Here is a 57,671-nt window from a genome sequence, read left to right as displayed (position 1 = left end):
TCGTTATTTATTAAAAATTCGAAATCCGTTTTAACATGACTAAAAACAACAAAAAGGCCGGGGAATAACCCGACCTTCCGTTATGCAATGACTGCCAGTACATCCGTGGTCAATCACCGCTGTATTGAACCTAATTTAGGTGTGTTATCGTACTTTTTCAAGTAGATAACATTTAATTGTGTTCGATAGATAACAGTTCAGGGTTAACAATCCGTTAATTTTTACCCCATACAGTCCTATTTTCACGACATTATATATTAAAAATGTTTTTATAATCCAGTGTGGTTAAAGAACGTTTCGTATCACTTTATTTGATGACAATTTTAAAATTTTTTTGCGACTTATTGTTCGGTAAAAAATACTATTCCACTATCTACAAAACTCATTTTTCCAAGAGAAAAACTTTTCCCCGACCTTAAAATCCGCTCGCGTAACCATTATTTTTAGTAAGTCAATGTTATATGTCTGAACCGGAGCGGTTGAAATAAACTTCCGCTTATAATCAAAGCAATCGTATATGCCTGAGCTTCCTGAAGTTGAAACTGTAAAACGTGGTCTCGAACCAAGCTTCACCCATGCGAAGATAATAAGCGTCAAGCAGAACCGGCCGGATTTACGTTTTCCATTTCCGGAAAATTTTCAGTCCCGTCTTACCGGTCGTGAAATTATTGGCCTCGGACGGCGGGCAAAATATCTGCTTATCCATCTTGATAATGATGAAACCATTATAAGCCATTTGGGCATGTCCGGTTCGTGGCGAATTGAAAACACGACACTTGGTTCCTATTATCATGAAACAAACAAGCTTGCGGCACATGACCATTTTGAAATGGATATCAGAACGACGAACGGTGAGTTTTTACATGCCGTCTATAATGACCCGCGCCGTTTCGGCTTTATGCTTTTGACAAAAACCACAGAGCTGGAACACCATAAATTGTTGGCCCATTTAGGCCCCGAACCAACAGGAAACGGTCTTTCAGGTGCCTATCTCAACGAGGTTTTGCATAACAGGAAAGCCCCCCTTAAAGCCGCACTTCTCAATCAGTCCATCATTGCCGGTCTTGGTAATATTTATGTTTGCGAGGCTTTATGGCGAAGTCATCTTTCTCCAAAACGCAAATCATCAACATTAGGGGCAAAATCTGCGGCAGCGCAAAAAAAATCGGCAATCCTTGCACAAAATATCCGCGATGTTATCAACGAAGCCATCGAAGCGGGTGGCTCTTCCCTACGCGATTACGTTCATGCAGATGGTTCGCTCGGCTATTTCCAATACCGGTTTTCTGTTTATGACCGTGAAGGGGAACCATGCCCCGAATGTGGAAAGGCTATAAAACGAATTGTCCAATCCGGTCGTTCGAGTTTTTATTGCACGCATTGTCAAAGGTAATATCGGGGAAGAGACGTGAGAAATTTACAGTAATGCAAAACCGGAAACTTTGTACCGGATATGATGTAACAACTGCTAACAAGTCAAAAATGATGCGAACGGCTTGCAAAACAGCTTAAGAGGCTTAAAGTTGTTTTTCAATTTACTAACTGCAGGTGCATTCCATGCTTGACAAAGTTTTATCCCGTCTTGATGCAAATCTCGATAATAGTCTGCAACATATCTTTGAACTGTTGCGCATCCCTTCCATTTCGACCGACCCGAAATATAAGGATGATTGTCGCAAAGCTGCCGATTGGCTGGTCGATGATTTGAAATCGATCGGTTTTGAAGCCTCGCGCCGCGATACCACCGGCAATTCCATGGTAGTTGCCCATCATCCGGGACCGACAAAAGATGCTCCCCATGTTTTGTTTTATGGCCACTATGATGTGCAGCCGGTTGATCCCCTCAACCTTTGGGAAGATGATCCTTTCGATCCGAAAATAAAAGAGCTCAATGGTGAAAAGGTCATTGCCGCGCGCGGTGCCGGTGACGACAAGGGACAGCTTATGACCTTTGTCGAAGCATGCCGCGCCTTTAAAAAGGAAACCGGCAACCTTCCGGTTGCAGTTACGATCCTGTTCGAGGGGGAAGAGGAATCCGGCTCTCCTTCGCTACAACCATTTTTGCATGCCCACAAAGACGAATTGAAGGCCGATTACGCACTTGTCTGCGACACAACCATGTGGGACGCTAATACGCCTTCTATTTCTATAGCGCTGAGAGGCATGGTCGGTGAGGAAATCATCATCAAAGGTGCCGATCGCGATCTGCATTCCGGCCACTTTGGCGGTGCTGCGGCAAATCCCATTCAAATTCTCGCAAAAATTATTGCCGGCCTGCACGATGAAAACGGCCATGTAACCCTTAAAGGATTCTATGACGGGGTCCAAGAAACACCGGAAGCTGTTTTGAAATCGTGGAACGCACTTAATCGTGGTCCTAAAGAATTTCTCGGACCCGTAGGCTTGTCGATTCCGGCAGGTGAAAAGGGACGCACCGTACTTGAAATGACATGGGCAAGACCGACCGCCGAGGTCAATGGCATTAGCGGCGGTTACGAGGGAGAAGGCTTCAAAACCGTTATTGCCGCCAAAGCCAGTGCAAAAATTTCCTTCAGACTTGTTCACAAACAAGATCCGGCAAAAATCAGAAAATCATTCCGTGATTATGTTCGTTCCCAAATTCCGGCCGACTGTTCGGTTGAATTTAAAGATCACGGTGCTTCTCCGGCAATCAACCTTGCCTATGATTCGGCCCTTGTTCAACTTGCCAAGAAAGCTTTAACAGAAGAATGGAACAAACCGGCTATTCTTGCAGCCATGGGCGGCTCTATTCCGATTGTCGGTGATTTCCAATCTCTTCTCGGTATGGAATCATTGCTTGTCGGTTTCGGGCTCGACGACGATCGCATCCATTCTCCAAATGAAAAATACAATCTCAAATCATTCCATAAAGGCCAACGCTCCTGGGCAAGAATTCTAGCTGCTTTGGGAAACAAATAGGACAATAAGAATGGCTAAAATACGCGTTCACAAAGGTGATTTGCCTGACTTGAAAAATTATAATGTCAAGGAAGTTGCCATTGACACTGAAACTCTGGGGCTTCAGCCCCATCGCGACCGGCTCTGCGTCGTCCAGATTTCACCGGGAGACGGCACTGCCGATGTTATCCAGATTGCCAAGGGGCAAAAGACGGCACCAAATCTTGTAAAGATTCTGAAAGATCCTGACATCACCAAAATCTTCCATTTCGGTCGTTTCGACCTCGCCGTATTGGCTCTGACATTCGGTGTCATGGCAAGACCGGTTTTCTGCACAAAAATTGCCTCGAAGCTCACCCGCACATATACTGACCGGCATGGTTTAAAGGATCTTGTCGCCGAACTTCTTGAAATCAATATTTCCAAACAACAGCAGTCATCCGACTGGGGTGCTGACGAACTGTCTCCCGCACAAGTCGAATATGCAGCAACGGATGTTCTTTATCTTCACCGGTTGAAAGCGATTCTTGCAGCCAGGCTCATCAGAGATGGCCGCGAGAGTGTGGCGAAATCGTGTTTCGAATTCCTGCCGTCAAGGTCGGAGCTTGATCTTATCGGCTTTCCCGAAGTCGATATTTTCGCCCATAGTTGATTCGCAAAACACATTTTTAAATTACAAAACGCCGGTTTTCCGGCGTTTTTTTATACTTTGTTTACCATATTGAAGAGCTTCTCGCCTAAATAGCTCAAAAAAAGGCTCATTCCACTTGCTGTGGCATTTTTGCTACAGACTTTATAGTCGCACAAACTATAGTGGCCTCAATCGCAATACATTTCGCGTGGAGTTAACAAATGAAAATAAAATATCTCGTTGCTGCTTCGGCTTTGGCTTTGACCGCTGCTTCCAGCGCACAAGCTGCTGACGTTGTCATGAATCAGGAACCGGCTCCGGTTGTTGCCGCTCCTGCTTTCTCTTGGACCGGCTTCTATGCTGGTGGTCAAATCGGTGGTTCATGGTCTGATACAGACCAGAAGATCAAAGGCCGTAGCGATGCAAAAGACTTTGCCGGCTTCGGTAAATCCTTCTCACCGGATCCATCAGGTTTCATCGGCGGTCTTTATGCCGGTTACAACTATGATCTTGGCAACAACATCGTTCTCGGTGCCGACACAGACTGGATCTGGGGTGACATGGACGAAAGCGATAGCAAGTCCTACCTCAAAGGCACAGAAGACGAATTCAAAGTTAGCGGCAAGATCAAAGAGAAATGGGCTGGATCAACCCGTGCTCGCATCGGTTACTCGATGGATCGCTGGATGCCTTATTTTGCTGGTGGTGTTGCTTATGCCAAGATCGATTCCGATGCCAAGTTCTCGGATGCTGATGGTGTTTACAGCAAAGCCAGTGGCAACAAGACTTTGACCGGTTACACTTTGGGTGCCGGCGTTGATTATGCCATGACCGACCACATCATCCTTCGTGCTGAATATCGTTACACCGATTTCGGCGACAAGGACTTCGGCAACAAAGACTTCAAATATAACGTAGATTACAAGACCAACGACGTACGCGTTGGTGTTGCTTACAAGTTCTAATTCTTTTCAAAGAATTGAAAAAGAAGCCCTGCAGGAAACTGCGGGGCTTTTTTTATCATCTTGTTCAACCTTTTTATCTCTTGTTTTGACTATTGATAGAACCGGAAGACCTGCATTCAATGGAAAGTTCGTCACAAAACCGGATTAAATGCATGGCTATTCCATAAAAATGGAACATGGGAAACGGACACGGTCTCTTCTCTTTGACACAAAAATCGATTTGGCATATAAGTCGCCGTCTTGAAAAATTAACGGAAAATTTGCGAATCGACGTCGTAAAGCCCGGTTTTGATTCTGGTCAAAAAGCGTTTTCGACACTTTTTTAAAGAAACGACCTGCATTTTTTCTATATTTTTCAACCCTCCTCGCATTTTATTGAGGTTTTTGTTTCAGTTTTTGCGAGGTGTGTCTTTCGTGCTACAGCAATTCTTATCCGGATAAACTATATAAGTTCAGACGGCATTTTATTGCATTGGAGAATAAAAATGAAAATTAGATATCTTATTGCTGCTTCCGCAGCTGCTCTTACAGCAGCTTCTGCAGCACAAGCTGCTGACGTTGTAGCAAATCAGGAGCCAGCTCCTGTTGTTGCAGCACCTGCTTTCTCTTGGACCGGCTTCTATGCTGGTGCCCAGATCGGCGGTTCCTGGTCTGATACAGACCTTAAGGGCAAATACCAGGGTGCAAATGGCGACTGGAGCCGTAGACAAGGCTTCTCTCCTGATCCGTCAGGCTTCATCGGTGGCATTTATGCCGGTTATAACTATGACCTCGGCAACAACATTGTTATCGGTGCTGATACCGACTGGGTATGGGGCGACATGGACGAGAGCGACAAGCGTTCTTACCAGTTTTCTGATGGTTCGGAATTCAGCCTTAACGGTAAGTTGAAGGAACAGTGGGCCGGTTCAACACGTGCTCGCGTTGGTTATGCAGTTGACCGCTGGATGCCTTACATCGCCGGTGGTGTTGCTTACGCCAAGGTTGATTCACACTTCCGCATGAAAGATGCTAGCGGCAATACAATCCCCGGTTATTCAGCTAGCGATAGCGATACACTCGTCGGTTGGACAATCGGCGCTGGTTTCGACTATGCTATGACAGACCACATCATCCTTCGTGCTGAATATCGTTACACAGACTTCGGTGACGAAGACTACAGCAAGAACAACATCAAGTACAATGTTGACTACAAGACCAACGATTTCCGCGTTGGTGTTGCTTACAAGTTCTAATTCAAGCGAACTTTGTTTTGGAAAGGCTCCGTATTTTACGGGGCCTTTTCTTTTTGTCGATTTTTCAGTTTTCTTTCTGTTTCATCTCATGATAAAGCCATGCATCATGAGTGCACATTTTTCTGAACTGTTGACGTTACGAATTATTAGCCCGATCTTCACTCTTGCCTGATAAGTGCAAAGGTTCGAAAGATCGGGAGAGATAATCATTTCGATTAAATGACGTTCGACAGGAATTTTTAAACATGTCAAATAAAGACCAAGCCATGGATTATTCAAAAACCCTTTACCTGCCCAAAACCGACTTTCCGATGCGTGCCGGATTACCGCAAAAAGAGCCGGAAATTGTCAAACGTTGGGAAGAGATGGATCTCTACAGCGCACTGCGCAAACAGGCTGTCGACCGGCCGCTATACGTTTTGCATGATGGCCCTCCTTACGCCAATGGAGATATCCATATCGGGCATGCTTTGAATAAAATTTTAAAGGATACAATCGTCCGTTCTTTCCAGATGCGGGGCTATAATGCCAATTATGTACCCGGCTGGGATTGCCATGGGCTGCCTATCGAATGGAAGATCGAAGAAAAATATCGTGCAAAAGGCAAGAATAAAGACGATATTCCGATTAACGAATTCCGTCAGGAATGTCGGGAATTTGCCAAACATTGGGTTAAAACCCAATCAGATGAATTCAAACGTCTCGGCATTATCGGAGATTTCAAGAATCCTTACACAACGATGGCTTTCCATTCGGAGGCACGGATTGCCGGTGAATTGATGAAATTTGCCATGTCCGACCAGCTTTATCGAGGCTCCAAGCCCGTCATGTGGTCGGTGGTGGAACGCACCGCTTTGGCGGAAGCCGAAGTCGAATATCACGATGTTGAATCCGATACAATTTGGGTCAAATTTCCTGTGCTAAAAGCAAAAGCCGATGATTTGTCAGGAGCCTTCGTCGTCATCTGGACAACGACACCTTGGACAATTCCCGGTAACCGTGCTGTTGCTTATTCTTCCCGCATTCCTTACGGGCTTTATCAGGTTGTGGACGCTGAAAATGATTATGGCCCGAAGCCTGGTGAAAAACTTATATTTGCTGATACACTGGCAGAAGAAAGTGCCAAAAAAGCAAAACTGGCTTTCAGAAAACTTCGCTCTTTGAACCCTTCAGAGCTTGAGACGATGCTGCTTTCCCATCCGCTCAAAGGCTTCGCAAATGATTATGCATTCAAAGTTCCTCTGCTTGACGGTGACCATGTAACGGCTGATTCCGGTACGGGTTTTGTTCACACGGCTCCCAGTCATGGGCGCGAAGACTTTGAAGTATGGGTTGCCAATAAAGCAAAGATAGAGGAACTCGGCGTTGATTCATCAATTCCATTTCCTGTTGATGATGCCGGTTACTACACCAAGGACGCGCCGGGTTTCGGCCCCGATCGCGAAGGCGGTGCTTCACGTGTCATTGATGATAATGGTAAATATGGCGATGCCAATAAAACCGTTATCGCCCTCTTGATTGAAAAAGATATGCTCTTTGCCCGCGGGCGTATCAAGCACTCTTATCCGCATAGCTGGCGTTCCAAGAAGCCTGTTATCTTCCGGAACACACCTCAATGGTTTGTCTATATGGACAAAAAACTTGCTGACGGCACCACATTGCGCGAACGTGCCCTCAAAGCGGTGCAAGATACACGTTTTGTGCCACCGGCAGGACAAAACCGTATCGGAGCCATGATGGAAGATCGTCCCGATTGGGTATTATCCCGCCAACGTGCATGGGGTGTTCCCATTGCAATTTTCGTCAAGGAAAACGGCGAAATCCTCAAAGACGCGGCCGTCAACAAGCGCATTGTCGATGCTTTTGAAAAAGAAGGTGCCGACGCCTGGTTCAAGGAAGGCGCGAGAGAACGTTTTCTGGGTGAACATGCGAAAGAAGATTGGCAACCGGTTCATGACATTCTTGATGTCTGGTTCGATTCGGGCTGCACACATGTCTTTACCCTTGAGGATCGGCCCGATTTGAAATGGCCGGCCGATCTTTATCTTGAAGGATCCGACCAACACCGTGGATGGTTCCATTCATCCATGTTGGAAAGCTGCGGTACCCGCGGAAGAGCACCTTATAACGCCATATTGACGCACGGTTTCACACTCGACGAGCAAGGCAAGAAAATGTCGAAATCGTTGGGCAATACTGTGGCTCCGCAAGACGTTATCAATACTTCCGGCGCCGATATTTTGCGCCTTTGGGTAATGACAACCGATTATTGGGAAGATCAGCGTCTGGGAAGAAATATCATCCGGACCAATGTCGATTCCTATCGGAAACTCCGCAATGTCATCCGCTGGATGCTTGGTACTCTCGCCTATGACGAGGGTGAAAACATTGCCTATCAAGATATGCCTGATCTTGAAAAGTTCATGTTGCATCGCCTTTATGAATTGGACGGGCTTGTCAACGAGGCTTATGACGGGTTCGATTTCAAACGCATCACCCGTGCATTGCTTGATTTTTCAATCGTCGACCTTTCTGCTTTCTATTTCGATATCCGGAAAGATTCGCTTTATTGCGATGCGCCTTCTTCAATAAAGCGCAAATCCGCGATCCATGTTGTGCGCGAGATATTTGAACGCATGGTCACATGGCTTGCCCCGATGCTTCCATTCACAATGGAAGAAGCCTGGCTGGAGCGGCATCCGGAAAGCAAATCGGTTCACTTCGAACAGTTCCGTAAAACGCCCGATAGCTGGTGTGATAACGAATTGAACGAGCGCTGGCGCAAAATTCGTCAGGTCCGTAAAGTCGTGACAGGTGCTCTTGAACTTGAAAGAGCTGAAAAACATATCGGTTCTTCATTGGAAGCAGCCCCCGTCGTCTATATTTCCGACCTTGATTTGTTGAAAGCTGTCGAAGGTATGGATATGGCAGAAATATCGATCACAAGTGATATTGTCATTACCAATGCTGAAGCACCGAAAGATGCTTTCCGGCTTGATGATGTCAAAGGCGTTGCTGTGGAATTTCATAAAGCTGACGGTAAGAAATGTGCCCGTTCATGGCGCTATACCCAGGATGTCGGGAGTGATCCCGAATATCCGGATGTATCGGCACGTGATGCAGCAGCGTTGCATGAGCTTCATGCACTTGGAAAGATCTGATAAATAAAAAGCACTGGCAGAGCTATTGCTTTGCCAGTAGCCAACACGTCATACGACGTCATCATCCTTCCTTATTGCCGGGGGGATTGCCGTCAAGGCACATCTCATGCTAAGGGTTTGGTCTATAAGTGCCAATTTCTGGCACAAAAAGGTGTCGTTATCTGCCCGCGGGGTGGAGTAGTAAAAGCAATTTTTGGCGGCGGAGCCGGGAACGGATTAGCAGTGAAGAAACGCGAAGTAACAATTATTGTAACGGGTATGGTCACGGCCGGTCTTATGCTGACAGGATGTGGCGTTTCCAGTCCGACTTATGGTACCGATAAATCAACCGGAAAACAGCTGGTTGATGATTTTTCCAATATTGCATCCATCAGATCGAATAATAACAGGAATCAGATTGATACCAAGCCGCGTCCGGAACTTGTTCGTCCTGCCCCCGGTACAAAAGGCGTTCTTCCGCAACCGCAGACAAATGTTGCCCAGACCGGTACACCTGATTGGCCAGAATCACCCGAGCAGAAACGCCAAAGATTGCGTGATGAAGCAACGGCCAACCAGAATAACCCGAATTATGTTTCACCCATTGTGCCCGATAGTGGCAAAGAAACAAAATCAACCGGTTCAAGTGACTGGCTCAACGGTATACACCGCAACGAGCAGGTTAATAATGACAAAGAACAGCGTGCGGAATTTTTGCGCCGTAAGAGAGAAACACAAGGTGGTTCTTCCACAACACGCAAATATCTGAGTGAACCTCCGTTAAGCTATCGCCAGCCGGCAGCATCAGCGCCAATCGGTGATCAAGGTGAAGATGAAGCCAAAAAAGAACGCGAGAGAAAGAAAGCGTTGAAAGAATCATCCGGCAAGAAGAGCTGGTGGCCTTTCTAATATTGAAAGCAACGTCTTATTGTTAGAATGTTTATCCCTTCTTCGACGCATTCCGGTCTTTCTTGATGGCGGGAGAGGTTCCTTTTTGTTTGGTTAAAAGGAGGAAAGAACATTTGTTCGGCTCTGTGAGCTGGCAATAACTTCGTTCAAGTTTTTGTTTGATAACGTTTTACTCTTTCATCACGTGTTTGAGTGACAGATAAACAACATCCAAATTCGTGACGCCATTTCCAGCCGGTTTCTTAATGAAACTTTCCGGCCTCTCAAATGGATATACCGATTGGCGCCTATTCAGCTGACCGGATGCAGCAGTCTTTCAACCTTAAAACCGGCCTTGGTGGAGAGTTCGTCGCCTTTATCTTCATTCAAGAAACGAACAATAAAAATAGCGCCCTTTGTTCAATACAGTCGCTTGTTGCAAATGCCGTTTCAGCCAATCTTCAATCAATAAGGTTTTCCGGCAGAAACTCCAAACCGAGAATTGAATAAACAGACTACTCGGGAATAGCTTAAACTCCATAGAATAGAGGTTTTGCCCCCCTCTTGAAGTTCCGAAGTTTTAAAACTTCTTTGTTTAACAGGGCTCATAACCGGCAAATTTTTTTGCCAAATATTTTTGAATGTTGTCCAAACACTATTTCCGAGCAATTTCCCTTTACTGAATAAGGTTTCTGCTTTTTTCAAATAACCTCGAGCGGCTGTTTGTGTGACGGTGGCAGGAATATTTCATCAAGTGCCTGAAGAACATTACTGTCGAGCTCAAGATCAAGTGCTTTGACGTTTTCGCGCAAATGTTTGAGTGACGAGGTTTTTGGAATAGCAATCATCAGCGGATTGCGGATAACCCATGCCAGAGCAAGCACCGATGGTGCAACACCAAGCTTTTCTGCAATCTTGATAAGATCACGGTTTTTCATGATGCGCCCCTGCTCGATCGGTGCATAGGCCATCACCGGAATATGCCGTTTTTCACACCATGGAATGAGGTCGAATTCTGGCCCGCGACGAGACAGATTGTAAAGTATCTGATCCGTTGCGATATGACCTTTTGGCGAAATGCCTTCAAGTTTCTGCATGAGTGCGGTATCGAAATTGCTGACACCCCACGCATCAATTTTGCCCTGTGTGACAAGTTTTTCCAAAGCTTCAACTGTTTCGGTTAAAGGAACGCTGCTTTGCCAATGAAGAAGATAAAGGTCGATTTTTTCAATTTTTAAATTTTTAAGGCTGCGTTCGCACGCTTCAATCGTGCCTTGCCGTGACGCGTGGCTTGGCAAAACTTTCGACACAACGAAGGCATCGTCACGCCGCCCGACAAGGGCTTCACCAACCACTCTTTCGGATCCACCATTTCCATACATTTCGGCCGTATCAATGAGTTTCAATCCGAGATCGAGGCCGGCACGCAAAGAATTGGCTTCGTCTTCAACGGAGGATATCCCCTCCCCCATACCCCATGTACCTTGTCCTAAAACAGGTACAATCGAATCATTCGGGAATTTTACTGTTTTCATCATTCTTCCCTTTTTCCTGCAAAAAAAGTTTTGAGCAACTGGGATGCCCGTCTTTCACCCAGGCCGGAATAAACCTCCGGCCGATGATGACACGTGGGTTGGTTAAAAAAGTGGACACCGTGTTCAACTGCGCCACCTTTTTCGTCGCCTGTGGCAAAATAAAGTCGCCTGATACGTGCAAAAGATATGGCAGCCGCGCACATTGTACAGGGCTCCAAAGTCACATAAAGGTCGCAATCGACCAATCGTTCACTTTGAAGCATCTCGCATGCCATACGAATAGCCCGCATTTCAGCGTGACCTGTCGGGTCGAATTTTTTATGCGTAAGATTGCAAGCCTTGGCGATCACTTTACCGTCCTTGACAATCACGGCGCCAACCGGCACTTCATCATTCGCATTTGCCGAAATTGCCTCTTCAAGCGCTATTTCCATCGGGGTTTTTTTCATTTTTACCTTTCAATCATTTTGAAGAGCCAGCATTTTGAAAAACCGGAACAATTGGATTTTATCCGCCGTTTATGTCATTTATGGCAGTTTATCAGAAAACACCTGACGAAAGAGATTCCATATCGGAAAAAAATAAGCTAGAGCGGTTAAAAATTAACAATGCGCCCCCGGTGCTTCTAAAGGATAATGTGAGATGACATATGATCGCGGCAATAAGAAACCGCAAAATAACAGGGGGGATACCAGAAACAATTTCGACCCGCGTGGGAAGAACGACGCAAAATCGCCGAGGGTAAAAACCAGTGAAGAAAGCGACGGCAGTGAACGCATTGCCAAAAGATTGGCGCGCGCCGGAATAGCATCGCGACGGGACGCAGAAACCATGATTGCCGCCGGACGCATTGCGGTTAATGGCAAGGTTCTTGATACACCCGCATTCAATGTCAAACGCACAGATGCAATTACTGTTGATGGCAAACCTTTGCCCCCCATTGAGCGCACCCGCGTCTGGCTTTACCACAAACGCGCCGGACTTGTGACAACCAACCGCGATCCGGAAGGTCGGCCTACTGTTTTTGATAGCTTGCCAGAAGGAATGCCACGCGTACTTTCCGTTGGCAGACTCGATATCAATACGGAAGGTTTGCTGCTTCTTACCAATGATGGAGGCCTTGCCCGCGTTCTTGAATTACCGTCAACCGGCTGGGTGCGTAAATATCGTGTTCGAGCTCACGGCAAAGTAACGCAAGCCGATCTTGATGCTTTAAAAGATGGTATTGCCATAGACGGTATTTTTTACGGTGCTGTGGAAGCAACTCTTGAACGCGAACAAGGAACGAATGTCTGGCTTACGCTCGCTTTAAGAGAAGGCAAGAACCGTGAAGTCAAAAATATTCTTGGAGCATTAGGGCTTACTGTCACACGTCTTATTCGCATCTCGTTCGGTCCCTTCCAACTTGCCGATCTTGAAGAAGGCGCTGTGCGCGAGCTCAAAGGCCGTACGCTGCGCGACCAGTTGGGTGAGCGTCTTATTGAAGAAGCCAATGCCGATTTCGATTTGCCGATTTTGAAGCCGTTTTCCAATGCCCCTGTTGTCGGAGAACAAAAACCGCGTGAAAAACCGACGGGTTCGGATGACGGCTGGATCTCTTCAACGCCGGAAGCTCCCCGCTTTAACAGGCGTTGGAAAAAGGCCGATTTTGCCGAACGTGGCCGCGACCAGCTTTCAACGAGACCGGACAGTTTCAATACACGAGGCAGTAAATTTGCTAGAAATGCTGCCCCCCTTAAAAAAGCTTTCGAAAAGAAACCTGAAGCTGAACCTCAACGATTGCGTAGTGCCAATGTCTGGATGGCTCCCGGTGCCCGCCCTCAAACCGCTCATAAGAAATTCTGGCGCATAAGAGACGAAGAAGAGAGAAGCGACAACGGCTTTGATGAAAGATCAGCCGGCCGTCATCCTCATCGCGCTTCACAGGGCGAAAGCGAAACACATTTCAATCGTCGTGAAAAACATTTTGACAAATCGAGCCGCAAGCCCGATTTCAGCCAAAAGTTCCGGAAAGACCGCACGTTAGACGACTATGATGCGTCAAGGGGCGGTAGAAAAAACAGAGATTATAAGAAAAACGAAAATTATAACCGCTCGGTAAACGATGGACCCGGTCATTGGCGTGATCGTGAGCCCGATCGCAATTTTGAGGGTGAAAACAAACAATTTTCCCATAAGCCACGTTTAGCCACCGGAAAGCCGCCAAGTAAATATAATACAGAGCGGAAATTTTCCGAAAAACAGGATTTTGATCGCCCTCAAAAAAAATATCGCGGTTCTTCGGAAAGCCGCGAAGGTGGATTTGACTTTCCACGCCGTCATTACGGGAAGCAAAATCCGGATGAGCAGAACCGGAAAAGATCATCCCGTTTTTCCGGCAACCGTTCCGAAAAACCATTTTCTTCAAGAGATGACCGCGTCAGGAAAAAAGCTTTTGCGGGTAAGCCCGAAAAAGCAAGCAAATTCCTAAATCGTAAAGGCGATGCAAAAGGAAACAGGCGTAGCGGAGGCCATCGCTCCGGCCGGCCGGACGGAGGCTCGAGTGCGGGTCGTCGGCGGTAAATTTTCCGGACGTCATCTTGCAACGCCCGCAGGACAGGAAATCCGTCCGACAACCGATCGCACGCGTGAAAGTCTGTTCAATATTCTGGGATCACGGCAAGTGAATTTCTGGAACGGAAAACGCGTGCTTGATCTTTTTTCAGGAACCGGCGCACTCGGCATTGAAGCGCTTTCGCGTGGTGCCGAAACCTGCACTTTTGTCGAACAGTCGGTTGAAGGGCGTGGATTAATCCATAAAAATATCGAAACCTTTGGATTACAGGGGGTTACTCGGCTGTTGCGCCGTGATGCAACACGTTTGGGGCAGATAGGAACAATGCAACCATTCGACGTTGTTTTTGCCGACCCACCTTATGGCCATGGCCTGGGGGAACAAGCGTTTTCGGCCGCTGTTGAAGGCCATTGGGTAAAAAATAATGCGCTTTTTGTGCTTGAAGAGACCAAAGAGGCCACAATTCGTTTACCGGAAAATTTTAAGCTTGACGACAAGCGCCATTATGGTGGCACAATTATTTATTTCTATATGTTACAATTGTGATTAAACAGTCGAGAAAGGTTTTGCCTGTGCCTGAATTGATGAGAAAAACGTTTTTGAAAGCGACGTTTGGCGTTCTTTTGTCTACGAGCGCGCTTTTTCCTCTTTATGCAGAGGAGACAAGCGAGAAAACCCCGACAGAGTCACAAATGACAACTTCAACCACTCCTGATCTTCCTGAAATTACCAAATCCGGTCCAACGCAAAGTTTTACCCTGAAAAATGGCCTGCAAGTTGTTGTGATCGAAAATCATCGGGCACCGGTTGTGACACAAATGATCTGGTATCATGTCGGTTCTGCCGACGAGCCGAAAGGGCATACCGGCATTGCCCATTTCCTTGAACATTTGATGTTTAAAGGCACTTCTACCCATAAAGATGGCGAATTTTCGAAATTCATTGCCAAAATCGGCGGTGAGGAAAATGCTTTCACGTCATATGACTATACCGGTTACTATCAGAGCGTTGCCTCGGAATATCTCGAAACAATTATGAAATTCGAAGCAGACCGAATGGAAAATCTGGTTTTGACAGATGAAGTGATCGCGCCGGAAAGAAATGTTATCATTGAAGAACGGCGCATGCGCACCGACAACAGTCCCGATGCAATGCTTGCTGAAGACACTAGGGCAACATTGTTCATGAACAGTCCTTACCATAATCCTGTTATCGGCTGGAAACAGGAAATGGAAAAACTGACGCGTGATGATGCGATTTCCTTCTACAATAAATATTACACTCCGAATAATGCGACACTTATTATTTCGGGCGACGTTACTGCGGAAAAAGTGCGCGAAATGACTTCCGACATTTATGGCAAACTGCCGGTGCGTTCTGAAATAGGCCCACGTATCCGCCCGCAAGAGCCGGAAAAGAAAACACTTCGCACCGTGACAATGCATGATCCGCGAGTGAGCGAGCCAAGTTTCCAGAAAATGTGGGTCGTTCCTTCCTATCACAATGCGAAAGCCAAAAAAGAAGCTGAAGCACTTGATTTGCTTGGCGAAATTTTAGGCGGTGCACCACGCGGACGGTTATACCAGACACTGGTTGTCAAAAACGGATCGGCAGCATCTGTCGGTGCCAATTATAGTGGCAATGCCGTTGATGACGGTATATTTTATCTTTATGGAATGCCTCGCGGAGAGGCAAGTCTCGAGGATGTGCAACACCAGATTGCCAGTGAAATTGAAGATATTCGCAAGAATGGTGTGACAAAAGCCGAACTTGATCAGGCGCGGAACCGTTTTATCAAAAATATGATATTTTCACTCGATAGTCCGGCCGGTCTTGCACAAATTTACGGTAGTTCCCTTTCGGTCGGTATGAATATTGATGATGTTACCCATTGGCCGGATCGATTGAAGGAAGTTACAACAGACGATATCAAAGATGTAGCCAACCGCTATCTTGATACGGATAAAAGTGTGACCAGTTATTTGTTGCCCCCTGTTCACGAAGCATCACCGCTAGGTGCCAACCAGCAAAAGAAAAGCAAATGAGGGTCACCATGAACAAGAAACCGCTTATTTTCCATCGTGCTTCAATCCTTGTTTTTTCGTTGATTTTGAGTTTCGGGTTGGGTGTTTCGCTTGCCAATGCATTGAATATTGAAAATGTAACATCAAAAAAAGGCATTACTGGGTGGCTTGTGGAAGACAACACAGTTCCGGTTGTTTCCATACAATTTTCCATTGGTGGCGGAACAACACAGGATCCTGAAGGGAAAGAAGGTTTGGCAAACCTGATGACCGGCCTTTTTGATGAAGGTGCCGGTGATTTGGACTCGCAAGCGTTCCAAAGCCGCCTTGACGAGCTTGGTGCAGAAATGGCATTTTCGGTCACACGTGACAGAATGCGCGGAAACATGAAAATGCTTGCCGAAAAACGAGACGAAGCTCTCAACTTGCTTGCCCTTGCCGTCCAGAAGCCCCGTTTTGATGACGAGGCTATTGACCGCATCCGCGAACAATTGGTTGCCGAACTCAAAGCTTCCGAAAAAGATCCGAAAACCATCGCCCAAAACCGTCTTTTGACGTTGATTTATGGCAAACATCCTTATGCAAGACGCGGAGAAGGTACGCCGGAGACACTCGCCACAATAAACCGTGATGATCTTGTCAAAGCACATCATACCATGTTTGCCCGTGACAATATCCATATCGGCATTGTCGGACCGGTCAGTGCAAACGAAGCAGCAACAATTATCGACAAGATATTCGGTGCCCTGCCGGAGAAAGCAGAACTAAAGAAAATAGAAGAAGCAAAACTCAATCTCGGCGGCATGGCTAATGTTAACTATGATTTGCCGCAAACATCACTGATGCTCGTTTACCCCGGTGTCAAACGCAATGATCCCGATTTCTTTGCTGCTTATCTCATGAACTACGTTCTGGGGGGGCCGGGGCTTACATCACGTCTGTTTTCGGAAGTCCGTGAAAAACGCGGCCTTGCTTACACTGTCGGTTCATCCCTGATGCTTTACGACCATTCTGCAACATTGGCTGTATCAACAGGTACCCGTTCAAGCGAAGCACAAAAATCTCTTTCTACCATTCGTAGCGAAGTGAAAAAAATGGCTGATGAAGGTGTAAGCGAACAGGAACTTGATGAGGCAAAAAGTTATGTCATTGGTTCCTATGCTGTGCAGAATATGGGTTCCTCTTCCGATATTGCAGCAACACTGGTGGGCTTGCAGGACGAGAACCTGCCGATCGACTACATAGAAAAGCGCCGTGCACTGATTGAAGCGGTTACCCGTGATCAGGTCAAGGCAGTTGCTGAAAAGCTGCTTCGTCCGGAACCTGCTTTGCTGATTATCGGCCCATCGAAAGGTTAAAATAAATTAGTTGATGCCGGTTTTTTAAAAAAGCCGACATCAACTCTGTTTACAAAAGGGCTGACCTATCCTTATCCTTCGTCCTGCTTTTTGAAAAAAGTATGAAAAGAACCTGAAAAAGGCGTTTCGAATTCCTGCCTTTAAAATCGTGATGCCACACATTTCGAAGTAAAAGCGCCAAGTCATCGTTATAGTTGCTATTATTCGAATTTTGATCGTTAAACCGGCTTTACCAGCGCAACAAAATCTTTTCCAAAATTGTGGTAATTTCAGATCGAACATTCACTTTTTTAAAATCAATCGATGCAATTACTCGACACACTCCTATAATTTTCGAGTTTCTAATTTTCCTCACTCGAGATCCTTGTTGCCCGTTCACATAATATCGACATTCAACGAAAAGAATTGAGTTTTATAGCGTAAGTTTTTATAAAATCTTGAACAAAATGATCGAGAGGAATCTGTAATGGTCCATGATAGCCAAATTGATAAAGCTTCTGCATTGGTAGAAGCTGCACGCAAAGCCGGTGCCGATAGCTCGGATGCTGTTATCGTCCGCTCGCGCTCGGTCAGTGTGTCGGTGCGTCTTGGCAAAGTGGAAGCAACCGAAGCCTCGGAAAATGATGATTTCTCGTTACGGGTATTTGTCGGCAAAAGGGTAGCGAGTATTTCGGCAAACCTTTCGGCCGACCCGATAAGCCTTGCCGAACGGGCGGTTGCCATGGCCAAAGTTTCACCTGAAAATCCTTTTGAAGGTTTGGCTGATCGCACCCGTCTTGTGAAAGCCCCTAAAGACCTTGATCTGTTCGATCCATTTGTTCCGGATAGTAAATATCTCACCGAAAAGGCTCTGGAAACTGAAAATTCCGCTTTATCGGTCAAAGGTGTCACCAACTCTGATGGCGCTTCTGCCGGTTATGGAAGTGGTGGATTGGTCCTCGTAACCAGTGACGGTTTTTGCGGCAGCTATCAATCAAGCCGTTTTTCCTTCTCGTGCAGTGCGCTTGCAGGCGAAGGAACGGCAATGGAACGTGACTATGATTATACAACCGCTCTTCACCACGAAGATCTCGACAAGACAACGACAATCGGGAAAAACGCCGGTGAGCGCGCCGTTAGAAGGTTGAATGCGCAGAAAGCAAAAACCGGAACTGTCAATGTTATTTTCGAGCCACGGATGGCACGCACGATTGCAAGCCATATTGCTTCAATGGTGAATGGAGCAGCAGTCGCCCGCAAAACCAGCCTGTTGCAAAACAGAATGGGCGAACAGATTATGAAACCGACAATAACGGTTACCGATCAGCCATTAAAAAAACGAGGGAATTCCTCCCGCCCGTTTGATGGTGAAGGGGTGGAAGGTGTGCCTCTCAACGTGATTGAAAATGGCGTTCTCAGGCACTGGTTTTTATCTTCATCGGTTGCCCGCGAACTTCATCTTGAAACCAATGGTCACGGCGTGCGCTCGGCTTCTTCTGTACAACCGGCAAGCACCAATTTTGCAATCGAACCCGGGGAAAAATCGCCAGATGAGATGATGAAAGCAATCAAAAAAGGCTTTTATGTCACCGAGCTCTTCGGCCATGGTGTTGATCTTGTGACCGGTCAATATAGCCGCGGCGCATCGGGGTTCTGGATTGAAAATGGCGAACTTGCCTATCCGGTTAGTGAAGTTACTCTCGGTTCCAATCTCATTGATATGTTGTCACATCTCACACCGGCGAGCGACATTGACCGCCGCTATGGTACAGCAGCACCAACGCTTTTGATTGAAGGAATGACCCTTGCTGGAAAATAACGTTCATAATTCCGAAGATCTCGTACTCATCGCCAATGCTGCTCAACAAGCAGGAAAAACAGCATTAAGTTTTTTTGGCCACGACCCGAAAGTGTGGATCAAACCGGGAAATTCACCGGTAAGTGAAGGAGATTTTGCAGCCGACAAAGTTCTGAAAGAGCTTCTATTGACCGCGCGGCCTAATTATGGATGGATTTCGGAAGAAACCAGAGATGAACGCCCGCATAACGACTATAAACGATATTTTGTAGTTGATCCGATTGATGGAACGCGCGGTTTTCTTTCCGGTTCAAAACATTGGTGTGTATCGGTTGCCGTTGTCGAAGACGGAATTTCCCAAGTTGGCGTTCTAGATTGTCCTGCAACCCGATCCGTTTACAAGGCTGAACGTGGTAAAGGTGCCAGTCTTAATGGCAATAAACTTCCACTTCTTGAAGGTCATGAAGGCAAACTTGTGGTTTCTGCAACCGGAAAATTTGAAGCGAAATTGCCGGAAGCCTTCAAGTCCAATGTCACATTCGCACATTATCTTCCTTCGCTTGCCTATCGCATCGCACTTGCTGCCGAAGGAAAAATAAACATCGTCTTGATAAAGCCCGAGAGCCATGATTGGGATATCGCCGCAGCTGATCTGATCTTACAGGAATGTGGCGGTTTGATAAGGGATATCGACAATAAGACACCGCTTTATGGAAAAGCACCATTTGAACACGATTTTTTGATTGCTGGCTTAAACCGCGAGCTTGATAACGTGATAGATATTGTCCGTAAAATACGATTTCGTTAATCTGCTAACGAATTAAAATGGGTAGAGTAATCATAGGAGGTATATATGAGCGCGACAGGTGAACCGAAACAACTATTGCATCTGGTTTTCGGAGGAGAATTGAAGAACCTTGATAGCAACGAATTCCGTGATCTTGATAACCTTGATATCGTAGGAATTTTTCCGGATTACAAGTCGGCTGAAGCCGCATGGCGGGCAAAGGCCCAATCAAGTGTCGATAATGCACTGCAGCGCTATTTCATTGTCCACCTGCACCGTCTGCTCGACCCTGAACATACCGAAAGCAAATAATAGATATTTGCTTATTCTGAAACGAACCGGTACAGTTTTAACACTTTTTGAAGCATTTTTGCATTCTTTGCTCGGCATTTGATTGCCATGCCTTGATCTTGTAAGGAGATTATGACAATGACAGTCCGTGTCACGGATTGGCTTTTCAAATGCCTTCGCGGGCTCATGTTATTTTCAATAACGGGATTGCGGCCCGCTTCGTTAAAAGTGATTGGTTCGACACTTGAATGACTGAAAAGAAAAAACAAAAAAAATCGGACTTTTTAAACCGCCTGTGGCGTAAAATCCGTTATCCATTGATGAACGCCCGCATAACAAAAGCGATCGTTGTATCGCTCATGGCAAATTATCTGCGTCTGGTTTATTGGACCAATCCACGACTTGAAGGTTCGGATAACCCGCAAAACGCCCATGATGCCTATAACCCGTTTATTATTACATTCTGGCATGGGCGTCATATTATGGGGCCGTTCTTGCGCCCCAAGAAAGAACATATCATTGCCATGTTTTCGCGCTCTGCTGATGCCGAGATCAATGCACGGGTCGGCGAAAAGCTGGGTCTTGAAACAGTGCGCGGCTCGGGCGGACGGACAAAACATCAAAATACCGATAAAGGCGGTGCACGGGCATTGCTTACTCTCAAACGGGCATTACAAGAAGGCAAAACAGCCGCAATGATTGCCGATATTGCGCATGGAAAAGCGCGCGAAGCCGGCAAAGGTATTATATTACTCGCAAAAATATCCGGACGCCCTATTGTTCCCTATATCTATTCATTTTCCCATGTAAAAATTTTGGAAAAAACCTGGGACAAAACCGTAATTCCGCTGCCATTCGGACATTCTATCTTTCTCATGGGAGATGCGTTTTATGTACCGGAAGATGCCGATGACGACCTTATGGAACAAAAACGTATCGAACTTTCCGACATTATGAACCGTCTGACGGACGAGGCGGAAAAACGCCTCAAAGAAAGAAAATAGGGGGAGCACTATGAAGGAATTCAAGGCTCGCACGGCACTCTATCTCTATCGCATGGCAGGCGGCTTGATCAGTCCACTTCTTCCCTTCTATCTCTCCATGAGGGCAGCACGCGGCAAGGAAGACCCGCACCGCAAACGCGAACGCATGGGGCGCACAAACAAGAAGCGGCCGGAAGGGCCACTTATCTGGCTTCATGCCGCAAGTGTGGGAGAAACACTGGCGCTTGTTCCGCTCATTGACCGTATTTTACAACTTCATATCAATGTCCTTTTAACAACCGGCACCGTTACATCTGCAAGCCTCGTCGAAAACCGTTTCGGCAGCCGCGTTATTCACCAATTTGCGCCGCTTGACGTTAAACCGGCGATAAGAAGGTTTCTCGATCACTGGAAACCTGATCTGGCACTTGTTTGCGAATCAGAAATCTGGCCATTACGAATCAACGGGCTTGCGCGCCGTCACATCCCGCAAGTCATGGTGAACGCACATATGTCCGGCCGTTCATTCCATTCATGGCAAAAGCGGCCTGCTCTCGCTTCGCACATTTTCAGGCAGATTGATGCAGCCATCGGACAAAGCGAAAGCGATGCCGAACAATATCATGCACTCGGTGTCAAAACGGTCGCAGTCTCGGGGAATCTGAAAGCCGACATTGCACCGTCTGCCGATAAAAATCTGTTAATGCAATATCGTGCAAGACTGCATAACCGGCTGGTTTGGGCGGCTATCTCCACCCATGAGGGGGAAGAGAATATCGCTGCCGAAGTTCATCTTGCATTAAAAACACGGCTGCCTAATCTTTTGACGATCATTGTGCCCCGTCATCCCGAACGGGCTGACGCAATTATGGAAGAACTTGAAAAGAAATCCCTTCACGTTATTCGACACAGTGAAAAACGGATGCCCGATGAGAATACCGATATTATACTCGTTGATACTATCGGAGAAATGGGGGTATTTTTACAACTTGCAAAAGTTTCGTTTATCGGCAAGTCACTAACAGAAACCGGTGGACACAATCCGCTTGAACCGGCGCTTCTCGGATCGGCTATTCTGACAGGTCCACATGTGGAAAATTTCAAAGATACATTCGATGTATTTTTTGCAAATAATGCAGCAAGAATCGTTGAAGATGCCACGCAATTGGCCGTCCAGCTCAACACACTTTTGACTCACGAGCCGACACGTTATGAAATGATCGAAGCGGCTTACGATACAGCCACAAATATGAGTGGAGCGCTCGAACGCACGTTAAAAGTGCTACGGCCGTTCATTGATCCATTGATCATGCAGGCCAAGCTTCATCATCAGGATACCAATCATGGTTGGTGAGGCACCTGACTTCTGGTGGAATGAACAAAAACTCATGCGTTGGCTTTTATTGCCGGTTTCGTGGATTTACGGTTATTTTGCCCGCCGTAGAATGGAACGCGAAAATATTCCGGTGATTGATCTTCCGGTTTTGTGTGTCGGCAATTTTACGCTTGGTGGAACGGGAAAAACTCCGGTTGTTATCAGTCTTGCGGATGCGGCCAAAAAACTTGGTCTTAATCCGGGAATTGTTTCGCGTGGCTATGGTGGCGAAATACGCAGTGCCCATCTCATCGACCTCGAATTTGACAAGGCCCGGGAAGTCGGTGATGAACCATTGCTTCTTGCCCGACATGCACCGGTTGCTGTAGCAACCGACAGATTTGAAGCGGCAAAACTTTTACAACAACAAGGATGCAATCTCATCCTGATGGACGATGGTTTTCAAAGTCGTCGTTTATTCGTCGATTATGCCCTGATGGTGGTGGATGGTTTGCGCGGTTTGGGTAACAATGCTGTGTTTCCGGCAGGTCCACTTCGTGCACCGCTTGTAACCCAACTGGCTTATACCGATAGTGTGCTGATGATTGGCAATGGTGACAAAGGTAACGAAGTTATCCATATGGCCGCCCGTGCAGCAAAACCTTTAAACTTTGCCCATCTTGTGCCTTCTGCCACCGATGCTGTTTCAGGCAAAAAGTTTCTGGCATTTGCAGGCATAGGAAATCCGCAAAAATTTTTCCGTTCGATTGGAGAATTGGATGGGAAAGTTGAACAAACACGGGTTTTTGCCGACCATCATTTTTATACAGATTTCGACCTTGATGACATTATCGGCTCGGCAAAGGCAAAACACCTTTTTATTGCAACCACCGCAAAAGATTTTGCCCGTTTAAAAACCGATGGACAAGACAAGAAGCTTGAAAATCTTGTTGTGTTTGATGTCGAAGTTCAATTTGATGATCCGGATTTTTGTGAGCAACGGATAAATGAAACACTTGAGGCGTTCAAAAACCGCTCCAACAAAGAATAAAAATCAAAAAGCGCCTTATATGGGCGCTTTTCTTTAAACTGAATTCATAAACTATAAATAACGCTTATTTTTTAAGCGTTGTACCTAAAAGCTTACGTAAACGGGGATCGCATTCAAGTTCGCGGCGATAGGAAATTTCGCAACTTGCATAAGCTTCCTGACGTGGTGCACTCCAATATCTTAGCTCGTCCAGCGGAATTTTCTCGCCTGTAATTGCACATAAAACATAGGTTCCGTGTGTTAAAACCTCATAATCGCCACTCAGATAATGGAGTTGCGCCTCGCGTTCACCACCGGGAAACATCATTATTCTAAACCTTTCAGATTGCTTATCGGCGATGATTATAAAGCGTTAGAGAAAACTATAAAAGCCTTAAATCCTTTGCTCACGAAACTATTGATAGTCGTTCAAACATATCGTACTTTTGAAAAAGTTCACTTTTTATCTTCTCCATCCATTACCCGATCTAAAAGCTTTTTGTTTTCGTTCGAATTTTTTCTCGTTCAAGCTTTTCGCACCTATCCGGCACAAACTTTCAAAACTGAAGACTGGACGGTTTTTGTTACGAGAGGAAAAACATATCAATGAATTAAATGACTTCACGGTAAACCGAAAAGCAAACCTGTTTTTCAGGAAAAGCACCGGAAATCGATCAACCGAAGCATTTCCGGTTTAATTCAGCCGCATAATTCCGTGCGCTAAGCGTTTTTCCGGCGCATAAAATTGACACACAAACCTGCACACCGGCTTTGTTCATTCAAAACTATCTGTTTTTAAGCAACAGTTACGAACAGACGCCCGCAGCCTTTCAACTAAAACAATCAACGGCGGCCGAACAATCTTTCAATATCGGTAAGCTTCAGCTCGACATAGGTCGGGCGTCCGTGATTACAGGTTCCCGAACCCGGGGTTGCCTCCATCTGGCGTAAAAGCGCATTCATTTCTTCCGCACGCAATAGGCGGCCGGAACGCACCGAACCGTGGCAGGCCATGGTTGCCGCAACATAATCGAGCATGGCTTTAAGCCCGTTTGTTGTATCATAATCGGCGGCTTCATCTGCCAAATCGGCAATAAGGCCTTTGACATCCACTTCGCCAAGCATGGCAGGTGTTTCGCGAACTGCGACGGCACCGGGGCCGAAGGGTTCAATTTTCAAACCGAACTTTTGCAGCGTTTCTGCATGCGTCAATAGGCGAGTTGCATCTTCTTCCGGCAATTCCACAATTTCGGGAATAAGCAACATCTGGGATGGCAAAGGCTTGGAATAGAGTGCCTTTTTCAAAGCCTCGTAAACCAGCCGCTCATGTGCTGCATGTTGATCGACGATAATGAGGCTGTCTTCAGTTTGGGCAATGATATAGTTTTTATGGATTTGTGCGCGTGCTGCACCAAGGGGAAAACGCTGTTCCTCGACTGTTGGAATTTCCATTGCCGGACGGCTATCTGTTGTCGGTTGATCAAGATCGCCTAGCACATTTCCATAGTCTTCATTGAAGCCTGATGAAGGCGCATTATAAAGCGGTTGGTTGACCATTTGCGCTGCTGGCGGCACCGGCGCTCTTGAATATGAATTATAGGAAAAAGCTCCGTTATTATAATAGGTCGGGTGCGGCGGAACAGATGATGAAGGTGGAACACCATCGGGACGAAAGCTTTTAAGCATGGCGTCCGCCCCCGTCGTTGCGGGGTGAATGCCAGCATGACTTAAAGCCTCACGGATACCGCCGACAATAAGCCCGCGCACTAACCCCTGATCGCGAAAGCGCACATCCGCCTTTGCCGGATGGACATTCACATCGACATCGGATGCAGGAAGATTGATGAAAAGCACACAAACCGAATAACGGTCACGCGCCATTGCATCGGCATAAGCCCCGCGAATGGCACCTAATATCAATTTATCACGCACCGGTCGCCCGTTCACATAAGCAAACTGGTGTAAACTATTGCCCCGATTGAAAGATGGTATGCCTGCAAAGCCTTTAAGCTCCACTCCTTCCCGCATTGCATCAAGAGTAATACTGTTAGGAGCAAAATCTTTTCCCAGAATTTGGGTTATCCGCTGTAACTGTGCTTCTTCGCCTGTACCGGTTGCAGGAAAATCAAGCATCGAGCGATCTGTACCGGAAAGCGAAAAGCGGACATTTGGAAATGCAATGGCAATCCGTTTGACAACATCGGTTATCGCATTGGCTTCGGCACGATCTGTCTTCATGAATTTGAGACGCGCCGGTGTGACGTAAAAAAGATCGCGCACCTCAACAATTGTTCCCGCATTACCGGCTGCGGGACGCGGCCCATCAACATGTCCGGCATTGACAACAATTTCAGCCGCATGTTCCGAAGAAGCTGTGCGTGACAGCATTTTCAACTTTGAAACCGAACCGATTGACGGCAAAGCTTCACCACGAAATCCAAGTGAATGGATGTCGTGAACATTATCGTCAAGTTTGGATGTGCAATGGCGTGATATTGCGAGTTCAAGTTCGTCCTCCGCAATACCGCATCCGTTATCGGACACGCGGATCAGGCTTTTTCCGCCGCCGGCCGTCACAATTTCTATCCGTGTCGCGCCGGCATCAATAGCATTTTCGACGAGTTCTTTAACCACACTTGCCGGACGTTCGATCACTTCGCCCGCTGCAATCTGGTTAATTACGGTTTCACTGAGATGATGTATTGTCATGAAGCCGTTATAACCGATTCATAAATCGGCGTATAGCAAAAGCACATTTGTGCTCCGGCATTATCCCTCTTGAATGAATTATCCTGATTGAGGCCATATTAAAAAAAGCGCAAGCCTTTTAAAAAAGCTCGCGCCGTAAATATTTTGAACGATCCGGATAATCTATTTATCAGAGTGTTGCGTTCAATGCCTGTTCGACATCTTCCAACAAATCGTCAACATCTTCGAGACCAACCGAAAAACGCAACAATCCGTCACTGATGCCAAGTTCGGCACGTGCTTCGGGGCCGATGCTCTGGTGGGTTGTGGTTGCGGGATGCGTCATGATGGAACGTGTGTCGCCAAGGTTATTGGAAATAAGCGGAATTGTCAGATGATTACAGAATGAAAAAGCAGCTTTTTTGCCACCCTTCAATTCAAAGGCAATCATTGTCGAACCGCCCGTCATCTGCTTTTTTATAATATCTCTTTGCGGGTGGTCGTCACGTCCGGGATAAACACATTTTGCAACCGCCTTATGCCCGCTGATAAAATCGGCAAGTTTTGCTGCCGAGCGTGTCATTTCCTCAACACGCAGCGGAAGCGTTTCGAGACTTTTCAACATGAGCCATGCGACATAGGGGCTCATTCCGGGTCCTGTATGACGGAAGAAGTCCTGAAAATTTTCTGTCATCCATTCTTCACTCGATAAAACCATTCCGCCAAGACAACGCCCATGCCCGTCAATATGTTTGGTGGTAGAATAGACGACCACATCAGCACCAAGTTCGAGCGGCTTTTGATAAAGTGGTGTTGCGAATACATTATCGACAATGACAGTTGCACCAACTTTGTGGGCAAGTTCCGAAACCGCTTTAATGTCGACTATTTCCAAAGTCGGATTGGCCGGTGTTTCAAAAAATATCCCGCGTGTATTGGGTCGGATCGCCTTTTCCCAATTTTCGATTTTGCGCCCGTCAATGATTGAAACTTCAACACCATAACGGGGCAAAACTTTTTCAATGATATAACGGCAGGAACCAAACATGGAACGGGCCGCAACAAAATGGTCGCCCGCTTTCACAAAACATAAAATAGCTGTCGAGACAGCGGCCATTCCCGAAGCAAGTGCGCGTGCACTTTCTGCACCTTCCAACGCACACATACGTTTTTCAAACATATCGTTGGTCGGATTGGCATAACGTGAATAGACAAAGCCCGGATCCTCTCCGTCGAAACGCCTTTCGGCTGCTTCGGCACTCGGATAGGTAAAGCCCTGTGTTAAATAAATTGCTTCACAGACTTCTCCATAAGGAGAGCGTTGAGTCCCCGCATGAACCATTTCTGTAGCGGTACGGTATTTACGATGCGGATTAAGTGTCATAAGTCACCTGCTTTCGTCAAAAAACCTTTGCCGTCATGGTAAAGATTGAAAAAGAAGATGCCAAAAGTCCGCTTGGTCTTACGGCCTTTTAGCATTTTATCAGGGTTTTATGGAATTGGAACTGATGACTTTACGCTGCCATCGGAATGCGTTTAAATTCCATAAACCCAAGCGTGGCTGCAAGCCGGCCGGCCCAAATCACCACGGGATAAACCTTCCTTATGCTCTTCAAAAGCTTGCGTCAATCCGTGAACGCGTTAAAGAGATAATAGTAAATAGTAAAAGGTAGTCATCATGGCACGCTCAAGCGGCATTCTGGCAGATAGCGATATTCAAAGTTTATTTGAAAATAATATTTTGAAATCGGATCGGCCGTTGGACAAAGATCAGATACAGCCGGCCAGTCTCGATTTGCGGTTGGGCAAAAAAGCCTATCGTGTCCGTGCTTCTTTTCTCCCCGGACCTGAAAAACAAGTTATTGATAAACTTGAACAATTCAAGCTACACGAATTCGAGCTCGAAAATGGTGCGGTGCTTGAAACGGGTTGCGTCTACATTGTACCTCTTATCGAAACGCTCGCACTTTCCGATGAGCTTTGTGCATCTGCCAATCCGAAAAGTTCAACCGGACGACTGGATATTTTCACCCGTATCATAACAGATTATGCACAAGAATTTGATAAAGTCACGAGTGGTTATCACGGAAAACTATATCTCGAAATAAGCCCGCGTACATTTCCTATTATTGTTCGCACCGGTTCAAGACTTTCTCAAATCCGTTTTCGTAAAGGTAAAAGCGGCTTGAATGAAAGTGAGCTTCTTGCCCTTCACAAAAAAGAAATGCTGGTTTCCGATGAGCATCCCAATATTACTGCAAGCGGCGTCGGGCTTTCGATTGATCTTACAGGTAATTCCAAGGGACTTGTCGGCTATCGCGGCAAACATCATACCGGCGTTATCGACGTGGATAAGCGGGGCGTGGCAGATGTGCTCGATTTTTGGGAACCGATTTATGATCGGGGTTCGCATTCGCTCATCCTCGATCCGGACGAATTTTATATTCTCGTCTCACGCGAAGCAGTTCATGTCCCGCCGCTCTTTGCTGCTGAAATGACACCATTTGACCCGTTGATTGGAGAGTTTCGCGTTCACTATGCCGGATTTTTCGACCCCGGTTTCGGCAATAATGAAGCCGGTGGCAAAGGCTCGCGCGCTGTTCTTGAAGTGCGCAGCCATGAAGTTCCCTTCATCCTCGAACACGGACAAATTGTCGGACATCTCGTTTATGAACACATGTTGAGGCATCCGAAATCTCTTTACGGGCGTGATCTCGGCTCGAATTACCAAGCACAGGGCTTGAAACTGTCAAAACATTTTAAACCACTTTGATGAGAGGGTGCTTGACAAAAAGCATTAAAGATTGCATCCGTGTGTCACGCATTTTGCGGGTATGATGTAATGGTAGCCTGTCAGCTTCCCAAGCTGAACGCGCGGGTTCGATTCCCGCTACCCGCTCCAGCTCTTTGACTGTTGCCTCTTTCTCTTCTTCCAATATTTATCCGTTCACTAATTATATTTTGTTTATGTGGATATGTTCCATTGAATAATTTAAACATAAAAAAACAGATTTACTTATTTTTAAAATTGTAAAAGTTATATATCTGCTATTTGATTACCGAATCAAAAATTATTTTTAAATTGAATTAAAATAATAATTAAAGAAAAAATCTTATATATGAAATATTGTTATCATTCTTATTATAAAAACTATCACTCATCACACTCATATGAACGGGTACTGAATTGACGCTGTTTTGACTTTATGCAAAGGATTGGCAAAAATAACAATCTGAAAAAACCCCGAAAATATTTTCAATCAGTGAGATGTTCAAATGATCAGGTTTAAAAATGGCCCTTCAAGAATGACTGTTTGTCTGGTTATTCTTCTAAGCTTGTTGGTATTATTAGCGGGACTATATTTTACTCTTCTCGGGGGGTATCTCCTCTATCTCGGGAGCCGGACATGGTATTATCTGGCGCTCGGCATCCTGTTACTCCTGTCGGGTTTATTCATGATCCGGCTCAATCGTCTGAGTGTGTGGATCTTCGCTTTTATTTATGTGATGAGTGCACTATGGTCTTATCATGAGGCGGGGTTTGATTACTGGCAACAATTTTCCAACCTCTTTGCTTTGTCTGTAGCCTTTTTTCTAGTCTTGCTTGCCTATAGACCAATGGCAAAAAAACAAGGGAAAATTGTCGGCTCGGCGTCGCTCGTTTTGGCCGGTTTGGTGTTTATCGGCATGGCGGCAACAATTGCCAGTTCGTTTATACCGAAAAATGTCATCCACGCGACAGAAAAAGCCAAAGCTGCATTACCGGTGCAACCGGCTAATGAACAAAAAGACTGGAAAAACTGGGGCAATGACGATTATGGTAGCCGCTTTGCAGCCCTAGACCAGATAACGCCTGCCAATATCAAAAAACTTGATGTTGCCTGGATTGCCCATACCGGTGACATTCCCCAAAGTAACGGCTCGGGGGCAGAAGACCAGAATACCCCGCTACAGATCGGCTCCAATCTTTATGTTTGTACAGCCTATGGCAAGGTGCTTTCATTCGACGTCGATAGCGGCAAACAGAACTGGATGTACGACCCTCATGGAACAGGGCCGAACTGGCAACGTTGCCGCGGCTTGGGTTATCACGAAGCTCAGCCAATCAAAGGTTTGAAAGCTGATGCGGCTTGTCAGGCACGGCTGTTTTTACCAACGGGAGACGCAAGACTCATTGCACTTGATGCGGCAACCGGAAAACCTTGCGAAGAATTCGGAGATAAAGGCACTGTTGATCTTAAAGCCGGTATGGGTGAGGTCAAACCCGGTTATTACCAGCAAACATCGACACCACTTGTTGCCGGCGATGTTGTCATTGTCGGCGGGCGCGTGGCCGACAATTTCTCGACTGATGAACCGCCGGGGGTTGTCAGAGCCTATGACGTGAAAGATGGTCATCTTGTCTGGGCTTGGGATCCCGGCAATCCTGATATTCACGGACTTCCGCCGGAAGGACAAACCTATACACGCGGAACACCGAATGTCTGGGCGGCAATGTCATATGACGAAAAACTCGGACTTGTCTATTTGCCGACAGGCAATTCGACACCCGATTTCTGGGCAGGCTATCGCACAGCCGAAGACGATAAATACTCGTCTTCCGTTGTGGCTGTCGATGTGAAGACCGGCGAAGTGCGTTGGCATTACCAATTTGTGCATCATGACATTTGGGATTTTGATACGCCCGCACAACCTGTTCTGCTTGACGCACCCGATAATGATGGAAATATCGTACCGGCACTCGTTCAGGTCACCAAACAGGGAGAGGTCTTCCTGCTCAACCGTGAAACCGGAGAACCGATTGCGGATGTTGAAGAAAAACCGGTACCGCAGGGTAACGTTGCTGGTGAACGTTATTCGCCAACACAGCGCTTCTCTGTCGGGATGCCGTCATTCGGCAATGCAACTTTAACAGAAGCCGATATGTGGGGTACGACACCATTCGACAAGCTTCTATGCCGGATCGAATTTGCCAAAATGCGTCATCAGGGTGTGTTCACCCCGCCGGGGCTTGATTATTCATTACAAATGCCGGGTTCACTCGGCGGTATGAATTGGGGATCTGTCTCGATTGATCCGACATTGAACTATGTTTTCGTCAATGATATGCGCCTTGGCCTTGCCAATTATCTTGTCAAGCGCAAAGATATTCCTGAAAGCGCGTCCGGCATTGAAATGGGCATTGTCCCCATGGCCGGAACACCTTTCGGTGCTATGCGCATGCGCTTCCTTTCGCCGCTTGGCGTCCCCTGTCAGAAGCCACCTTTTGGCACAATGTCGGCAATTGATCTCAAAACCCGTAAAATTGTTTGGCAGGTTCCGGTTGGCACTGTCAGGGACACGGGGCCGCTCAATATCGCACTCGGAGTGCCTGTTCCGATCGGAATGCCAACACTGGGTCCCTCTTTAGCGACACAATCCGGCCTTGTGTTCTTTGCCGGAACGCAGGATTTTTATTTGCGTGCTTTTGATAGCCGCACAGGCAAAGAAATCTGGAAGTCGCGTTTGCCTGTCGGCAGCCAAGGTGGTCCGATGACTTATATTTCACCAAAAACCGGCAAACAATATATTGTCATTACTGCGGGTGGCGCACGCCAAAACCCGAAACGGGGTGATTATGTCATTGCCTATGCTTTGAAGGACTAGGCTTTAATAGAAGCAAAAACTCCTGTTTCCCGAATGTTTGAAATATCGGCAACGTTGGAATGAGCTAAAATCGGATCTGCCACTTTCATGTGGCGGGTCGTTTTTAATGTTTATCCAATAATTTTTTTAAAGTTAAAAATAAAACTATTAAAAAACAAAACTTAATTTTATTAAAAATAACATCTTTCTTATATATATTATGTTTCAATTTTCATTTATTTTATTTTAAAAATTCATTTGGAAGAAACATCAAGATGAATGTTTCTGGCTTATTTTCTCTTGGAAAAACAATATTCTTCAAATTCATCGCCAAGTTGAAAACACTTTGAATAGATTCTAACGGCCTTAAAACGTAGCAGCAGTTAGAAATCAAATCGGTAAAAATTGTCGGAAAACGAAAAAATCCTAATAAAAAGCCCGCAGAATATTGCGGGCTTGAGGCATAAAGTAGCTTGTAAAAATGCCCTTTCAATCAGGCTATTTCACAAAAATTCATCAGAACCTTTTGTTCTTATCCTGTTTTTGTAAAATAGCGCCAATTTCATCGACTTTTTCCTTTGATGGTGTGGGATAGCCAACGGTTGTTGAACCGGTTTGAGTATGGTCAACTGTACGGGCAGCAGGCTTCGGGGCATAATTATAATGCGCATCGGCGACCATAACCTGTTTTGGTGCAGGAGTAGGAGCCGTTTGGAATGGTAGATAAGGTTCTGGAGCCTTTTCAACCGGCTTTGCATGGGATACTGCCGGCTTTGCATCTGCTACAACCGTATTGGTTTGGTGGGTAGAAGCGCTTTTCTGTGATGAAAAAGGTTTGGCTTCAACCGGTACAGGTTGAGCCTGTGCAATCATTACCGGTTCGCTTGCCGGCGCTGTCTTGACCGGAAGTGCAGGTGCCGGTTCCGAAACCGCTTTTGGCGCTACCGGCTGGGCCCCCCGACCCGGCGTTGTAAATTGAGGCGCTTTTCCGCTCTTTTCCTGTGCGAAAGCAAAAGCGACATCATAAGGTGCGTCATTGGTCGGGACTTGCAATTCGCCATCACGCCCGCGCTTTTCATAAAAGGCATTGCCACCGGCGACCTGAACATAATGGATATTTTTATATGGGAATGTCAAACCGGCAGTGTGAAAAAACATGGCATTCTTGCTTTTTTTGGCCCGCTCGCCACGTAATACCGCGTCAGCCGCTTCACCGGCTCTTGCCATTGCAGCAGGCTCGGTCATCGGTTTGGTCAAAACACCGGGAGCAAATTGATTGGGCTGGCCGACAACGCCGCAAATTGTCTTCGGATAAGCAGTCGAATTCACGCGATTCATGACGACGGTACCAACTGCAATCATACCATCGCGGCTTGAACGGTTTGATTCAAAATACATTGCCCGCATCAGACAAGTGCGCTCTGTCAGGGGAAAGGAAGCCTGTTTATTATTTTTATGCCCGAAACCGAAATGGGTCGACGCACAGCCTGTAACGATGAACGGTGCAAGCATGATTGCAGCGGTACTTGCCCAACGGAGTTTTTTCATCTTATCAAATACCATTCTTAAGTTTCGTTTTCTTTCTCGCCTATAAAAACAAGGGCAAAAAAAGGCCAAATGAAGGCAATCCTTTTTGAGCCCCCATTGCGATCCGGTTTATTGAACCAAAATCCCTGAAAATGACTATCGCTTTAAACCTTTTAAAATTAATTAACCGCGTTTTTGCACCCCATGAACAACCGCAAAGACACCCATTAAAACGGGAAATTCAAAACAACCGAAATCTATCTGGATTTTCAAATTAACATATTGTTTTTGTTTGTTATTTTATTACTGTTTTAACGGTGACATACGTTCACATCATCTGCTTGAAGGTCATTTCCTGCGAGTTTGTCACTGCGGTTCTTCACCAATTGTTAACGCTAAACCGACAAATTATTCAAAACGTCTGATTTTTTCTCAAAAAGCGGCCACAGAATTCCTCAAACGATAATGTCAGACAGCAATTTTACCGATTGCTTTAGCAAGGTTTTAGAGCCCTCCACGTGGCTATTGCTTTTCATTTTTTCTTTAGATTTTTCGACTTTTCCTACTTTCCCTTTATTGGCGTTCTACGCATTCTCGCTGTTATTTTTTATTTGCGTTCCCTGTTTTAAGCAGGCATTTACGCTTTTTATTCCCCTATTTGCCACCGGCAAACTACGTTATCCGATGTGTTATTGAAGCGCGTTTATTGCCTGATCCGGGCGTTTGAAAAAACTTCGATTGCGGAGTGAGAAAAACATATTTTTAAATGAAAGACATGAAAAGCTGTGTTTATTTCTGCAAACACGCAGGCATATTTTGACTGTCGAACGCGCGGACAAGTGTCGAAGCGCTCTGCCTGCCAGTTAAGAAAATGAACATCTCACTGGCAGAATGCACATGCAAAATAAGGGCTAGCTATTATTGTTACTGAAAAAAGCGCGTTCCTGCGACATCAAACAATAAAGCGTCATAGCACTGAAATTTTATTTGGATAGGTCGCAAGCGTTTTAAGGGTGTCACTAGGTCACGTTTCCCAAACGAAAGGCCCTGTTATGCCAGATATTATTCTGCGGTTTTTCCGTCAGCTCCAACCTTATAGGTGGTGTCATCACGCGGACGGTCAGTGCTCAAATAAGTACCGGTCATAATATAGTGCAATGCCTCGGCAATATTGGTTGCGTGATCACCGATACGTTCGATATTTTTGGCGCAAAATAGCAAATGTGTGCAAGCCGTAATATTGCGCGGATCTTCCATCATATAAGTGAGGAGCTCGCGAAACAGCGATGTGTACATGGCGTCAATCTCTTCATCCCTGTTACGCACAGCATCAATCCGTTCAAGCGAGCGGCTCGCATAAGCGTCCAACACTTCCTTGAGCTGATTGAGCGTCAGTGTCGCGAATGATTGCAGGCCATGATATAAACTCGCCGGTTGCCGGCTTTCGACAATTGCAGCCGCCCTTTTTGCGATATTTTTACCCATATCGCCAACACGTTCCAGATCGGCTGCAATGCGCATAGCACCGATAATTTCGCGCAAATCCACCGCCATTGGCTGGCGTTTGGCGATAATTGCTACCGATTTTTCGTCAATTTCGCGTTCAGTTTCATCAAGAAACATATCATCGGAAATAACTTTTTTAGCGAGATCAAGATCGTTATTGATCACAGCATTGACTGCTTCCTCGATCATCTCACTGGCAAAAGTTCCCATTTTGGCAATTTTTGCTTCAAGGTAGCCCAATTCCTCATCGAATGAACGGACAGTATGATTGATTGGCATAAGCGTGCTCCCTGAATTTAGCCGAAACGACCGGTGATATAATCTTGCGTACGTTGCTCTTTTGGCGATGTGAACATCATCTCTGTTTCTCCCACTTCAACCAGATCTCCCAAATGGAACATCGCTGTAAATTGCGAAACGCGTGCAGCTTGCTGCATTGAATGGGTGACGATAACAATCGTAAAATTCTCGCGCAAATCATCAATCAATTCTTCAATGCGCGCCGTTGCAATCGGGTCGAGTGCGGAACAGGGTTCATCCATCAAGATAACTTCCGGACTGACCGCAATGGCGCGTGCAATGCACAAGCGTTGCTGTTGTCCACCTGAAAGACCGGTACCGGCATCATTCAAACGGTCTTTCACCTCGTCAAATAAACCGGCCTTGATAAGGCTTTGTTCAACAATCGTATCAAGTTCCTTTCGTGATTTGGCAAGCCCGTGAATACGTGGCCCGTAGGCGACATTCTCATATATGGACTTCGGAAAAGGATTGGGCTTTTGAAAGACCATACCGACACGGGCACGCAATTCGACAACGTCAATGTCGGGATCATAAATATTCTGCCCGTCAAGAGTAATAAGACCGGTGACTTTTGCCCCGTCAATTGTATCATTCATGCGATTGAGACAACGCAGGAAAGTTGACTTACCGCAACCGGACGGACCAATCAGTGCCATAACCTGATGTTCGGGAATATCAAGGTTGACACCATGCAACGCTTCTTTGGCGCCATAAAACACTTTGACATCCTGACCACGCATCTTGATTTTCATTATCAACCTAATCCTATTTTGTTCAAAGCCAGAACAAGTTTGCTAAATCACTCTATAAAACCATAATTCTACCAGCGCCGTTCAAACTTACGACGCAACAACACCGCCGCTATATTCATAATAGCAAGAAACGCCATCAAAATGATGATCGCACCAAATGTACGTTCATTAAAGGCACGTTCCGGTTCGTTTGCCCACATATAAATTTGCACTGGCAAAGCTGTTGCCGGTTCCATCGGCGTTGCAGGATAATTTGCAACAAACGCGACCATGCCGATTAATAAAAGTGGCGCTGTCTCCCCCAAAGCCCTTGCAAGACCGAGGATTGTACCGGTGAGAATCCCGGGAAAAGCAAGTGGCAAAACATGACCAAAAATCGTTTGCGTTTTTGATGCTCCTAATCCCAATGCCCCATCGCGGATTGAAGGCGGAACAGCCCGCAAAGCAGCCCGCGTTGCAATGATGATGGTTGGCAGCGTCATAAGCGTTAATACGAGACCTCCGACGATTGACGAAGCGCGCGGCAGATGCAGAAAATTGATAAAGATGGAAAGCCCCAACAAGCCGAAAACAATAGAGGGAACAGCCGCAAGATTATTGATGTTGACCTCAATTATATCATTGAATTTGCTGCGGCGGGCAAACTCCTCGAGATAAATGGCTGTTGCAACCCCAATCGGCAAAGACAATATCAATACAATTGCCATCATATAGGCCGAACCGATAATTGCAACACCAAGTCCGGATGTTTCCGGACGGCTCGAGGCCCCGAATGTAAAAAGCCCTTTATTGAAGGCTTTATGAAGTGTGCCGTCGGAAGCGAGTTTTTCCATCCACCCAATCTGGCGATTGGTGACTTTACGATTTTGTTCGGGAACAGATAGGTCGATTTGCCCTTTAAAAGCTGAATCAATATCGGCGGCAGCCAACACATCAATAGTACGGGTTTTACCGATATAATCGGGATGTTCGGAAAGAAGCTCACGTATTTCGACACGCACGCCGCCAGAAATCATACGATTGAGTTCGCGCATTGCAGGATGATCATTTTTATCGATACCGAGTTTTTCAGCAAGAGCGTTGCGCACAAGAAGCGGATAATTTGCAGTAATGAGAATTTTGGGATTTGTGAGCCGCTCGCCTTTCGGGTCGATAATGTGTTCGTCCAGATAGACCGGCAAGGTCATTGTTGTCTGCTGAAACGCGCTCACCCCTTGAGAGATAATCGACCACAAAAGAATAACGAGGAATAAAAGCCCCACCCCGATTGCTGAAATTCCATATGCACGGAAACGTCGTTCCGCCCGATAACGGCGCTTTAACCCGATGTCACGTCTTGGCGTTTGAACAACGTTACTCATTCATATTGTTCCCTATATTTACGCACGACATAAAGCGCAAAAACATTCATCAAAAGTGTCAGTACAAAAAGCGTCATACCGAGAGCAAAAGCAACCAGTGTTTGCGGCGAATTGAATTCAAGGTCACCAGTGAGCTGGTTGACGATTTTTACTGTTATTGTTGTCATTGCCTCGAACGGATCAAGGGTCAGATTTGCGGCAACACCGGCTGCAAGGACGACAATCATCGTCTCGCCGATAGCCCGTGACGCGGTGAGCAATACTGCACCCACAATCCCCGGCAATGCCGCCGGAAGAACAACCTTTTTGATGGTTTCCGACTGTGTGGCTCCAAGCCCGTATGAACCGTCACGCAAAGCCTGTGGTACCGCCGAAATAATATCGTCGGAAAGTGAAGAAACAAAAGGTATCAGCATAATGCCCATAACAAGGCCGGCTGTCAAAACGCTCTGTGACATGATGAAGCCTTGCCCGCCTGCAATAGCAATTGAAAGATCACGTAAAAACGGCCCGACAGTAACCAGAGCGAAAAACCCGTAAACAATTGTCGGAATACCGGCCAGAACTTCCAATAACGGTTTGATAATTGCCCGCATACGACGGGAAGCATATTCCGACATATAAATTGCGGCAAAAAGCCCGACAGGAACCGCAAAAATCATCGAAACCAATGCAATATAGAGCGTACCGGCCAAAAGCGGCAGCAAACCGAATTGTCCAACAGTAGCCGCCGAGCCACTTGCACTAAAACGCGGGTCCCAAACAGTACCGAAAAAGAAATTCGATAACGGCACAACTTTAAAAAAACTGATTGTCTGGAAAAGCATCGAAAAGAAAATGCCGATGGTTGCAAGAATGGCCACGATAGAGGCAATAACGAGACCGGCAAAGATCATCTTTTCGACTTTGTTGCGGGCGCGTTTTTTTTCTCCCACACCATGAATTCCACAAAACAGGCCAACAATTGAAATAGCCAATGTGATAATCAAACAATAGAAATGGGACTTCGTTGCCCCTTTATACCATTCAACGGCAACAGGAATGAGACTATCCGCACCTCCACTTGGTAGCATAATTCCTTTTTTTGCCATATCGCTGCGTATTTTTTCATAAATGAGTGAAGAAAAAGAATTATCACGATCAAGATCGGCAATGTCGGTTCGAGCGACTGAAAAAGCATGGCCAAGACTATCAACGGTACTTAATGCCAAATTATGGTTTAACGACTCTCCACTTTTTATGATGTCTGTCAGTCGGGAAGAAGCGTGTGCTTCAAGATAGATTGTGCTTCCCAATTGCCAGAGAAAAAGAAAAAGAACAGCGGGAACAACCGTCAATAAAAATGTCCACCAACCATAATAATATGGTCGGGAATGCATTTTTTTACCCATTTTCTCGATTGTAACGGCACGTTTTCCCGATAGCACGAAACCGATAATGCCAAGAGCAAAAACAACCAAGATTAATAGTGATATGGACATTCCATTTTCCGGTTTTATTTCAAAAATAACGCGGGAATTTCCCGCGTCTGCTCACTTCATTTATCAATTGACATGACAGTTCCACTCTCGAATGCGGCTCTTTGCGCTTCCCGTTCGCTATCAGGAGCAGGAATGAGGCCATAATCGGCAAGTGGACCATCCGGTCCGATCATCTGGTCAGACAAGAAAAATTCGACATAGTCTTTCATACCCGGAATGACCCCCAAATGGGCTTTTTTGACATAGAAAAACAGCGGACGGGAAACCAGATACTTTCCGCTTGAAATCGTGTCAACATTGGGGGTAACACCATTAACGGTAGCAAGTCGTAGCTTGTCGGCATTATTTTCATAAAATGCCAACCCGAAAACTCCTATCCCCGTTTTATTTGACATGACACGCGCGAGAGTTTCCGAATAATCGCCATCTATATCAATAGCCTTGCCATCCTTGCGAATGCTTATGCAGGCTGCTGATACCGCCTTATCATCCATCGAAAGAGTTTTCATGCTTTCGGCTGCACCACTTTGTTTGCAGCCTTCAGTCATCAATTTTTCTTCGAAGACTTCTCTCGTGCCATGTTTTTCGCCAGGGATATATGCGTTGATCTCCCAATCAGGTAATTTCGGGTCAATCTCGCTCCATTTTTTATATTTATTTGCAACAAGCTTCCCGTCAACAACAATTTGAGCTGCCAATGCTTTATAAACATCGACAGGCGTCAGATCGAGATTTGGCCCGTGAATATCGCTTGCAAAAACTATCCCGTCATAGCCGATGCGGATTTCTTCAACTTCCGTGACGCCGGCATCAAAGCAGGCTTTCAATTCGGTATTTTTCATCGGTCGCGAAGCATTGGCAATATCTATCGTATTTTCACTGATACCACGACAAAATTCTTTTATACCTGCACCTGAACCGCCCGATTCGATAACAGGTGTACGATAATTGGTAAAAATTTCACCGAATGTTTCTGCAACTATTTTGGCATAGGGTAAAACAGTCGACGAACCGGATATCTGGATATAGTCGCGAGCCAAGGCGGTTTTGGACAAACACGTAGTGGCCAATACCACTCCCACAACCGTTGCAAGCAATCTGTTCATCCATGCACTCCTGGACAACCGGCAGCTTTTTCTAACAAGGCTAACAATGGATTGTTATTTCTCTCATAATGCTTGTTACAATGTCTGATAAAAACCTCATACAGTCTAAAGCTATTGTTGACTATCTTTATCTCGGCTTTTTCAACCTTTTAATTTGTTTTCCACACTATCCCAGAAGATTTTTGCGGCATCGGCACCACCAAAACGTTTCAGTTCGCGCACCCCTGTTGGCGAAGTAACGTTGATTTCGGTCATATAGTTACCGATAACGTCGATCCCCACAAGAATAAGACCGCGCTTTTTCAAAGACGGGCCAATCCGTTCGCAAATTTCAACGTCGCGGCGGGTTAATTCCGTTTTCTCCGCACGGCCACCAATATGCATATTGGAACGGGCATCGGTCGAGGCGGCAACGCGATTGATGGCCCCTACAGCCACCCCGTCAATCAATATGATGCGCTTGTCACCGGCGCTTACATCTTTCAGATAACGTTGCACGACAAAAGCTTCCGGATAAAGCTCGTTGAACATTTCAAGGAGCGAACCGAGATTTTTGTCGTCTTTTTTCAAAAGGAAAACCCCTGCCCCACCATTTCCATAAAGTGGTTTGATAATAATATCGCCGAATTCGGAGCGAAAATCATAAACCTCTTTTGCATCGCGGGTGATGAGCGTTTCCGGCATCAAGTCGGGGAATTCTGTAACAAAGAGTTTTTCAGGACTATTGCGTACCCAATTAGGATCATTGACGACCAAAGTCTTATCCATTATCCGTTCAAGAATATGCGTGGTCGTGATATAATTCATGTCGAACGGAGGATCCTGCCTGAGCAGCACAACATCCATCTGTTGAAGTGGTGTGCGCTTAGCCTCACCCAATTCGTAATAATTGTTTTCCTCGTCACGCACTTTCAACGCTTCGATACGGGCAGTCACTTCGCCATTGAGCATCGAAAGCCGGTCGGGTGTATAATGGAACAGTTCGTGTCCCCGCCTTTGCGCCTCCAATGCCAGAGCAAATGTTGTATCTCCCTTGATATGGATGGTCGAGATATGATCCATCTGGATAGCTATTTTCATAAGATTTGCCTCATATAATCAAAGCGGGCTGGTCAATCGTACCATGAGTCACTAGATAGGAATGAAATATGACAAGGGTTAAGGCATGACGCAAGCACCAGACGAAAAATTAAACAAGGAAGAAATAGAGCGCTATGCACGCCACATTCTTTTGCCGGAAATCGGTGGTGCCGGTCAACAGAAACTTAAAGCTGCAAAAGTGCTGGTTGTCGGAGCGGGCGGGCTTGGAGCGCCGGTCTTAACCTATCTTGCAGCCGCCGGTGTCGGCACTCTCGGCATTATTGACGATGATGTGGTTTCGCTTTCAAACCTGCAACGGCAGGTTATCCACAAAACTTCGGCAATCGGAGAAAAAAAGACTGAAAGTGCTGCCGAAACGCTCAAAGCGATCAACCCGTACGTGAAACTCGATCTTTACCCTTTAAGACTAACGGAAGAAAATGCTGCCGAAATTATCGGCAAATTCGATCTTGTCATTGATGGTTCGGATAATTTTACCACCCGTTATCTTCTCGCCGATAGTTGCAAAAATTTGAAAAAACCGCTTGTAAGCGGTGCAATCGGTCGTTTTGACGGCTCTTTAACGGTCCTCATGCCTTATCTTGGCGGTGAACACCCCTCCTATCGCGATCTCTTTCCGACCCCGCCGCCCAAAGGTGTTGTACCGACATGTGCAGAAGCAGGCGTCATCGGTGCTCTTCCCGGTGTTATCGGTTCGTTAGAAGCCATGGAAGCTATAAAAATCATTACCGGTTGCGGTGAACCGCTTGTCGGAAGACTGCTCCTTTACGACGGGTTATCAGCCCGTTTCGAGACAATCCGCTATAAAAAAAGAACGCAAAAACAAAAATAAAAACGCTGTTTTTATTTTAAAACAATGCCTCTTGAAGCAAGTATTTTTAGCCGCGTCTTTCCAATTCTGTCTTTCTAGCACCGTCTTTCTAATAAAGCCGGACGACTTTGAATAACGGAATCAACTATACTGAAAGAACTATTTCTGTTTATCGGTCGACAAATTGTCGGAAGCAATGTTCTTTTCCAATAATGGACTGTCGGAATCTGATAATGGACCGTTATAATCTTCAAGATTACCCGCATCGAGAAGCGTTTCATTGGTTTTATAGGCAGTACCATCCGGCATGGTGTCGTGACGGCGCTCATGTCTATTTTCTGGCCTGTTCTTATGATCGGGTGACTTATGCCCATCTTTATGTGCTTTTGTCATAATGTCTTTCTCCTGAAAGTCTCACAGCTAAAAGACATTGAGCGCAGATAAAACTTTTCAAGACTTCAGGCTTTATTTCGTTGAAAGGCTCTATCGCTCTTTCATAACTTCCGCAAAACACCTCCGACGATTGCCGGTTTTGAAACCTGCAAATCCTCTCTTATGCGCATTGTTGAACAAAAAAGTAATTTCGAGAATTGTTATTTCACGAGGCTATTTTAGCCATGTGATGCAATAATATCGCCTGAACGTTTCTGCTGAGGTTTTATTGCCCCATTTTTTATTTCACGCAAAGAAAGCACAAGAAAATTTCAAAATTTTTGAAAGCAGAACTTCGACCAATCAGATAACTTTGCCATTCGAAAAACTGGATGACCTAAAAACCGGACAGCGAAAAACTTGTTCGATCAAAAACTGGCTAATCAATTTTTATAAGCAGAAATTGCAGTTTTGCTCTACTTGCCCGCGTTCAAGCTTGATAAATATCAAGCTTCATCAACGTCATTTTTATCAACGCTCAAATCGAAAGCGGCATTCATCAAAGCTCTGGTATATTCGGTTTTCGGTGATGAAAATACCTCTTCTGCCGGTCCGTGTTCAACCATTTGACCATTTCTCATGACAATAAGATCATTGGCCAATGCTTTGACAACTTTCAGATCATGGCTGATGAAGAGATAGGCGAGATTGTGTTTTTGTTGAAGAGTGCGCAACAAATCGACAACCTGTGCCTGAACGCTCATATCAAGAGCCGATGTCGGTTCATCGAGCATAACAAAACGTGGATTGAGAACCATGGCACGGGCTATCGCGATGCGTTGGCGTTGACCACCGGAAAACTCGTGCGGATAGCGATTGCGCGTTTCAGGATCAAGATCGACTTCTTCTAACGCGCGGACAACACGTTCATCGCGTTCTTCGTAATTCAGGTTTTTCTCGTGAATGAGCAGCCCTTCGGCGATAATTTCACCGACCGACATTCTTGGCGACAACGAGCCGAACGGATCCTGAAAAACAATCTGGATATGACGACGCAAAGGTCGCATCTGTTTGAAGGAAAAATGTTCAATATCTTTTCCGTCAAAACGGATATGGCCTTGTGAGGAAATCATACGTGTGAGCGCGAGCCCCAGTGTGGTTTTTCCCGAACCGGATTCGCCGACAACGCCCAATGTCTGTCCTTCACGTATGGTCACGTCAATATCATTGACCGCCTTGATGTAATCGACCGTACGGCGGAAAAAACCTTTTTTAACCGGAAACCAGACCCTGACCTTTTCCCCTTCCATGACAACAGGAGCATTTTTATCGGCTTTCGGCGGGTTTCCTTTCGGTTCGGCTGCCAACAGTTTTTTGGTATAGTCATGTTGCGGATGATTGAATATGTCGGCGGTTTTTCCTGTCTCGACAATTTTTCCGCCGGTCATCACACAAACGCGGTCGGCAAATTTCCTCACAATACCGAGATTATGGGTAATAAAGAGCATAGACATCGAACGCTCTTGCTTGAGCTTTTCAAGTAGCTCGAGAATTTGCGCCTGCACCGTCACATCAAGTGCTGTTGTCGGCTCGTCGGCGATAAGAAGTTGCGGATTATTGGCAAGCGCCATTGCAATCATAACGCGCTGCCGCTGACCGCCCGATAATTGATGGGGAAATGACGACAAGCGTTTTTCAGGCTCGCGTATTCCTACTTGAGTGAGAAGCTCGATCGTGCGTTGGCGAGCGTCTTTATCCGACATGCCCTCGTGAACTTTCATCACCTCGCTTACCTGCCGCTCGACTGTGTGAAGGGGATTGAGCGAAGTCATCGGTTCCTGAAAAATCATTGCAATGTCTTTACCACGAACTTTCTGTAAAGATTTTTCATCAAGCTTCATTAAATCCTTATTGTCAAAAAGGATTTCGCCTGAAGGGTGGCTCGCCATCGGATAGGATAAAAGCTTCAGAATAGAAAGCGCGGTCACAGACTTTCCCGAACCCGACTCGCCGACAAGCGCGAGTGTTTCACCTGAATTGATGTCAAACGAGATGTGATCGACGGCAAGTGTTTCCTTGCCATCCTGACGAAACATCACTGAAAGATCGCGAACACTGAGCAAAGCTGTCATTGGAACGTCTTCCTCGGATCGAAAGCATCACGGGCGGCTTCACCGATAAAAGCCAGAAGCGACAACATGACCGCAATAGCAACAAAGCCGGTAATGCCAATCCACGGAGCATTGAGATTGGTCGCCGCCTGCCGCATGAGTTCTCCAAGCGAGGCAGACCCCGGAGGCAAACCGAAACCGAGATAGTCAAGGGCGGTCAAGGTCGAGATACCGGCTGTCAACAGAAACGGCAAATAGGTAAGTGCTGCAACCATGGCATTGGGGAGAAGATGGCGTATCATGATTGTGATATTCGGCACACCCAGCGCCCTTGCTGCATTGACATATTCAAAATTTCTTGCTCGCAAAAATTCTGCACGCACCACGCCCACCAGCGCCACCCACTGGAATAACAACATAATGCCCAACAGAACCCAGAAGCCCTGGGCGAGAACCGCCGCCATAATGATGATGAGATAAAGCGCGGGAACCGAAGACCAGATTTCGATGAAACGCTGGAAAATGAGATCGACCCAACCGCCGAAATACCCCTGCACTGCACCGGCAGCAATCCCGATAATCGAAGAAACCGCCGTCAAGATAACCGTAAACAATATGGAAACACGAAAGCCGTAAAGCACACGCGCAAAAACATCACGTGTCTGGTCATCTGTACCAAGCCAGTTCCAATTCCCGATTGTGCATTCGGGATCCTTTGCACCGAGAGCGTAATTTTTGCACCGCTCGTCTTTACTTTGAAGCCAGAATGGCGGAGCCAGCGCAACAGGCTTGTTGCCGACTGTTGTATCATAGGAATAATGCACCGGCGGCCATATCGCCCAGCCATGTTCGTTGATTTCTTTCTTGATATAATCTTCACGGAAATCGACCGTTGCAAGGACACCGCCAAACTTGGAATCGGGATAATCGAAAAGCACCGGAAAAAGCAGCTCGCCTTTATAGGATGCAATAATCGGTCGGTCATTTGCAATAAAATTGGCACCGAAAGAAAAGAGGCAAAGAATTAGGAAAATCCACAACGACCACCAGCCGCGACGGTTTTTCTTGAAGTTTCTCCACCGCCGTTCATTAAGCGGCGACAAAAACGGCCTTTTGTTGCGACGGGGTTTTGCCGGCTTTGCCACGTCGATTATCAGTCCGGAAGGTTGCTTGCTCATCAAACGTCCCTCTTCTCGAAATCGATACGCGGATCGACAAGCATATATGTGAGGTCGGAAATAAGGCTGACAACAAGCCCGATCAACGAGAAAATATAGAGCGAGCCGAACACGACCGGATAATCACGATTGACAATGGATGTATAGCTTAAAAGCCCCATTCCGTTTAACGAATATAGCATTTCGATAAGCAGTGAACCGGTGAAAAATGAAGCGATGAAAGCTGCCGGAAAACTTGCAATGACAACAAGCATGGCGTTGCGGAAAACATGCCCGTAAAGAACCGCGTGTTCGCTTAAACCTTTTGCCCGTGCCGTCACCACATATTGCTTTCTGATTTCTTCCAGAAAACAGTTTTTGGTCAGCAATGTTGTGGTGGCGAAAGCGGAAATAACCATGGCTGTGAGTGGCAAAGCAAGATGGTGGAAATAATCCAGAATTTTGCCACCAAGCGACAATTCATCAAAATTTTCCGATGTCAAATGGCTTAATGGAAACCAGTCGAAGAATGACCCTCCGGCAAAAAGGACCATTAACAGAATACCGAAAAGGAAACTCGGTATTGCATAGCCGATAATGATAACGGCACTTGTCCATATATCGAATGTGGAGCCATCCTTGACGGCCTTCCGGATACCGAGGGGAATGGAAATTGCGTAAGAAATCAACAATTGCCATAGCCCTAAAGAAATCGAAACCGGCAAGGCACCTTTGATAAGATCGACGACAGAACGCCCTTGCGTATAGGAATCGCCGAAATCGAACCGGATATAATTCCACAACATTGTGAAATAACGTTCAAGCGGCGGTTTATCAAAACCGAACTGCTTTTCGAGTTTTGCAATAAATTCCGGATCAAGGCCGCGTGCACCACGATATTTTGCACTCGCGTCGCTACCCTGTAACGTTACCTCTGATGAAAGCCCGAGGTCACCGCCACTGCCGGCAACCCGCCCCATGGCATCGCCACCGGTTCCTTGCAATTGTGCAATAATATTCTCGATAGGACCACCGGGAGTAAATTGCACAATGACAAATGTCACCGTCAAAATGCCGATCAATGTCGGTATAATCAGCAGCAAACGCCGCGCTATATAGGCCGCCATATCTCTCTTTCATCCTTTTTCCGGTATGAGTTTTGTTACGCCCGCAACATGCGAATCAAACCGGTGCGTTCAATTGAACCCCTATTCTGGAACATTTATGGTAAACAAATGACAAACGGCTGATTTTTCAGCAATTCCGGTTCTTGGGCGTTCTAGTCCACCGCAGCTCTAGTTTTTGTCTTTCTTGACCCACCATGAGGGAATATCAACGCCGCTTGCTTCCGGTTGCGGTTCGGGGATACCGAATTTGTCCCAATAGGCAATATTAAGATGTTCGGCATACCATTGCGGGATAACATAATAATTCCATAACAATACCCGGTCGAGAGCACGGGTTGCAGCAACGAGTTCATCACGATCTTTTGCATAGATGACACGTTCGATAAGTTTGTCGACGGCCGGATTTTTTATCCCCGCGACATTATAGCTTCCCGGCCGGTCAGCGGCTTTCGAGCCCCAGTATTCCAATTGTTCATTGCCGGGTGAATCGCTTTGTCCGATGACCTTGATGACAAGATCGAAATCGAAATTTGCTTCGCGATTTTGATATTGTGAAGTGTCAACGACGCGCATGGATGCATTGATACCCAAACGTTGAAGATTGGCTATAAAAGGTGCCGTTGCACGCTCGAATGCCATATCACTCAGCATCACTTCCAATGTGAAAGCTTCCCCTTTTTTATTGACAAGCCGGTTCTCTTCCAGATGCCAACCGGCTTCATTCAACAAACGCATGGCTTCTGTGAGATAGCGCCTTGATGAATCGGGCTTGTCATAAACGGGGTTGGAAAAGGGTGTGGTAAAGACTTCGGCCGGTACTTCATCTTTGACCGTTTCAAGAATTTCAAGTTCCTTTCCCTGAGGCAAACCTTTTGCCGCCAGATCAAGCCCGTCAAAATAGCTTGAGATCCGATGATAATCATTAAAAAACAACGATTTATTGAGAGACTCGAAGTCAAAAGCGAGGCTGAGTGCCTGACGCACGCGCCGGTCGGCAAATTGCGGGCGGCGGGTATTGATAAAGAATCCTTGCATACGTCCCGAGCCATGAAAGGCAAAACTGCGCCGGATAACTTGCCCGTTTTTGACCGCAGGAAAATCATAGCTCTGGTTCCAGCGCTGGATACGGTTTTCCAAATTCCAGTCGACGAGATTACCTTTTTTGAAAGCTTCCCACGCAGCGTTCGGATCAAGAAAATAGCTATAATGCTCTTTATCGAAATTGAACCGTCCACGATTGACCGGTAGATCGGCTGCCCAATAATTTTTAACCCTTTTCCAGGTAATCGATTTTCCGGCTATAAAACTTTCAACCTCGTAAGGCCCTGATCCCAAAGGTATTTCGAGAGTTGGGGCAGTGATATCCCGTTTTTTACCTGTTGCATCGGTTCCTTCCCACCAATGTTGAGGCAGAACCGGCATCTGCCCCATCACATAAGGGAGTTCGCGATTGCCTTTTTCTTCAAACACAAAGGTGACTTCATTTTCACCGGTTTTTTCGGCTTTTTTGACCGAATGATAATAATTGTTGAAAAATGGCGAATTGCTTTTCAAAACATTGAAGCTCCACACCACATCCTCGGCAGTAATGGGGCGACCGTCATGCCATCGGGCTTTTTTATTCAAGCGGAATTTTACCCACGAAAAATCGTCGGGATATTGTGCGGCCTCGGCAATAAGGGGATAGTTGACCGACGTTTCTTCGGTGGAAGGTGCCATCAGTGTGTCATATTGTTCCCCACCACCGCGGGAAGAAAAACCCGCTGCAGGTGTACCTGTAACAATATAGGGGTTGAAGCTGTTGAATGTGCCGGTGCGACTATCATTAAAAGTGCCACCTTTGGGCGCATTCACATTGACATAATCATAATGGGTAAAATTGTCGCCATATTTGGGTTCAACTCCAAGAGACAGGCTCGTGCGCCACTCGGGATCAGCGCTAGCCATACGACTAAGGGCGAAAAAGAGACAAAAAGCCAATCCGAATTTCATCAAATCCCCAATCGATTTCAAGATAGCCAATAGAAAACAGATTTTATTGATTGTTATTCTTAAGGGGTTAAATGTGGCAATTCAACAGGCTCATCGGAAAGACTACGTAGATATAGAATAAGATCGGCTCTATCCTTTTCATCTTTCACACCGTTGAAAGCCATGGCAGTTCCGGGAATATATTTGCGTGGAGAAGCAAGATAGGCGTCAAGTGTTGCAAAGTCCCATCTCTTGCCATTTTCTGCCCGCATGGCGCGCGAATAGGTGTATTCGGAAGCGGAAGCAAATGACCTTCCCACTATTCCATACAAAGGGGGGCCGACACGCGCGGGACCATTTTTTGCAGGCGTATGGCACAATCCACATTGGCCGAATACTTTGCGGCCATTTTCTATATCGGCCTGTTGAAGCCTTGCCGCCAGCGATATTTGTTGTTTCGGCTCTACCTTTTCGGTAACCGGTGCGTCTTCACCGTTGATTGAATAAACAATTTTTGCCGGTTTCTGGTGGTCATAAACAATGTCACTGCCATAAACGATTGCAAAAATAAAAACAGCCCAGAGAAGACAGGCGGCAATAAGGTCGTTGACAGTGGATACCTTCATAAAAAATTCGGTCGCTTAAATTTTATAGATGTTGAAAATTTAAGTCTTTTGCGTCATCAACGCAATATCTATAAATCGGATAGAATAAACTGGGATAATAATCTTCAGGACAATGATGATGGCTTTTTCTACTCTTATACTTATTCCTGCCCGCATGTCTTCAACACGACTTCCCGGAAAGCCTCTGGCCGATATTGCCGGAAAGCCGATGATTGTTCATGTTGCCGAACGCGCCAATAAGGCAAATCTCGGCAGGGTGGTTGTTGCAACCGACCATGAAGACGTTGCCAATGCTGTCAAGGCGCATGGAATGGAAGCTGTCATGACACGTCCCGACCACCAATCGGGTTCCGACCGTATCTATGAAGCATTAACGCTTCTTGATCCGGATAACCGTTTTGATGTCATCGTCAATGTGCAAGGTGATTTGCCAACAATTGCGCCGCATGAAATTGCTGCAGCACTGGAACCACTTGAAAACCCTGAAACGGATATTGCCACTTTGGGCGCTGAGATTTCGGTTGAAGATGAAAAAGTCAATCCGAATGTCGTAAAAATTGTCGGTTCGCCGATTGGACAAACCAGATTGCGCGCACTTTATTTCACCCGCGCGACAGCTCCTTATGGCAAGGGGCCACTTTACCACCATATCGGCCTTTATGCCTATAAACGTAGAGCACTTGAACGTTTTGTCTCGCTACAGCCTTCCTATCTTGAAAAGCGGGAAAGCCTTGAACAATTGCGCGCGCTTGAAGCAGGTATGCGTATTGATGCGGAAATTATCGAAACTGTGCCTTTAGGCGTTGATACAATCGAAGATCTCGAACATGCACGCGAAATGATCAGGGCGGGAAAATGACAAAAACCAATAAAATAGCGTTCCAAGGTGATTACGGCGCCAATTCCGACACGGCTTGCCGGAACGTATTTCCGGATATGGAGCCGTTGCCCTGCACGACATTTGAAGATGCTTTGCACGTGGTCGAAAGCGGAGAAGCCGACCTTGGCATGATTCCGATTGAAAATACGCTTGCCGGACGTGTTGCCGATATTCACCATTTGTTGCCGCAAACAAAACTTTTCATCATTGGTGAATATTTTTTACCCATCCATTTTGAATTGATGGTGCAGCCGGGTGTCAAACGTGAAGAGATAAAATCGGTTCATAGCCACATCCATGCACTGGGACAATGCCGCAAAATTATCCGCGACAACCATTGGCAGGCTGTCGTTTCATCCGATACAGCAGGTGCTGCAAAATTCATCAAACAGGCTGGCGACCGCACACAGGCAGCCCTTGCTCCAAAACTTGCCGCCAAACTCTACGGTTTGGATATTATCGAAGAAAATGTCGAAGACTCGGAAAATAATGTAACGCGTTTTGTTGTCCTCTCGCGGGAAGAGATACGTGCGCCAAAACCCGAAAACGGGGAAAAGGTTATGACCAGTTTTCTTTTCCGTGTGCGCAACGTTCCGGCCGCACTTTATAAAGCCATGGGAGGTTTTGCGACCAATGGCGTCAACATGACCAAGCTTGAAAGTTATCAGGTTGGCGGCACATTCAATGCAACACAATTTTTTGCCGATATTGAAGGCCATCCCGATCAGCCGATGGTGCGCCTTGCTTTGGAAGAACTGGGCTTTTTCTCGACCAAGGTCAGAATAGTCGGTGTCTATCCGGCAAGTCCCGCCCGCGAAACGAAAATATATGGTTAAGGTTTAACGGCTCATCTAAAACCCGATCACAATAACCGGAATTTACGGAAAGCTGTCGAATGCTATATGTGCGCTTCGCGCATGAGTTTTGCGTAAGAGTAATTATGTTATTTTAAAAACCGATAATCGTTTCAACCAATCGGGATAAAAATTCCAGCCGTAATCATTATGGTTATCGGTTATCACGGCTATCAAATGGTCACCCGTGCACGCGATTAACAAGCAAGTTTTCCGCATTTCAGGTTTCACCCGCATTCTTGTCTAGGGCCGAGATCCACTTCTTCTGCAATCGACGATCAATGATGGATAAAAAACTTCATCCCGAATGATATTATGCGTTGATTATCAGAAAAACATTCCATGCCACGCCATTCTTGAACGAAAGAAGCTGACCGGCTTTAAACAAAAAACCATAGGCAGATAGTTTGCGAAGGCCATTCATTAGTCTACAGTCTGGTACGTTTTCACAAATTGGGAAAACGCACCGGCATTAAAACGGTATCCTAATCGACAAATTTCTTTTCGAGCCACTGCCTGATCAAAAAATTGGCTATTGCTGCACGAGGAGGCAAATGCAGGCCTTGTTCATGGCGACCGGCCATCATCAGCGCTACTTCCTGACGGCTAAACCAGCGCCCGTCTTCCATCTCGTCATGACCGATCGTAATTTTGTCGTCGAGCGCTTCGGCATGACAACCGAGCATTAATGAATGCGGAAAAGGCCAAGGTTGGGAAGCGATATAAACCACCTTGCCAACCGGTATTCCCATTTCCTCTCGTGTTTCCCGACGCACTGCCATTTCCAATGTCTCGCCCTGTTCTACGAAACCGGCAAGGCAGGAATAACGTCCCTTTTCAAAACTCGGTGTGCGAGCAAGCAGGCATTTATCCTCAAAATGGACGAGCATGATAGCTGCCGGATCTGTTCTCGGAAAATGTTCGGTCCCGCAAGCGGTACAGATGCGCTTTGCTCCACCTGCCGCAATCCGGCTCGGTTTGCCGCAGCGCGAACAAAAGCGGTTATTTTTGTGCCACATGAGCAATGAATAGGCTTGCGCCAGGACGCCCGATTGGGTCTGGCTGAAAAGTGCGCGGCTATAAGCTTCTCTTAGCCCAACCTGATTGAATGGTGAAGGAGGCTGACCGGCAAATTCTTCAACCGGCAAAGCAATAACCGGATTTTCGTCTTCCCAGCCAAGCAGGCAGGCTTCTTCCCATTGCGGCCTGAAGAGTTCCAGCGATTTTTCATCAAGATAGAGATCGGCAATCCCGTTAACATTGCGATAGACGATTGAAAAACCGTTGAGCACAATAAAATGCGCATGATGGTTTCTCTGCTCGGCAACGATGGTATCCGTGCGCTTTTCAAGCTGCCGGTTGATAGGGTTTCCGATAAATGCAATTGCAGAAGATGTCATATTCAATCCAGCTTTAATTCAATCGAGCCTCAGTTGCAGCTTACGAATAAGCTTATGAGCCGCTTCATCGCTATAAAGTACAGATTCTCCGTATCCCCAGACCGTTTTTGGCCAATTTGCGTCGCCTTCGTTACGCGCAATAATGTGCACATGGAGTTGTCTCACGATATTTCCGATAGCGGCTATGTTGACTTTATCGCATCCGGTGATGGCTTCAAGTGCTACGGCAACCTCGTTCATTTCGGCAACAAGGACCTGTTCATCATCAACGGAAAGATGATGTATTTCTTCCGCTCCGGCAATGCGAGGCACAACAATGAGCCACGGCCAGCGTGAATCATTCATGAGTCGGACATCGGATAAGGCAAGCTCGACAATGAAAAAACTGTCTTTTTCCAAACGTGGATCAAGTTTGAATGGCTGTTGCAATGTATTTATCTCCATGTTTTTCGTTTCACGACTTGCTTTTTTGTTCTAAATTAGCGATATGAACGCCGGGAGGTTGGTGGTGGACGAGCCACTCGCCAACCGGGTCAGGTCCGGAAGGAAGCAGCCCTAACGAGCTTCGGCACGGGTCACAGTGCCAGCCTCCCACTCATTATACCAATCAAATCTTATTCAGGTCACGTCTTGTTTATTGGAAAATTCGGGCAGTGGTATTTTGAAAAATTGCCTGAACAGTCGAAAATCGCCACCTGAAATCCTATATTTCACACAACTGGTTGACGCAGACGTCGCCAAAGTTCACATTCAGGAAAATCACATTTCGGAAACTGGAAGAACACATGGAAAGCACTGAGGCAGAGACAGGCTATCGCGTCCTCGCCCGAAAATATCGGCCACAAAATTTTTCCGACCTTATCGGTCAGGAGCCGATGGTGCGCACACTCACAAACGCATTCGATAGTGGACGGATACCGCAAGCGTGGATGTTGACGGGCGTTCGTGGCGTAGGAAAAACGACAACGGCCCGCATTCTTGCGCGTGCACTCAATTACAAGACCGATACAATCGATAAACCGACAATCCATATGGACAAACTTGGCGAGCACTGCAAAGCCATTATGGAAGGTCGACACGTCGACGTGATCGAAATGGATGCGGCTTCCCATACCGGTATTGACGACATAAGAGAAATCATCGAACAAGTACGCTATCGTCCGGTTGCCGCACGTTTCAAAGTTTACATCATCGACGAAGTTCACATGCTTTCGACGCAGGCTTTCAATGGTCTGCTAAAAACGCTGGAAGAACCACCTCCGCATGTAAAATTTATTTTTGCCACAACAGAAATTCGCAAAGTTCCGGTGACTGTCCTGTCGCGTTGCCAACGTTATAATTTGCGACGGGTTGATTCGAATGTTCTGGCCGCACATTTAAGAAAAATCTCCGATCTTGAAAAAATCGAAGCGGAAGATAGCGCCCTTGCCATGATAGCTCGCGCCGGAGAAGGTTCGGTTCGCGATGCGCTTTCGATTCTTGATCAGGCCATTGCCCATGGTGGTGGCAAGGTCGATGCCGAATCGGTCCGCACTATGTTGGGGCTTGCCGATCGCACCCGCATTATCGACCTTTTTGAAATGATTATGAAAGGCGATGTTGCCGGCGCTTTGAAAGAATTTCGCGATCAATATGACGGTGGCGCCGACCCGCTTGTCATTTTGAACGAGCTTGCCGATTTCAATCATCTGGTGACCAGACTGCGTTTTACCCCCGAAATTGCCGATGATATTTCTCTTGTCGAAGAAGAGCGGGAACGCGGACTTGATTTTTCCAAAAAACTATCCGTGCGCGTTCTCTCGAGCACTTGGCAAATGCTTCTCAAAGGCACACAAGAGGTCGATTCGGCTGCAAGCCCGATTGACGCTGCAGAAATGCTTCTGATCAGGCTCACACATGCTGCCGACTTGCCGACGCTTGACGAGGCGCTGAAATCCCTTGGCGAGGGAAAGCCTGCAATTAAACTTCCACAAAGTTCCAATACAGAAAAAGCCGCGGATGATTCAAACGGTCCGAGTGCCAATTCCGGAAAAAACATTTCTGAACAAAAATCTGCGCAAAAAAATGCGTTGACGGATAATCCGGCAAGTAGTGGCAATAGTTTTTCGACGGGAAGTCATGAGACTGCCCGTGCAGAGGTTGACAATAGCGCTCGCAACAACGCCTCGGCGGAACGTAAGAATTTTCAGACCTCTTCCCCGCAAAAAGCACCAACCATGCAATTGGTGAGCACATCTTCTGCCGCGTTGGAGCCGGACGAACAGGTTTTGCAAGACCCCGCAAAAAATAACGAAACAGCCGAAAAGAACAGCGAACCGGAAGTAAACAAGGTTATCCTTCATTCCTTGCAGGATGTTGTCGATCTTGCCGACAAACATAATGACATGCAATTCAAACTTCTGGTCAAGGAATTTGTGCGTCCGGTTTCATTCCGCCAAGGCCGTATAGAATTTGAACCTGCCGAGGGAATGCCGCGCTTTTTTGCCCATGACATAGCCAAAATGCTCCGCGAATGGACAGGCGAACGCTGGACGGTGACTGTCGTCAACGAAGGCGGCGGATTGACTTTGCGTGAAGAGGACGAAAAGGCCCATCAGGCACTGCTTTCGGATGCCGAAGCCGACCCCGATATTGCCAAGATTTTAAAATATTTTCCCGGTTCAAAAATTGTCGATGTACGTGTCAACAGATCCGACGATGGTCTTGATTTGATGGACAACGGCGATATGACGGGTGAAGACGACGAAAACGATCAAGGAGAATAAACCCCATGCGTGACATGATGGGCATGATGAAAAAAGCCAAAGAAATGCAGGCAAAAATGCAAGCCATGCAGGATGAAATGGCAAATATTCAGGAAACAGGAACGTCAGGTGGTGGCTTGGTCAGCGTAACTTTGACCGGTCAGGGAACCGTTTCTGCAATCAAAATTGACCCTTCACTGGTAAAACCCGATGAAGTTGAAATTCTTGAAGACTTGATTATGGCTGCCCATAACGAAGCCAAAGCGAAAATTGAAAACACAATGGCTGAAAAAACTAAAGAAATTACTGCCGGTCTACCGATCCCTCCCGGTTTCAAACTGCCATTCTGATATGAATTCCCATCAATTGTTACCCTTAAAAAAGAGGGATAATGGATGAAAAATAAAAGATATTACAAAAGCTTCGTTGTGTGAGGGCACAACGGCTTTTGTTTGTCTTGAATAACAATTACCAATAGCCAGCCTATTGAAGTTAGCGCGAAAGTTCAATTCTTTCTTCAAAACCGGATGTAACTTAAATCTTGCGGCGTGATAGGTGAATGTTTCCATCTTGCCGAAAATGTTTTTTTCTTTTGCAAAAAATAGTTATTGAGGCAGAAAATTACGCTGTCGGAAGATAAAGAAAAACACTGTAAAGAAGAATTGCTTGAAGCAATCAGTTTAATTAAACATTCTTTGTTTTGAATGATCTGCTCCAATCTACCGGTCAGGAAAGTGCCCCTCTTATCCGTTTCAGTGAACAACTGGCATTTTCCGGAAATTTACATATATATTTTTAAAAGAGTTTATCCATGTCAAAGCATCTTGCGGGTCCAGAAATAGAAAAACTTATCCAACTTCTTGCACGTGTTCCCGGCCTTGGGCCACGTTCGGCAAGACGGGCTGCTCTTTTCCTGATCAAGAAAAAAGAAGCTTTATTGAAGCCGCTAGGCCTTGCCATGCAGGACGCTGCCGAAAAAATACGCATCTGTTCGGTCTGCGGTAATGTCGATACGTCCGACCCATGTTCAGTTTGCACCGACCCGAGACGCGATCAATCTACAATTATTGTTGTCGAAGATGTCTCCGATCTGTGGGCGTTGGAACGGGCGGGCACCATGCAGGTCAAATATCATGTTCTGGGCGGGCACCTTTCGCCTCTTGATGGCATCGGACCGGATGATCTCAACATAGCAAGCCTTGTCAACCGTGTGGCAGAAGGCAATGTCAAGGAAGTGATTCTCGCGGTCAATGCGACGATTGAAGGCCAGACAACAGCCCATTATCTTACTGACCAGCTTCATTCCTATCCTGTAAAAATTACCCGTCTGGCACATGGTGTTCCTGTAGGCGGAGAACTTGATTATCTTGACGACGGCACTTTGGCTGCGGCGTTACGAGCAAGGACGAGTCTTTGAAGAATGTTGAAAACGTTCGTTTTTTTTACAGCATTTATCGTTCTGTTTGCCGCTTTGGTGGCAAATGCCCCGGCTATCGATCGGGAGGCGATCAATGGGCAATTTAACAATTGGCTTAACAAGGATTTTTATAACGACGCTCTCAAATCGAGAATTTCGGCAGGAACATTTTCGGAAGCCCTTTCCACAGTCACACCCAATCTCGCATTACCCGACCTTGTGATTCCAGGAGAAAAACCGAAAGCGCAAAAACGCCAGAATCAGGCCGAATTCAGCGCACCGGCCAATTATTTTTCGGCAAAAACACTTGCCCACCTTATTAGCGATGGCAAAACACGATTGTCTGAAAACCGCGGAGCCTTAAAAAAAATAGAAAAACAATATGGCGTTCCGGCCTCGATTGCACTTGCCATATGGGGACGGGAAACCAATTATGGTAATGTCAAAATTCCCTATAATGCTTTTGAAGTTCTCGCGACCAAAGCGTTTATGAGCACACGAAAAGACATGTTCAAAACCGAGCTTATTGCTGCATTGACCATTGTGCAGGACCATTACATGGATGCGGCTTCCATGAAAAGTTCGTGGGCTGGTGCTTTAGGTCAACCGCAATTCATGCCGACGTCCTATTTGAAATATGCTGTCGATTTTGATGGTGATGGCCATCGCAATATCTGGACATCAACACCGGATACTCTCGCATCTATTGCAAACTACTTGAAGCTTAACGGTTACAAGGCGAATGCCGGCTGGGGCTATGAAGTCAAAGTTCCTGAAACTGTCGGCTGTTTTCTGGAAGGGCCCGATCAAGGCAAAATGTTAAGTGAATGGCAAAAGCTTGGCGTATTACCGCAATCTGATAAAAATGTCCCCGCGCTTGATAAAAGCCGTCCACTTTATCTCCTTATGCCTGAGGGGCGTCTGGGACCAGCCTTTCTTGTAACCGAAAATTTCTATGTGTTGAAATCCTATAATATGAGTGACCTTTATGCGCTTTTTATCGCCACGGTCTCGGACGGAATTGAAGGGAAAGGTGGCTTTATCGAGCCATGGCAAAAAATCGACGAGCTTTACCAGTCGGACGTTTTGAACTTGCAAACAAAATTGCAATCCCAAGGATATGATATCGGCAAAGCTGATGGGTTTGCGGGCTTCAAAACCCGCCGTTCCATTGGCTTATGGCAGCAAAAGCAAGGACAGAAACCGACCTGTTTTCCGAGTCGTTCTTTAATTGCGGATATTCGCTAAATGGCATCACATTCCGGTTCCAAGACAGTCATCTATGCAGCACTCGCAGGCAATCTTCTCATAGCGCTTAC

Annotated in this window: 46 protein-coding genes, 1 tRNA gene, 1 other RNA gene, 2 pseudogenes and 1 riboswitch (1 of these 51 cut by a window edge); of the genes and pseudogenes, 30 read left to right on the top strand and 20 right to left on the bottom strand. The window is 46.3% G+C overall.

Annotated elements, in window-relative coordinates:
- The first annotated feature begins 517 nt into the window (after window positions 1-517).
- The 8 genes from mutM (at window position 518) to H3V14_RS03010 (ending at window position 10,288) form a co-directional block, all read left to right on the top strand.
- Entirely contained in the window at window positions 518-1,393 is an 876-nt protein-coding gene (gene mutM / locus H3V14_RS03045) for a bifunctional DNA-formamidopyrimidine glycosylase/DNA-(apurinic or apyrimidinic site) lyase (RefSeq protein WP_198226432.1), read from the top strand.
- A gap of 164 nt (window positions 1,394-1,557) precedes the next feature.
- The gene (locus tag H3V14_RS03040; RefSeq protein ID WP_198226430.1) at window positions 1,558-2,940 is read left to right on the top strand and encodes a dipeptidase; all 1,383 of its coding nucleotides are present in this window, start codon (window positions 1,558-1,560) and stop codon (window positions 2,938-2,940) included.
- Between the two features lie 10 nt (window positions 2,941-2,950).
- Window positions 2,951-3,571 (top strand): ribonuclease D, encoded by a 621-nt coding sequence (locus H3V14_RS03035; RefSeq protein WP_075869787.1) that lies wholly within the window; start codon window positions 2,951-2,953, stop codon window positions 3,569-3,571.
- 200 nt (window positions 3,572-3,771) lie between these two features.
- On the top strand, window positions 3,772-4,515 hold the full coding sequence (locus H3V14_RS03030) for an outer membrane protein (protein WP_075913537.1): 744 nt from the start codon (window positions 3,772-3,774) through the stop codon (window positions 4,513-4,515).
- Window positions 4,516-5,000: 485 nt separating this feature from the next.
- Window positions 5,001-5,750, top strand: coding sequence for an outer membrane protein (locus tag H3V14_RS03025; RefSeq protein WP_075869785.1), 750 nt, complete (start codon window positions 5,001-5,003; stop codon window positions 5,748-5,750).
- 245 nt (window positions 5,751-5,995) lie between these two features.
- Window positions 5,996-8,911: an isoleucine--tRNA ligase gene (gene ileS / locus H3V14_RS03020; protein ID WP_198226428.1), complete on the top strand. Its 2,916-nt coding sequence runs from the start codon at window positions 5,996-5,998 to the stop codon at window positions 8,909-8,911.
- 258 nt (window positions 8,912-9,169) lie between these two features.
- Entirely contained in the window at window positions 9,170-9,799 is a 630-nt protein-coding gene (locus H3V14_RS03015) for a hypothetical protein (protein ID WP_075869964.1), read from the top strand.
- A gap of 267 nt (window positions 9,800-10,066) precedes the next feature.
- The gene (locus H3V14_RS03010) at window positions 10,067-10,288 is read left to right on the top strand and encodes a hypothetical protein (RefSeq protein WP_198226427.1); all 222 of its coding nucleotides are present in this window, start codon (window positions 10,067-10,069) and stop codon (window positions 10,286-10,288) included.
- A gap of 191 nt (window positions 10,289-10,479) precedes the next feature.
- Here H3V14_RS03010 and H3V14_RS03005 read toward each other — a convergent pair whose 3' ends face one another.
- The gene (locus H3V14_RS03005) at window positions 10,480-11,313 is read right to left on the bottom strand and encodes an aldo/keto reductase (RefSeq protein WP_198226554.1); all 834 of its coding nucleotides are present in this window, start codon (window positions 11,311-11,313) and stop codon (window positions 10,480-10,482) included.
- On the bottom strand, window positions 11,313-11,762 hold the full coding sequence (locus H3V14_RS03000) for a nucleoside deaminase (RefSeq protein ID WP_198214066.1): 450 nt from the start codon (window positions 11,760-11,762) through the stop codon (window positions 11,313-11,315). The genes H3V14_RS03005 and H3V14_RS03000 overlap by 1 nt, the downstream gene beginning before the upstream one ends.
- Before the next feature lie 193 nt (window positions 11,763-11,955).
- Between H3V14_RS03000 and H3V14_RS10790 the strand changes: the two are divergent.
- The 10 genes and pseudogenes from H3V14_RS10790 to lpxK all read left to right on the top strand — a co-directional run.
- A pseudogene (locus H3V14_RS10790) lies at window positions 11,956-13,326 on the top strand (pseudouridine synthase); the annotation flags it as partial.
- Between the two features lie 529 nt (window positions 13,327-13,855).
- Window positions 13,856-14,413 (top strand): 16S rRNA (guanine(966)-N(2))-methyltransferase RsmD, encoded by a 558-nt coding sequence (gene rsmD, locus H3V14_RS02990; RefSeq protein ID WP_198226423.1) that lies wholly within the window; start codon window positions 13,856-13,858, stop codon window positions 14,411-14,413.
- A gap of 146 nt (window positions 14,414-14,559) precedes the next feature.
- On the top strand, window positions 14,560-15,912 hold the full coding sequence (locus tag H3V14_RS02985) for a pitrilysin family protein (protein WP_246784938.1): 1,353 nt from the start codon (window positions 14,560-14,562) through the stop codon (window positions 15,910-15,912).
- Between the two features lie 8 nt (window positions 15,913-15,920).
- Window positions 15,921-17,249 (top strand): pitrilysin family protein, encoded by a 1,329-nt coding sequence (locus H3V14_RS02980; protein WP_246784936.1) that lies wholly within the window; start codon window positions 15,921-15,923, stop codon window positions 17,247-17,249.
- 466 nt (window positions 17,250-17,715) lie between these two features.
- On the top strand, window positions 17,716-19,047 hold the full coding sequence (locus H3V14_RS02975) for a TldD/PmbA family protein (protein WP_198226419.1): 1,332 nt from the start codon (window positions 17,716-17,718) through the stop codon (window positions 19,045-19,047).
- Window positions 19,034-19,834, top strand: coding sequence for a 3'(2'),5'-bisphosphate nucleotidase CysQ (locus tag H3V14_RS02970; protein WP_198226417.1), 801 nt, complete (start codon window positions 19,034-19,036; stop codon window positions 19,832-19,834). Before H3V14_RS02975 ends, H3V14_RS02970 begins: the two co-directional genes overlap by 14 nt.
- A gap of 45 nt (window positions 19,835-19,879) precedes the next feature.
- The gene (locus H3V14_RS02965) at window positions 19,880-20,125 is read left to right on the top strand and encodes a DUF4170 domain-containing protein (RefSeq protein ID WP_075913544.1); all 246 of its coding nucleotides are present in this window, start codon (window positions 19,880-19,882) and stop codon (window positions 20,123-20,125) included.
- Window positions 20,126-20,352: 227 nt separating this feature from the next.
- Window positions 20,353-21,108, top strand: coding sequence for a lysophospholipid acyltransferase family protein (locus H3V14_RS02960; protein ID WP_075869775.1), 756 nt, complete (start codon window positions 20,353-20,355; stop codon window positions 21,106-21,108).
- Between the two features lie 10 nt (window positions 21,109-21,118).
- Window positions 21,119-22,441 carry a lipid IV(A) 3-deoxy-D-manno-octulosonic acid transferase gene (waaA, locus tag H3V14_RS02955; RefSeq protein WP_198226415.1) on the top strand — a complete coding sequence of 441 codons (1,323 nt, stop codon included), beginning with the start codon at window positions 21,119-21,121 and terminating at the stop codon, window positions 22,439-22,441.
- On the top strand, window positions 22,431-23,453 hold the full coding sequence (gene lpxK, locus H3V14_RS02950; RefSeq protein ID WP_198226413.1) for a tetraacyldisaccharide 4'-kinase: 1,023 nt from the start codon (window positions 22,431-22,433) through the stop codon (window positions 23,451-23,453). The genes waaA and lpxK overlap by 11 nt, the downstream gene beginning before the upstream one ends.
- A 64-nt stretch (window positions 23,454-23,517) precedes the next feature.
- Here lpxK and H3V14_RS02945 read toward each other — a convergent pair whose 3' ends face one another.
- The 3 genes from H3V14_RS02945 to H3V14_RS02935 form a co-directional block, all read right to left on the bottom strand.
- The gene (locus tag H3V14_RS02945; protein WP_075869960.1) at window positions 23,518-23,757 is read right to left on the bottom strand and encodes a DUF2093 domain-containing protein; all 240 of its coding nucleotides are present in this window, start codon (window positions 23,755-23,757) and stop codon (window positions 23,518-23,520) included.
- A gap of 518 nt (window positions 23,758-24,275) precedes the next feature.
- Entirely contained in the window at window positions 24,276-26,141 is a 1,866-nt protein-coding gene (gene mutL / locus H3V14_RS02940; RefSeq protein WP_198226411.1) for a DNA mismatch repair endonuclease MutL, read from the bottom strand.
- Window positions 26,142-26,310: 169 nt separating this feature from the next.
- Window positions 26,311-27,504 carry an O-succinylhomoserine sulfhydrylase gene (locus H3V14_RS02935; RefSeq protein WP_077970205.1) on the bottom strand — a complete coding sequence of 398 codons (1,194 nt, stop codon included), beginning with the start codon at window positions 27,502-27,504 and terminating at the stop codon, window positions 26,311-26,313.
- A 170-nt stretch (window positions 27,505-27,674) separates the two neighbouring features.
- Window positions 27,675-27,710: riboswitch (SAM riboswitch) on the bottom strand.
- 88 nt (window positions 27,711-27,798) lie between these two features.
- On the opposite strand from H3V14_RS02935, the gene H3V14_RS02930 reads away from it, so the two are divergent.
- The 3 genes from H3V14_RS02930 to H3V14_RS02920 all read left to right on the top strand — a co-directional run bounded on the left by H3V14_RS02930 (window position 27,799) and on the right by H3V14_RS02920 (window position 31,766).
- A complete protein-coding gene (locus tag H3V14_RS02930) occupies window positions 27,799-28,893 on the top strand; it encodes a 2'-deoxycytidine 5'-triphosphate deaminase (protein WP_210326523.1) in 1,095 nt (364 codons plus the stop codon).
- 55 nt (window positions 28,894-28,948) lie between these two features.
- Window positions 28,949-29,022 (top strand) — tRNA-Gly (locus tag H3V14_RS02925).
- Between the two features lie 374 nt (window positions 29,023-29,396).
- On the top strand, window positions 29,397-31,766 hold the full coding sequence (locus H3V14_RS02920; protein ID WP_198226409.1) for a membrane-bound PQQ-dependent dehydrogenase, glucose/quinate/shikimate family: 2,370 nt from the start codon (window positions 29,397-29,399) through the stop codon (window positions 31,764-31,766).
- Between the two features lie 950 nt (window positions 31,767-32,716).
- Here the strand turns inward: H3V14_RS02920 and H3V14_RS10975 are convergent.
- The 7 genes and pseudogenes from H3V14_RS10975 to gshB form a co-directional block, all read right to left on the bottom strand.
- Window positions 32,717-33,293 (bottom strand): annotated as a pseudogene (locus H3V14_RS10975) (cell wall hydrolase); the annotation flags it as partial.
- A gap of 1,041 nt (window positions 33,294-34,334) precedes the next feature.
- Window positions 34,335-35,057 (bottom strand): phosphate signaling complex protein PhoU, encoded by a 723-nt coding sequence (gene phoU / locus H3V14_RS02910; protein ID WP_198214086.1) that lies wholly within the window; start codon window positions 35,055-35,057, stop codon window positions 34,335-34,337.
- A 17-nt stretch (window positions 35,058-35,074) separates the two neighbouring features.
- A complete protein-coding gene (pstB, locus tag H3V14_RS02905) occupies window positions 35,075-35,833 on the bottom strand; it encodes a phosphate ABC transporter ATP-binding protein PstB (RefSeq protein WP_198226405.1) in 759 nt (252 codons plus the stop codon).
- Between the two features lie 68 nt (window positions 35,834-35,901).
- A complete protein-coding gene (gene pstA / locus H3V14_RS02900) occupies window positions 35,902-37,194 on the bottom strand; it encodes a phosphate ABC transporter permease PstA (RefSeq protein WP_198226403.1) in 1,293 nt (430 codons plus the stop codon).
- A complete protein-coding gene (pstC, locus tag H3V14_RS02895) occupies window positions 37,191-38,675 on the bottom strand; it encodes a phosphate ABC transporter permease subunit PstC (RefSeq protein ID WP_198226401.1) in 1,485 nt (494 codons plus the stop codon). Before pstC ends, pstA begins: the two co-directional genes overlap by 4 nt.
- Before the next feature lie 56 nt (window positions 38,676-38,731).
- On the bottom strand, window positions 38,732-39,781 hold the full coding sequence (locus H3V14_RS02890; RefSeq protein WP_198226399.1) for a substrate-binding domain-containing protein: 1,050 nt from the start codon (window positions 39,779-39,781) through the stop codon (window positions 38,732-38,734).
- A gap of 141 nt (window positions 39,782-39,922) precedes the next feature.
- Window positions 39,923-40,861 carry a glutathione synthase gene (gene gshB / locus H3V14_RS02885; protein WP_198226397.1) on the bottom strand — a complete coding sequence of 313 codons (939 nt, stop codon included), beginning with the start codon at window positions 40,859-40,861 and terminating at the stop codon, window positions 39,923-39,925.
- Window positions 40,862-40,946: 85 nt separating this feature from the next.
- Here gshB and H3V14_RS02880 point away from each other — a divergent pair, with 85 nt between their 5' ends.
- The gene (locus H3V14_RS02880) at window positions 40,947-41,714 is read left to right on the top strand and encodes a molybdopterin-synthase adenylyltransferase MoeB (RefSeq protein ID WP_198226395.1); all 768 of its coding nucleotides are present in this window, start codon (window positions 40,947-40,949) and stop codon (window positions 41,712-41,714) included.
- A gap of 138 nt (window positions 41,715-41,852) precedes the next feature.
- On the opposite strand, the gene H3V14_RS02875 is transcribed toward H3V14_RS02880, so the two are convergent.
- From H3V14_RS02875 to H3V14_RS02850, 6 genes are all read right to left on the bottom strand, one after another.
- Window positions 41,853-42,086 carry a hypothetical protein gene (locus H3V14_RS02875; protein ID WP_198226393.1) on the bottom strand — a complete coding sequence of 78 codons (234 nt, stop codon included), beginning with the start codon at window positions 42,084-42,086 and terminating at the stop codon, window positions 41,853-41,855.
- A gap of 485 nt (window positions 42,087-42,571) precedes the next feature.
- Window positions 42,572-44,197: an ABC transporter ATP-binding protein gene (locus H3V14_RS02870; protein WP_198226391.1), complete on the bottom strand. Its 1,626-nt coding sequence runs from the start codon at window positions 44,195-44,197 to the stop codon at window positions 42,572-42,574.
- Window positions 44,194-45,354, bottom strand: coding sequence for an ABC transporter permease (locus tag H3V14_RS02865; RefSeq protein WP_075915215.1), 1,161 nt, complete (start codon window positions 45,352-45,354; stop codon window positions 44,194-44,196). Before H3V14_RS02865 ends, H3V14_RS02870 begins: the two co-directional genes overlap by 4 nt.
- On the bottom strand, window positions 45,354-46,460 hold the full coding sequence (locus tag H3V14_RS02860; protein ID WP_198226389.1) for a microcin C ABC transporter permease YejB: 1,107 nt from the start codon (window positions 46,458-46,460) through the stop codon (window positions 45,354-45,356). The genes H3V14_RS02865 and H3V14_RS02860 overlap by 1 nt, the downstream gene beginning before the upstream one ends.
- 168 nt (window positions 46,461-46,628) lie before the next feature.
- A complete protein-coding gene (locus tag H3V14_RS02855; RefSeq protein WP_246784934.1) occupies window positions 46,629-48,407 on the bottom strand; it encodes an extracellular solute-binding protein in 1,779 nt (592 codons plus the stop codon).
- 104 nt (window positions 48,408-48,511) lie between these two features.
- Entirely contained in the window at window positions 48,512-49,057 is a 546-nt protein-coding gene (locus tag H3V14_RS02850) for a cytochrome c family protein (RefSeq protein WP_198226385.1), read from the bottom strand.
- A 118-nt stretch (window positions 49,058-49,175) separates the two neighbouring features.
- Here H3V14_RS02850 and H3V14_RS02845 point away from each other — a divergent pair, with 118 nt between their 5' ends.
- Both H3V14_RS02845 and H3V14_RS02840 read left to right on the top strand, forming a co-directional pair.
- The gene (locus H3V14_RS02845; protein WP_198226548.1) at window positions 49,176-49,916 is read left to right on the top strand and encodes a 3-deoxy-manno-octulosonate cytidylyltransferase; all 741 of its coding nucleotides are present in this window, start codon (window positions 49,176-49,178) and stop codon (window positions 49,914-49,916) included.
- A complete protein-coding gene (locus H3V14_RS02840) occupies window positions 49,913-50,773 on the top strand; it encodes a prephenate dehydratase (RefSeq protein WP_198226383.1) in 861 nt (286 codons plus the stop codon). Before H3V14_RS02845 ends, H3V14_RS02840 begins: the two co-directional genes overlap by 4 nt.
- 503 nt (window positions 50,774-51,276) lie before the next feature.
- On the opposite strand, the gene nudC is transcribed toward H3V14_RS02840, so the two are convergent.
- Both nudC and H3V14_RS02830 read right to left on the bottom strand, forming a co-directional pair.
- Window positions 51,277-52,191, bottom strand: coding sequence for an NAD(+) diphosphatase (gene nudC, locus H3V14_RS02835; protein WP_075913569.1), 915 nt, complete (start codon window positions 52,189-52,191; stop codon window positions 51,277-51,279).
- A gap of 18 nt (window positions 52,192-52,209) precedes the next feature.
- The gene (locus tag H3V14_RS02830; RefSeq protein WP_198226381.1) at window positions 52,210-52,635 is read right to left on the bottom strand and encodes an HIT domain-containing protein; all 426 of its coding nucleotides are present in this window, start codon (window positions 52,633-52,635) and stop codon (window positions 52,210-52,212) included.
- 53 nt (window positions 52,636-52,688) lie between these two features.
- Here H3V14_RS02830 and ffs point away from each other — a divergent pair.
- The 6 genes from ffs to H3V14_RS02800 all read left to right on the top strand — a co-directional run.
- An RNA gene (ffs, locus tag H3V14_RS02825) (signal recognition particle sRNA small type) lies at window positions 52,689-52,786 on the top strand.
- Between the two features lie 190 nt (window positions 52,787-52,976).
- Complete coding sequence (locus H3V14_RS02820) at window positions 52,977-54,956, top strand: DNA polymerase III subunit gamma/tau (RefSeq protein ID WP_198226379.1); 1,980 nt, start codon at window positions 52,977-52,979, stop codon at window positions 54,954-54,956.
- Between the two features lie 5 nt (window positions 54,957-54,961).
- The gene (locus tag H3V14_RS02815; RefSeq protein WP_075869750.1) at window positions 54,962-55,285 is read left to right on the top strand and encodes a YbaB/EbfC family nucleoid-associated protein; all 324 of its coding nucleotides are present in this window, start codon (window positions 54,962-54,964) and stop codon (window positions 55,283-55,285) included.
- Between the two features lie 461 nt (window positions 55,286-55,746).
- Window positions 55,747-56,352, top strand: coding sequence for a recombination mediator RecR (recR, locus tag H3V14_RS02810; protein WP_075915222.1), 606 nt, complete (start codon window positions 55,747-55,749; stop codon window positions 56,350-56,352).
- Window positions 56,353-56,355: 3 nt separating this feature from the next.
- Complete coding sequence (locus tag H3V14_RS02805) at window positions 56,356-57,600, top strand: lytic murein transglycosylase (RefSeq protein WP_198226377.1); 1,245 nt, start codon at window positions 56,356-56,358, stop codon at window positions 57,598-57,600.
- A protein-coding gene (locus tag H3V14_RS02800) for a cation diffusion facilitator family transporter (protein ID WP_198226375.1) crosses the window boundary here: on the top strand, window positions 57,601-57,671 show its 5' end (the start). Its footprint extends 907 nt past the window's final position; 71 of the gene's 978 nt are visible here — the first part of the coding sequence; it begins with the start codon at window positions 57,601-57,603; its stop codon lies off the right edge, out of view.

This window comes from Bartonella sp. W8151, assembly GCF_016100385.1.
GTDB lineage: Bacteria > Pseudomonadota > Alphaproteobacteria > Rhizobiales > Rhizobiaceae > Bartonella > Bartonella apis.
Note: the sequence above shows the minus strand (reverse complement) of the source record. Positions and strands in the feature narration are given on the sequence as shown.

What these genes read in the sequence shown, in the direction of transcription:
- mutM (WP_198226432.1), top strand. Translation starts at nt 518, where the DNA reads ATGCCTGAGCTTCCTGAAGTTGAAACTGTAAAACGTGGTCTCGAACCA.
- H3V14_RS03040 (WP_198226430.1), top strand. Translation starts at nt 1,558, where the DNA reads ATGCTTGACAAAGTTTTATCCCGTCTTGATGCAAATCTCGATAATAGT.
- H3V14_RS03035 (WP_075869787.1), top strand. Translation starts at nt 2,951, where the DNA reads ATGGCTAAAATACGCGTTCACAAAGGTGATTTGCCTGACTTGAAAAAT.
- H3V14_RS03030 (WP_075913537.1), top strand. Translation starts at nt 3,772, where the DNA reads ATGAAAATAAAATATCTCGTTGCTGCTTCGGCTTTGGCTTTGACCGCT.
- H3V14_RS03025 (WP_075869785.1), top strand. Translation starts at nt 5,001, where the DNA reads ATGAAAATTAGATATCTTATTGCTGCTTCCGCAGCTGCTCTTACAGCA.
- ileS (WP_198226428.1), top strand. Translation starts at nt 5,996, where the DNA reads ATGTCAAATAAAGACCAAGCCATGGATTATTCAAAAACCCTTTACCTG.
- H3V14_RS03015 (WP_075869964.1), top strand. Translation starts at nt 9,170, where the DNA reads ATGGTCACGGCCGGTCTTATGCTGACAGGATGTGGCGTTTCCAGTCCG.
- H3V14_RS03010 (WP_198226427.1), top strand. Translation starts at nt 10,067, where the DNA reads ATGGATATACCGATTGGCGCCTATTCAGCTGACCGGATGCAGCAGTCT.
- H3V14_RS03005 (WP_198226554.1), bottom strand. Translation starts at nt 11,313, where the DNA reads ATGAAAACAGTAAAATTCCCGAATGATTCGATTGTACCTGTTTTAGGA.
- H3V14_RS03000 (WP_198214066.1), bottom strand. Translation starts at nt 11,762, where the DNA reads ATGAAAAAAACCCCGATGGAAATAGCGCTTGAAGAGGCAATTTCGGCA.
- H3V14_RS02985 (WP_246784938.1), top strand. Translation starts at nt 14,560, where the DNA reads ATGACAACTTCAACCACTCCTGATCTTCCTGAAATTACCAAATCCGGT.
- H3V14_RS02980 (WP_246784936.1), top strand. Translation starts at nt 15,921, where the DNA reads ATGAACAAGAAACCGCTTATTTTCCATCGTGCTTCAATCCTTGTTTTT.
- H3V14_RS02975 (WP_198226419.1), top strand. Translation starts at nt 17,716, where the DNA reads ATGGTCCATGATAGCCAAATTGATAAAGCTTCTGCATTGGTAGAAGCT.
- H3V14_RS02965 (WP_075913544.1), top strand. Translation starts at nt 19,880, where the DNA reads ATGAGCGCGACAGGTGAACCGAAACAACTATTGCATCTGGTTTTCGGA.
- H3V14_RS02960 (WP_075869775.1), top strand. Translation starts at nt 20,353, where the DNA reads ATGACTGAAAAGAAAAAACAAAAAAAATCGGACTTTTTAAACCGCCTG.
- waaA (WP_198226415.1), top strand. Translation starts at nt 21,119, where the DNA reads ATGAAGGAATTCAAGGCTCGCACGGCACTCTATCTCTATCGCATGGCA.
- lpxK (WP_198226413.1), top strand. Translation starts at nt 22,431, where the DNA reads ATGGTTGGTGAGGCACCTGACTTCTGGTGGAATGAACAAAAACTCATG.
- H3V14_RS02945 (WP_075869960.1), bottom strand. Translation starts at nt 23,757, where the DNA reads ATGTTTCCCGGTGGTGAACGCGAGGCGCAACTCCATTATCTGAGTGGC.
- mutL (WP_198226411.1), bottom strand. Translation starts at nt 26,141, where the DNA reads ATGACAATACATCATCTCAGTGAAACCGTAATTAACCAGATTGCAGCG.
- H3V14_RS02935 (WP_077970205.1), bottom strand. Translation starts at nt 27,504, where the DNA reads ATGACACTTAATCCGCATCGTAAATACCGTACCGCTACAGAAATGGTT.
- H3V14_RS02930 (WP_210326523.1), top strand. Translation starts at nt 27,799, where the DNA reads ATGGCACGCTCAAGCGGCATTCTGGCAGATAGCGATATTCAAAGTTTA.
- H3V14_RS02920 (WP_198226409.1), top strand. Translation starts at nt 29,397, where the DNA reads ATGATCAGGTTTAAAAATGGCCCTTCAAGAATGACTGTTTGTCTGGTT.
- phoU (WP_198214086.1), bottom strand. Translation starts at nt 35,057, where the DNA reads ATGCCAATCAATCATACTGTCCGTTCATTCGATGAGGAATTGGGCTAC.
- pstB (WP_198226405.1), bottom strand. Translation starts at nt 35,833, where the DNA reads ATGAAAATCAAGATGCGTGGTCAGGATGTCAAAGTGTTTTATGGCGCC.
- pstA (WP_198226403.1), bottom strand. Translation starts at nt 37,194, where the DNA reads ATGAGTAACGTTGTTCAAACGCCAAGACGTGACATCGGGTTAAAGCGC.
- pstC (WP_198226401.1), bottom strand. Translation starts at nt 38,675, where the DNA reads ATGTCCATATCACTATTAATCTTGGTTGTTTTTGCTCTTGGCATTATC.
- H3V14_RS02890 (WP_198226399.1), bottom strand. Translation starts at nt 39,781, where the DNA reads ATGAACAGATTGCTTGCAACGGTTGTGGGAGTGGTATTGGCCACTACG.
- gshB (WP_198226397.1), bottom strand. Translation starts at nt 40,861, where the DNA reads ATGAAAATAGCTATCCAGATGGATCATATCTCGACCATCCATATCAAG.
- H3V14_RS02880 (WP_198226395.1), top strand. Translation starts at nt 40,947, where the DNA reads ATGACGCAAGCACCAGACGAAAAATTAAACAAGGAAGAAATAGAGCGC.
- H3V14_RS02875 (WP_198226393.1), bottom strand. Translation starts at nt 42,086, where the DNA reads ATGACAAAAGCACATAAAGATGGGCATAAGTCACCCGATCATAAGAAC.
- H3V14_RS02870 (WP_198226391.1), bottom strand. Translation starts at nt 44,197, where the DNA reads ATGACAGCTTTGCTCAGTGTTCGCGATCTTTCAGTGATGTTTCGTCAG.
- H3V14_RS02865 (WP_075915215.1), bottom strand. Translation starts at nt 45,354, where the DNA reads ATGAGCAAGCAACCTTCCGGACTGATAATCGACGTGGCAAAGCCGGCA.
- H3V14_RS02860 (WP_198226389.1), bottom strand. Translation starts at nt 46,460, where the DNA reads ATGGCGGCCTATATAGCGCGGCGTTTGCTGCTGATTATACCGACATTG.
- H3V14_RS02855 (WP_246784934.1), bottom strand. Translation starts at nt 48,407, where the DNA reads ATGGCTAGCGCTGATCCCGAGTGGCGCACGAGCCTGTCTCTTGGAGTT.
- H3V14_RS02850 (WP_198226385.1), bottom strand. Translation starts at nt 49,057, where the DNA reads ATGAAGGTATCCACTGTCAACGACCTTATTGCCGCCTGTCTTCTCTGG.
- H3V14_RS02845 (WP_198226548.1), top strand. Translation starts at nt 49,176, where the DNA reads ATGGCTTTTTCTACTCTTATACTTATTCCTGCCCGCATGTCTTCAACA.
- H3V14_RS02840 (WP_198226383.1), top strand. Translation starts at nt 49,913, where the DNA reads ATGACAAAAACCAATAAAATAGCGTTCCAAGGTGATTACGGCGCCAAT.
- nudC (WP_075913569.1), bottom strand. Translation starts at nt 52,191, where the DNA reads ATGACATCTTCTGCAATTGCATTTATCGGAAACCCTATCAACCGGCAG.
- H3V14_RS02830 (WP_198226381.1), bottom strand. Translation starts at nt 52,635, where the DNA reads ATGGAGATAAATACATTGCAACAGCCATTCAAACTTGATCCACGTTTG.
- H3V14_RS02820 (WP_198226379.1), top strand. Translation starts at nt 52,977, where the DNA reads ATGGAAAGCACTGAGGCAGAGACAGGCTATCGCGTCCTCGCCCGAAAA.
- H3V14_RS02815 (WP_075869750.1), top strand. Translation starts at nt 54,962, where the DNA reads ATGCGTGACATGATGGGCATGATGAAAAAAGCCAAAGAAATGCAGGCA.
- recR (WP_075915222.1), top strand. Translation starts at nt 55,747, where the DNA reads ATGTCAAAGCATCTTGCGGGTCCAGAAATAGAAAAACTTATCCAACTT.
- H3V14_RS02805 (WP_198226377.1), top strand. Translation starts at nt 56,356, where the DNA reads ATGTTGAAAACGTTCGTTTTTTTTACAGCATTTATCGTTCTGTTTGCC.